Below are 47,902 nucleotides of genomic sequence, written 5' to 3'. Positions count from 1 at the left end.
AACTTAACTCGTCGGTGATAAGATTTTCATTTGGCAAACTGTTTATAACATATTCTTGCAAATGCTTTTTACGCATTAACCTAAATGCCATAAGCATTCCAGTAAATGCCTTCCTTATTCATTCAAATGCTTTTCGCATGCATCCGAATGCCGGATCCTTTCATAAAGTCACTATAATCAATGAGTTAAAGATGCCGTGATCTTTACTTGAACTCTATTGATCTTTAGTGATCTAAAGAATTGATCTATCCTGTTGAAAACAATGATAAGTCCATATAAAACAAGGAATAGCGCTCCTTTAACAATATCTACAGATCGCAAACGGAAATGAACGAGGGTCTACTATCATTGTTTTATTCAAGACAGTTTTTATTTTAATTTTATTAAGCAAATTTTTTGAGTTTACCTTTTAGATGTATCAGCCCTATTTGGCAAATTTGAGGTTCATGTATCATGTAGTAAACAGGAGGAAGATATGAACAACAGCAAACATACAGTCATTGAAGTGGATACTAATCTAGTTGAAATTGAAAAGGGATTTAATCCCCGAGAGGCGGTAATCGGAGATTTGTGTTACGAACAAGAACCTGTCAAGTCGATGATTGTGTCAATCAAACAAGCCTTTAAGGAAGGAAGGCAGGTTGATATGATCAAGGTCGTAAAAAGAAAAGGTAAATATTTAGTTCGTCAAGGTCATACTCGTTTTCATGGCTTAAAATTAGCAATTTCTGAAGGTGCTAATATTCCAAAATTATCTGTTATCCTAATCGATTATAAAAACGAAATTGAAGAATACCTTGAGAACCTCGATGGTAACAGAAGCAATGGGCTAAATCCGGTTGGGCAAGCTCATGCATTAGCTCATGCTGTTAGTCTCGGGTATTCGGTTGAAGAACTAGCAATGCGATATCAACGATCAACTACCGCAATTCGTAATATGCTAAAAATCCTTGATATGCCATTAGAGCTTCAACGTTTGATTAGCCTAAATCTAATCAAAAAAACGCTCGCCATTGAAATAATGTTAAAATATTCCAACGATCACAAAATGGTTTTAAAACATATAGAAGGTTTCTTACCTGGCGTTAAGAATATTGAGACTACAACGAGCAAAATTGTAGGCATACCTGAACACAATGCAGCTGGAGCAGGACCAGACACCTTAAATAAAGGCGGACCAGAAAAGAAAAATTCGGCAGTCACTCGTAAGACTTTGGGTATTAAGCGCCTCTCGCATAAGAAAACAGAACGGCTAAAATCTGAATTTCTTGAGCTTGTGGAAAGTACACATACGGAATCTATAACGAATACTCAAACAGAACTAAAATTTGGTAGAGATAGTGCACACTTGTTCAAAAATGTTAATAGTAATAATGTAATATTTTCCAATGATGGTGTTCAAATAATCTTGAATGATGAAAAGCTAAATATTTTATTGTCTTTACTTAACGACGAAAATACAGCAATCATTGTTTCTAAACCAAAATTAGAAGAGCTTCTGGAAATTCGAGATCTCCTTAAGGAATATTAAAAACGAGGATTAGTTGAGTGATTAAACCTATAAAGCTGACTCTTATCGATAATTATAGTGATTTGCTTCTAACTCATGAAGTCCTTAAACGCAACATGGAAGAGTTAGAACACGGTAAACGTTTTGATCAATTTCCTGAAGGGCATGACCACTATGAAAAAACTGTGAAAGAAGCTGTAGCAATCGTAGAGGCACGTTTGGAGGTGTTTCGAAAATGAAATCTCTTTTCTTTACTCTTGATGGTCATATGGTACCAGCCTCAGTGAATGTATCACTTAACGGAGATGGAAATTATTATGCACCTATCGAAAGAGAATGTAACGAATGTGCGGGCACAGGCCACAAAGGGGCTGATTTATGTGAAAAGTGTCATGGGGTACAAACAGTTGGACCCATTATTGAAAAATTAGTGGCACTAGAGCCAATTACCTTTCTCGATAACATTCCGGAACTGCGTGTTAACCCAACACTCGAAGCATGGAAATCCAGAAACCACGTCCTTATTGAGAAAGCAAAAAAGGCTAACACTAAGTTTTCTAATAGTATATTGGCGCAATTAGACAATAACCGTTTCTTGACAGAACGCCAGCTGGATTGTTTATTTACAACTTTTGATGTGATGTTGTCTGAAACTCCGGAAAATGAACAAGAAATTTTAAAACATAGCTACAATATCGGCCAGGTCATAAGCATTGAACTAACATTTACTGAAGTCAGGGCCGCGTACGCAAAAAGTAAAGGGAGTTATTTTTTTACATTTACTGGTAAAGTTAGAAATGACGGGATCGCTTTAACGGCCGATAAACAGGATCACATTTTATTGGGTGAACGTTATCATTTGACTGGAAAAGTCAGAAAATTCTATGAATTTGATTCGAAAAATTATGCTGCAATAACAGTTTTTAAGTTAAATAAACTCCAAGACAGTTAAATGTTTTTGCTGCTTAAATATAGAGCCAAGACTTTAACTGTCGTTAGGACTCACTCACGTAATATTGTTGCTTACGCAATGGGTTTTATCCCTCATAAAGATCTGCGAGTATAAATCTTTTACATTTAAATTCCCCTCTATCAGAACCTTTTCTATTGTAAAAAAATGATAATCTTATTAATTATAATTTTAATTTTTTGTATACCAATACCATACAGTTAAGGCTAAAAGGTGATGATGGAGATGGACTTTAAAATGCACAATGATCTGGGTCTCGGTTTCATTTGTAAAAATGCAAGAACATCGTCAAAGCCAACGTTAAGAAAAGTTACTTTTCCGGTAAGCGCATATGAAACGTCTAAGCTTTCTTTAACCGGTTTTCAATGCCCCACAGCCTGCCGTTTTCCTTTTTTTGTGCTATGCATGATAATCCATAACCATCTTTCGTCTGCATGCCCTATCACCCAAAATGAATGTTCAAATCATATCTCGCAATTTTCTATCGACATTAAAGTACAAGATTGGCTTAGCCGTTCAAGAGTAGCGTTTATTGATTTCCATAATCTTAGAAATACAGATAAAACCACTTTAATAACAGTGAACCATCTTGAAGCTTTACTTACTGTTATGTCGACTACTCTTGTCGCTTATGTTCCATATTCAAAAAAGAGACTAAACTTTAGCTTTCTAAACTCATTCACTTTGTCTAAAACTTCTCAAAGTTACACATTAACTTTCCCGGTAGTTCTCAGTCCGCTTTTAGATGCTCTTGGCGACTTCATTCAGGAATGCATAACCGAAAAATTGTTAAAACGACGAAATTCGAATTTCATGGTTTACGAGTATCTTAAACGTTCAGGCCAGAGCTCTCATAAAGTGGAGGACATTAATAACGACTTACAGCTTAAAAGTCTAAATATAAGACTTATGAGCGTCCTTACTGGCCTTTCTCAGCAAGGACTCATTTCATTTATTTGCGAAGGAAAGAGGGGCGACCGGAGAATAGAAGAGCTTCAGTTTATACCTTATGTTCAACGAACTTACCCTGAGGTATTAACTTTTGAGGAATGGATTAGCCTAGTTGATTAGAATTTACTCTATTTCAGCACGGCCAGTATTTCTGTTTCCGTTTTCCGTGTATTCGGCTTACTTCCTACGGATCGGTAAGCGCTGAGTCTGTGTATGACGAATCCACGCTCTTCATAGAGGCCCAAAGTGAATGATGTCAGGCTATTTGATATCGCAACAGCAGCGCCTTTTCTGTGAGCGTCAACGAGCATATTTGCTAACAGCACGTGGTCGCTTTGGCTGAACGGTTTACCATCGTAACTGACAAAACTAGTTTTGCTTGTTTTGTCATATGGCGGATCACAGTAAATCTGATCTCCTTCACCGGTTGCGGCCAGAGTCTCCTCAAAACCAGCGGTGATCAGTTCAATACCTGAAAGACGAAATGAAAGGTAGTCTATTTTATTGAGGTCAAGCTTCAGTTCTGTATGTTTCCCCCACGGCACTGAATAGATTCTTTCTGAGTTATAGCGGCACATACCGTTATAGCCCAGGCGATTCAGGGAGTAAAACAAAGCCGCTCTTTGAAGCGATTGACCAGAAATACAGGTTTTGTTGAAACGGTCCCTCATCTCATAGTAGTCCTTTTCGACAAAGGTTTTATCCGCCAAGTTTTGGACCTGATTTATAAAGTTAGTTTTCTGTCTTTGAATAGTCCTGTATAGGTTGATCAAGTCTGGATTGCTATCTGCAAGCAATGCATTTTGTGCAAACATGTTCAGAAAAACGGCACCACCGCCTATAAAGGGTTCTACCCACCGGCAACTATGATCGTGTGGGTAGTGATGGCTGATGAAAGGCATCAGTTTCGTTTTTCCACCAGCCCATTTGATTATCGGCATGTGTCTGAGATGTCGAGTCAAAGTGTCTATACCTGAGAGAGAAATTTAGGTGCTGGTATCGTACCTAACCACGGGCTTTAACTAATAACTTAGGGAGCAAAAAAAAGTTGTTTAAGACGCACAGTTTTGACTTTCAGCATTTCGGATTTATAAGATTTTTCCTCACTTATACCTGAACTTTATGTTTTGGATTTATGTATTTGTTTATGAAGCGATTTTTATGCCATCACAAGTAATGGGGAGCCACCTTTTTTTGTAAAAAATCAGAATAGGCTCAAAAAGTACCTTTTTTGCGAAAAATTATGAATTTTTTTTTCGGTAGTATCCCCGCTACGCAGAAAGTAAGCAGAAAAATGTAACGGAGCCCCTATGAGTGTTTTACTGACAGAACCTACACAGCAAGCTAATGACAAGGTCTTTAAAACGGCCCATGTTGCCTTTTCAGTAGTTACTGGCACAGGCCGTTACGTCACTGGGCTTAAACAGTTCCGTGATGCAAACCCTGAACTTTGTACTGAAGTAAGTGACCAGAAAGCATGGGCTATCCACCCTTCAGTAATTCAGGTCACGCCAGGCTTCAACTCCCGCGAAATGGGAATGGGTGACGATTACTATAAGCTCCCTGAGGTTGAAGAACACATCTACAACATCAAGAATGCCTACATTCGAGGTGACTATGTAGACCCTATCCGAGTACGTGTCATTGATGGGGTACCTTTTGTTCGCCAGGGGCACTGCCGTTTAAAAGCCGCAATGATGGCATGTGATGAAGATCATGACATCACAATCCTTTGCGTTGAGATTAAAGAAGATGAAATTGGCTGTGAGCTCGCGACCATTGATGGTAACCGTGGTCTTGCGCTTTCTCCTGTTGCGCTTGGCGAGTCCTATCGTCGCCTACATTCTCTTGCTGGCTGGTCACTCGAACGAATTGCTCAACGTGAAAATAAAAGCCCGACGACCATCAGTTCTCTTATCCGCCTGACAACCTGTTCTGTTGTTATCAAGAAATGGATTCATGCTGACGCTATTTCGTATGTTAACGTGCTTTCACTGATCGATGAGCTCGGCGAAACAGAAGCAATTTCACGTATCAAGAAGATGATCGCAGAACTTGAGCAGGCCGATGCGAATGGCATCACGGTGAAAAAAACCCAACATGGTCAGGTACGAGTCAGACCTTCAGACTTCAAGCCAGCACGGATTCCGCCGGTTATTGCCACAAAAGCCGTAGAAGGCGTCAAACTCATCACCACCAGCTTATTACAGAAACTGGGGGATATTGAATTGCCGGAGCTGACAGATTCAAGTGCTGACGAAGAAATCAACATTACGTTGAACCGCAGTACTCTGGAGATGTTGAGAAATCTTTCAAAAGAGATCACAGAATCAGAGAACAAGCAGCTTCGCCGTGCGGAGAATCGTCAGGCAAAACTTAATGGTGAGAAGCCAAAATACCCACGTAAAAAAAATGCTAAGAAGGCAGGGGAAGAGACCGATCAGGATACTGACCCACAGCCGGACGCAGAATAATTTACTTTTGGCAAAGTGCTGGTTTTGTCAGAGTCATTAAGGATTCAGGCTTTTTGCCCGCCTTTTTTAAACCTCCATGTATCGTTCTTGCCCCGTTTATGCGGGGCTTTTTTTTTGCTTCTTTCTATGAGTTGACATCTTTAAGTTTTATTCAGAGACATAAAAAACTTTTTCGTGTCACTGAACCTATTAGGTTACTGAGCGACGTTGCTATCCTGGTAAAAGTTTTTTCTAAAGGACCGGTAAAATGTCATCTCTTGATTCTGAAGCTAAACCCGATAATGCAGGTCACAGCGTACTGGCTTTAACAACCTCTCATAGCCTGGTGGTTAGCTCTCCTGAAACATTTCTTCCAGATATGCGCAAAGAGCTCGGCATTATCGCGGATCTTGTTGAGTCCTATAATGATGAACTCTGCTTGTTGAAACTCATGGCTGTCCAGTTCAAAACCCACAATCACCAGAAACTTTATTCTTATCTCTCAGGCTACAACCACAGCATCTCAGAAGCGGATGCTTTGTTCGCAGAAAACGCTCTGAGATCAGAATACTGGAAATGCGTTATGGCACTCACTGATGTTTTGCCTATCATGTCGGATGCCAAACGTAACGAATGGGATAAGCAGTTTACGGCCGACCGTTATATTATGCCGCCTCAGGTGATCCCTGATTTCACAGCTGACGCTGTAGTGGGCACAGTCGTTGCTTTGCTTAATGACCGCAATCAATTTATTAAAGAAAGGGTTTACGACGTCTTCCAGTCTCTGAGCCGCAGTCACAAGACAAACAAAGCTTTTGGGTTCTCCACCCGCATGATCACTACCGGAGTTTGCGAGCCGTCTAAATACCCCTGGCAGAAATTAAGGGTGGATTTTAAAGAGTCTGGCATTTCACCGCTGAGCGAGCTCCGCGTTATATGCGCATTCTTCCGTGGCGAACAGGTGAAGGCGATCCATAACACCAAATCATTGGTTGAGGCGTTGGTCGAACATGAGGGGTTCAGAAAATGGATCTGCATCGATGGCAACAGTATTCGTTTCAGGGTTTACAAAAATGGATCAATGCATATTGACGTCCACCCTGATATCGCCGAGCGGCTTAACAATATTTTATCAGCTATCGTACCGCTGGCATTACCTGCCGACCGTATGGCTCATAGCAAGAAATCTTTGGAGGCATTCCCTGTACTTAAGCAGTGCATCGACTTTGATACCCGGATGCAGCTTTCTGAACTGATGTTTAAAAATGACGGGGACAATAAATGGAGTTGCTGGACATCTTTAGGGTCTCTCGCCGAACGCAAATCTTCGAGTGTTGCCGCTGACACCCTTCGGTTCTTAGGGGCAACAGTAACAAAATACGATGTGACATTTTCCTATGATCCGTGTGAGGTTATTCGTTACATCGGCCAGATAGGGGAGATGCCTGATATTGTATCGCATCAGTTTTACCCTTCATCTTGCCGAATCAGCGAATATGTATCTTCCCTGCTTGGTGCAGGGGAAGGGGATACCCTCCTGGAGCCTAATATTGGCCATGCGGATTTGCTTAAATCATTCCCTGCCGGTGTGATCGTTACTGGCATCGAGCTTGATACTTTGAATTGCCTTATCTCCCGGGCTAAGGGATACGATACGACAGAAGCTGACTTCCTCACATGGTCTAAGTCTAATCAACAGAAGAAGTTTGATTATGTCGTGATGAACCCACCTTTTGCCGATAACCGGGCCAGGCTGCATCTCCAGGCAGCTGCATCTCATCTCGCAGCCGGGGGATCTCTAGCAGCCGTTCTTCCATTATCTCTTCAGGGGCTCGATAACCTTTTGGGGGAAGAATTCCGGACGGAATGGATGGACGTTTTTGAGAACGAGTTTGAAAACACGACCGTTTCGGTTCGCATCCTGTACGCCGAACGTATTCAACAAGAGGAAGTCCTATGAGCAACCAACCCACCAGCCTGCCAGAAGAAGATATTGAGTTTGTTATGGATACCTTTCAGAGGAGCATGGGTAAATCCAAGCCTGTCAGGGATACTCAACTAGAGGGTGAGAAACCGCAAAGTAAAGAGTCCGCAAACTCAACTGAAAACCCCGGTTATGAAGAATTCTATTAATTACGCTCATGATATCCTGGTGCAGTTATTTAGAATGATATTTGAGGGATGGGGGACATTGTGATTAAAAGGCGTAACATTCGACGATCAGTTTATGGATTGCTTATTGTTCTTATCGCCGGAAATGTGTGGTTAGGCCTTAGAGCTGATAAAATTCATAAAGTGCGTTATCAGGATTTCTGGTCACCGGCAACTGTGATTAAAGTAACTGTAATGCCTTCAACGAATGAAACCCAGCTCAGTGGTAAAATCCCTAAATCGGTAAGAGTTTCAAACAATTATGTTGAGTACTCGTTACCGGGCACACTCTCGGCCAAGACCATTTACCGAAGCGTGTTAGAAGATGAGATGCTCACTTTGCTTAATGCTGGAGGTCAACTTGAAGTTAAATACACTCTGGACAAGCAGACAAATCGAACTAAGGTATGCACTAAGTGCTTACGGGTGATTAAAGATATTAACCATCAATATTCAGCCACTGAGGTAAAGCATGGGCAGTCCAAAATTTGAAATTGCTGAGCAAATTAAAATGTGGATCGTTGTTTATCTAGTTTGCTTTTTAGCACTTTACTGTGTGTTAAGCGCTCTACATGCGCTTTATGATCCGCTAAATTTACCAGCCCTGACGTGGCCTATCAGCTGGTTCCTGGTGCCTGAAATGACAAGTTTTGGCAGTGCATTATTAGCTTTTGTCCTAACGCCAGGCCTTTGCTCTATAATTGCTGTTTTATTCGGTAAGTCTATCTTTAAAAAAGCTAAAACAAAAATATAGAGTTAATTAGATTGGTGGCTCAGGTTTATAAAACCTCTCACTAGTGAGGTTTATTTTTTATTTTTGGCTGAGATTAACAGCGTTTTCCATAAATGTATCAATAACAACCGTAAGAGACTGGCTGGTACCATGGCTATACTCAGGCCAGGGTAAAAAAGGATATGAAGAATACGCCATCAACATGATACTGGTTGGGCAACGCCAGTCCGTTGGAACACCTTTACTGTAATGGACAATCATAGCCGGGCGACTACAATCAATATCTCCAGCGTTTTTATCGAGTACGAAAGTAGCCAGAACGCCGGTGTCCTTCTGGGATACGAAAACAAGGCTGTCAGTAAAAATAAAGGCCATTAAGGAAGAGGCCAGGAAAGCGCCAGTAAATAAGGACTTCTTCTCTTTCCAAACGCGTCGAGCATATAACCCCATTAGCGCTACCGCTGAAACCATTCCGTACCACTGAGCACCCAAAGAAAAATCTGTTACTGTTTTAGATGTCATACTTTCATTAATAGTAATCATTGCGACAATGAATGGTGATGCGATTCCAAGTGTTGCTAGGACTATCAGCGATATTTCAGACCGGTTTTCTTTAGCGGATCCTTTACTTATTGCAGACATTGCTCTGAACATAACGAATGTACTGTTGAGCATCAGATGGATTTGCCCCTATATTTCCAGACACCTGTTATCACTTAACCCATTACTGGCCCGCTGCCGTAGATATTCCCGTGGCGAGCGATAACCCAGTGCACTATGCGGATGCCATTCGTTATAATGCTCGAACGCCTCTGCAAGGTTCTTTGCTGCCGTTAACCCGTCTGGTTTAGGCATGATACTGATGTAGTCACGCTTTATCGTTTTCACGAAGCTCTCTGCTATGCCGTTACTCTCCGGACTCCGCACCGCCGTGTTCTTCGGTTCAAGCCCCAACATCCGGGCAAACTGCCGTGTTTCATTAGCCCGGTAGCATGAACCATTATCCGTCAGCCACTCTACTGGAGACGCCGGAAGCTCGTTGCCGAAGCGGCGTTCCACCGCTCCCAGCATTACGTCCTGTACTGTTTCACTGTCGAAGCCGCCCGTAGTGACTGCCCAGTGCAGTGCCTCACGGTCACAGCAGTCCAGCGCGAACGTGACTCGCAGTTTTTCTCCGTTATCACAGCGGAACTCGAACCCGTCAGAGCACCATCGTTGATTGCTTTCTTTCACGGCCACTTTGCCAGTATGTGCCCGTTTCGATGGCGGTACAGCGGTTTTTCGCTCAAGCAACAGCGCATTCTGGCGCATGATCCGGTAAACACGTTTGGCATTGATAGCAGGCATACCATCAAGTTCGGCCTGTCTGCGAAGCAGCGCCCATACCCGACGATAACCATACGTGGGCAGCTCTCCGATAACATGGTGTATACGGAGAAGCACATCCGTATCATCTGAGTGACGGCTGCGGCGACCATCTTTCCAGTCATCGGTTCGTCTGAGAATGACGTGCAACTGCGCACGCGACACCCGGAGACAACGGCTGACTAAGCTTACTCCCCATCCCCGGGCAATAAGGGCGCGTGCGCTATCCACTTTTTTGCACGCCCGTATTCAACGGCTTCTTTAAGGAGTTCATTTTCCATCGTTTTTTTGCCGAGCAGGCGCTGGAGTTCTTTAATCTGCTTCATGGCAGCAGCAAGTTCAGAGGCAGGAACGACCTGTTCTCCTGCGGCCACAGCAGTAAGACTTCCCTCCTGGTATTGCTTGCGCCAGAGAAATAACTGGCTGGCTGCCACACCGTGTTGCCGGGCAACAAGGGAGACCGTCATTCCCGGTTCAAAGCTCTGCTGAACAATAGCGATCTTTTCCTGTGTAGTACGCCGTCTGCGTTTCTCCGGTCCTAAGACATCAATCATCTGCTCTCCAATGACTAGTCTAAAAACTAGTATTAAGACTATCACTTATTTAAGTGATATTGGTTGTCTGGAGATTCAGGGGGCCAGTCTATCAGAAAACAGCATAAGAGCATGTATAACATTGGGTTTCCTCAACCTAGAAGTGATGGTTTCCCTGTTATTTTACATAAATTTGACTCAACAGATGCTTTTAAAATCTCGCTTCCTTGAATTTACAAACATATCAGCACAATTGGCAAACATAAAGGAGCAGCGTCTATCAAAAGTTACTTTTATGATTGGTTGAATACTCATTTTGAAGGCTAAAATCCAAAAAAGTGGATACAAAAAGTTACTTTTGCGTCATCCAGATGCACTGCCGCCATTTTGCATTCTGTACGTTGGTTGCTTTCTCACTTGATGTCTCTTTTAACAGGCAAATTATCACTTTATCCGACCGGACCTTGTAGGCTGAATCCGTAGAATAAGGCTATAACCTATTCCCGGAGCATCATATGCGTAAAACTCTAATTGGCTGCATGGTTGCAACTGCCCTTGCTACTGTATCTTCGGCACATGCTCAGGTATTTAGCTACTCATTTACAGATACCAATAAGGCTGTTCGGAATATCAAACCTGCAACACAAACATATCTTAATCCCGCTGGTGTTTTGACTCTGAACTTGATATCGGGTCTTGATCGGTACGAGCGAGTGACGGTCACACGAGACAGCGATAAAAAGGTTATGTATTCCTCCGTCTCGACCAAAACGAGCGTTGCAGATCGTATCGTTGCTGCCGATGGAACAGAATACTATGGAAAGGATATGGTTCTACCGGCGCTCGGAGAAGGGACCTTTACTGTAGTCAATGAAACTCTGGATATTCGCCAGACTGTAGTGAGCACATCTACTTATCATTTCATCGTTGATACAACTCCTCCACGCTATAAGAGTATTTATCCGAGTCAAAACGCAGGTTACGACATGGTACTTTCTGGGCCACTTTGGGAGTTGGGCCGAGGCGGTAGTGGCCAGTTTTCTATATTTGCAGACGGTATTGAGGATGCTAGTGGAATTGACAAGATCCGTCTTGTCATTAAACGAAGTAATGGTTCTGTGGTCTCCGACAATAACCTGAGTTATGACACAGCCAATAAACGTGCGTTCTATCCGTGGATTAAAGATATGAACACCCAGGCTGGCATGCCCTCAAGTGATCTTGATGAAGAATTCACCTTCAATTTCATCGTTACGGACCTGGCAGGAAATACGCTTAACATTCCTCCCCAGCGGTTTTTATATGACGATCAAATGGGAGAATTTACGCCATTTGCAGTTCATGACTCACGTGTAAGCACCAGTGTTGTACCCGGCATTTCTTCGGGATACGTCCCGTTTAAACGAGGCCTTACAGTGCTGGAAAACCCCTACAAGTTGGTTATACGTATCCCAAGAACTAACTGGAAGCCATATCGAAATGGTGGCATGAGCATTACCAATAACTATGGCGGAGTACAGGTCCTTTCCGAAGATGCCACCTATGTCTACGTGGAAGTTAAGCTGCCACAGGGTGCCTTAGATGGAAACTACTATAGACCTGTGAATACATATCAATGGTCTGGAGGAGATCTTGGTCAGTATGCCAGCTGGCTCAACTGGGATCCTGCCTCTGTAAAGAGTCCGGCTTGGGGAAGTTCACCCATAGAACGACAAAAGGCTGATGGAACATGGTTCAACAGCGTAAACTGGAACCTGTTCAAGGCATCTGATATGCCTATAAAACTTACTAATATCCGATTCAATGTACAGGCCAGGCCATATGATCAAAAAATCACTGGCGGAGCAACATGCAGTATTCCAGCTGGCTCAACAACCTGTACCGTCTCTTTGCCCCAGGATATTATAAATGGCACTACCGGTTATCTTCATAGTGGCTATGAAGTAAGGTCAACCACCGAAGCAACCTTCTTTGCCCCTATATGGGAGAATATAGCCTGGCATACACTGGGTCCCTCCGTCACTGGATTTGATTACAATGAAACCACCAACATTCTCCAGGTTTACGTGAATCAACCTGGAGATGGTTCATATTTCGACCATGTTTATGTAAATCGAGTTTGGTTGTCAGATAAAAACCGTAACAACGCAGAAATAAGCGTAACCGGCAAACAAACAGGTAGAAATATGGCGTCTGGGAACTACACGTATGAGTTCAACATGAAAGAGGTACCAGAAGGCAGTTATAACGTGGTGATTAATGCCCAAGATACATTCAACAATACCGGTAACCTCCCTTATCAAACAGTTGTCGTTGATAATACAGCACCATCTGTAAGTATTAGCTACGAAGGAAAACCGATCAGCAAAAACGTAACAGTATATGGGCTGGAGAACGTCCGTATACAGCTCACCGATGCTCTAACTAAACCATCCTTAAGCCGTATGACTCTTCGCGGTGGCCCTGTTTCTGATGCGGTGGAATTGTCTTGGGTGAATCTGGGAAACAACCTGTATGCACCTAATTATCCCAAGATCTTTCCGTCTCTTAATGAAGGCGAAACATACACTCTCACAGTTCAGGCCAAAGATGAGATGAACAACGTTAAAGAAAGCTCAGTCGAATTTAACTACCTTCCAAACAATCTCGTCAGGCTAGAGAATCTGAAAACCTTAGCTGTCAATGCTTCTCTCAAAACATCTGACAATACTGCTCTGGCTGTTCTGTATGCCAGCCAGCTGCGTAAAAAGGATGGTTCAATCGCTACAGGGCTTCAGGACGCAGTGCTTACTGTCCGTAAGGACGCTGCATTCGGCGTGACTGTAAATGGCGTTTCTGCGATGCCAGGTGAAAGCAAAGAGCTTCAACTGGATTTGGGGCTCGGGGACAGCCGTAGCTTTCCTATTTTCCCTGCTGTATCCGGCCTTACTGGCAGATCTGAGTTCATGATTAACATTGAAGAATTAAAATAAAGCAGGGCTGTTTTGCTGAAGCACAACGGCCGCCTTCTGATGCGCCGTAGCCCATGTTGTTGCAAATCAGTCCGACGTTCATTGCGTAAGTAACGCTTACTGCGGACCATGGTAGTGATTAGACTCACTACCATGGTCATTTCACCACATATCTTCTCTGCATTGCTCTTGTTGGGCAGACTAGTAACTCGTCACTAAATTGCAGCTTTTGTCTTGCTAAGTCGCTGGTATAACTGCACTACGAAATCGTCAAAAGATTTTATCCCTCATGTAGATCCAATAAATGATCCCAAAGGTGCCAGAGAGTACAAAGAAGATCCCGGTACGCTGTAGGCCGCATGGTTACTGGGCTGGAGCATTGTCACTGACAACAGTAGCGACATAAGTGACAACGGGAGTGACTTAAAAGACAATGGTAGAGACTATTTCGACGTTGGTAATGATTTTAAGTGACAATGGTAGTGAGGTTAGACTTAAACTTCCACTGTGAGGTAAGGTGACTCGCATTATTTAAATAAATCATTACTTTCAATTACTTGCGACACGAGTCTGCATGTATGCTTCTATTTCTCAAAAATTTATCCACCGAAAATGCCTGTGGCTGTGATTTAGCTTTGACGACAGTTTTTATCAGGGAGGCAAGTTGAGACCTGTATAAGAACTAAGCATTTATTTATCCCCATTTTCCACAAGGTAGTTCCAATAATTAGTACCTTAGTGTTCCTGATAGATCAAAAGAGATCCCCGCTGCCTCCAGGCCAGACGGCACAAGGCCTGAGACGTGATCAGTGACAACAGTAGTGATTATTTTGACATTAGTAGTGATTATTATAACGTTGGTAATGAGTTTTTTGACATCAGTAGTGATCAGAGCGACAATAGTAGTGACTTTTCATTAGATCTTTTTAACTTGATCTGATCCGTTGTTGATAAGAGTTGCAGGTCATTGTATGCAAAGAGTTTTTGCCAAGTTTTAATGAGTGGAGTCGTTTTTTTAGGTAGAACTTATGCACAGATATGGATCATCACAATGATCCATCCAGTGACATAGAGTTCGCTGGGGCTTACTATTCACCAATCTGTTTACACATTCAGTGATAACTTATTATGACTAAAGAGAAAGATACTGAGCAGCAGGACCTGGTCACCAGGGCTTTCTCTGTTAGAGAGAAAGAATCAGGTAAAGACATCATTTTGCGTCCTAACAGCAACCGTACGGTGCAGTCTATTGCTTTGATGCGGCTCGGGCTGTTCGTCCCATCACCAAAGAGTGTGGGGCGTCAAAATCGGGAATATAAAACGGTTGGCTTTGACGCAACGAAAGAGTTACAGACGCTCTCTTTAATGGAGAGCGAGGGGTTCACCAATATTTCAATTGTCGGTGAGCGTCTTAATATGTCAGTAGATTTTAAGACGTGGATGGGCATCATTCGAACCTATGCCAATCATCCGATTAACAATGACACGATAAGCTTAAAATTCACTGAATTCCTCAAGCTATGTACGCCTGAAAATTATCGCTCATCTACAGCGTCCAGAAAACGTATAGACGCCTCCTTACGCAGGTTAGCATCCGTTACCTTGTCGTTCACCAGTAATAACTCGTCCAAAGTCTATACAACGCATCTGGTACAGTCTGCCCTGTTAGACCCGGAATCAGATCAGGTTGTCCTTCAGGTTGATCCTAAGATTTTCGAGCTCTATCAATACGATCATAAGGTTTTGATGCAGCTGAAGGCAATTAAGGAGTTGGCCAAGAAGGAAAGCGCCCAGGCTCTCTATACGTTCATAGAGTCATTACCGCCAAATCCTATACCGATATCCCTTACTCGGCTGAAAAATCGTCTGAACCTCAAAACACGAGCAAATAGTCAGAATGCTACCGTGAGAAAGGCTCTTGAAGAGTTGGCATCGATAGGATACCTCAAGTACACCGAAATTAAGAAAGACGGAAAAGTATACTTCCAGATTCATAAGCGGGATCCCGATCTGAATTTGAACAATACTCAGCCTCCTTTAGAAGTGGTTGAAGATGAAGAAGAGAACTCAGGGTCTTCTGTTTTAGAAGGTGAGTTATGCCCACCAGCTGACCCGATTGACGGCGATGATGTTCTTACCGTCCATGATTTAACCGCTGAAGAACTGCGCTATATTCGTAGTCTTCGAAGCCAGAAAAAGAACAGCAACGCCAGCTAAAGTTAACCCGGCGGTTTAGGCTCCGGGTGCTAAATTACTTCTTCGATTTTCGTTAGTCCCAGCCCGCTCTTTCACGTCAACGGTAATGAGTCAAAAGTCATTACCGTTGTCATTGTTCTCTACCACCCTATGTAGATCGAGATTGCGAAATTCAACGCTTTCTCCTGAGTCACCTGTTAACACCCGGTTTCTACGCTTTACTTCATTGGCCAGTACATCCAACGGAAAATATCGTAACGGGGTGACAATGGCAGTGAGTTGACCCACTCACTACCATCGACATTCAAATCCCGGCTTCTCTGGTAGCTATAGTGACAATGGTAATGATGTGTACCTTACTGGCATTGTCATTGTCCTCCGAGTGTGCGTTCAGCTTTGGGAGGACACCGGAACTTAATGCGGCGAGTCACGGCCATTGTGAATCTCGATTGGATTGGCGAATACGGCTTCCGGTTGGGCCAGATGTCAATGGTTATGCTTCATCCAGCTCATTACTGTAGTCATTGCCGTTCAGTTGAGCTGATGCTCCTCTCATTCTATATGGCGACAACGGTAGTGAGCCCAGAAAGTGACTACCGTTGTCATGGCCGTCCAGTAGAGCGGGTCAACCTCTTAACTCACAGGGTGACAACGGTATTGAGCCCAGAAAGTCACTACCGTTGTCATGGCCGTCTGGTTAAGCAGATCATCCTCTCAATTCACAGGGTGACAATGGTAGTGAGCCTATTAAGTCATTACCGTTGTCATTGCCATCCAGAAGAGCGGATGATCCTCTCAATTCATACGGCGACAATGGCAGTGAGCCCAGCAAGTCACTTCCGTTGTCATAGCCTTCCAGAAGAGCAGATGAGCCTCTTAATTAACAGGGTGACAACGGTAGTGAGCTCATTAAGTCATTACCATTGTCATGGACGTACAGCTGAGCTGCTCATCCTCTCAATTCACACACCGACAATGGTAGTGAGCTATTAAAGTCACTACCATTGTCATATACGTCCAGTTAAGTGGACCATCCTCTCAATACACACGGTGACAACGGTAGTGAGCCATTAGAATCACTACCGTTGTCATTGCTTTTCAGGTGCACTGATAAGGCTCTCAATAGACACGACGACAATGGCAGTGAGCAATTAGAGTCACTACCGTTGTCATTGCTTTCAGCTGAGCTGATAAGGTACGTCATTTACACGATGACAATGGCAGTGAGCCAATCGAGTCACTACCGTTGTTAATGCCGACCAACCGAGGGAAGGGTCCGCTCAAAGAACTGAGTGACAACAGTAGTGAGATCATCCAATCACTACCATTGTCAGCTTAAACCTGTAGGACGAAGAGGCTTGTCCGATAAAATGACGACAATGGAAATGAGCCTATCCATCACTACCACTGTCATTAAAGTCCAGCGGTTCAACGTTAATCAGTAGCTCCGGATGACAATGGTTGTGAGTCAGGCAATTCCCAAGCATTAGGTGACAGCAGCGTAACACCTCTAAGCTCACTTCTGTTGTCAGGGGTTAGGGTATTGAGTCTCTACCGTCGTCAGTGTTTCTGAGACACCAGTATTGCAGATCACTACAATTGTCACTTAAATATCGACGGGGGAGTAGATGCAAGTGACTGGCTAACCAGTACCAGTTTAGATTCAAAACGATCCCATCTTTGTGGATGCGCTTGAGTAAGCTCGTATGACGATATGTCAGAGAAGTGACAACAGGTGTGAGTTGCCGGACTCACTCCCGTTGTCATCCCCGGTTGAAGGAAGAGAATCCCCGGGGCTGTATATTTACCAGGTATCCTTACTCAAGGGGTTCGACACTCACTCCCATTGTCGTAATCAACGAGTATGCATTGTCTTTTGAAAGCATCGCTGGAAACGTACGATTAAAGTAACTTTTCTTTCGGTTCTTCCTTGCGAATCTCTGAAGACGTACTGGCTGATCGGAGTCGAGGAGGGCAGTAAAATTGAAGCCGTCAGTTTTACTGTCGGCTCCGGGTAGTTACTTCAACTCGTCGATCTGAATCATGAATTCTGAGGTGCCAACTTTCCCATTTTCGGAAGGATAAACGGGTAACAGAAGATTATCCCCCTGGCCCATATCTATTTGCACCTCAACTGACTCGCCTGGAGCCGCCTGTGCCCCATTAAATTTAATACCGAAGGCTGCATCCTTCCGCACAGTCAGCGTTGCGTTCTGGACCCCTTTAGCAATTTCTCCATTTGTCTTACGCAGAACGTTAGTGGACAGGTACGCAAGTGGTACGCCATCTGTCGTTTTGAGAGGTGAACTGACCGACAATGTGCGTAGATTATGTAACTGCACAAGGTTATTCGGTAGATAACTGAACTTCTGAGTATAGGTTTTGGTATTCGACTGACTATCGGCAACTGTTACGCTAATTGAATAATTTTCAGATGGTTCGAAATTTGGGAACAGCCTCGGATACTCAGGCATGTATGTATCTTTGCCTGCCGGTGACCACGTAAGCTCAACGTTATCAGCTGTGGGGCCACCTACGAGCTGAAGACGGGTTATCCTCGGGGTTGTCAGATTATCTGCCAGAGCGATCCTGAGGTTCTCCAGGCCGTACACTACCGTATCGTCTTTTACCGGCTTTCCGTCGAATGTTATGGCCACTGTCGGAGGAGTGTTATCCAGAGCAATTTCTCCGAAAGTTTTATTGGTCTGGTTCTGGAAGAAGTCCCTGATGTTGACCTCAACGTTGTATTTTCCTTCAGACTGACGGGATAAATCATAAGCAATCGTGTAGTTACCTGAGATACGAGATTTGATTACGCCTGTTGGTGACATCCGGGTACCGGTGTTCTTATCGGAAAGATAAAATTCCCTCAATGAGACCGAGTCGAACCAGTTACCATCGCCTTCAAGTGACGCCAGTACATCCAGCTGCTTGTTAGTCTCGTCATATGATATCGAGTTTATTACCGGCAGTTGTTTATTGTTCCAGCGTGTCATAATCCATTGCTCAGACCGCAAAATGGGATTGCTGATGCTGCGAACGAAGTAAAGGATTCTATTGTAGCCCTGGGTACCCAAGGCCATATCAAACGTCTCAGGCGCTTCACACGAGGTTTTTCCTGCCGGAATGGTGCAGGTCGCCTTACCGCCGATCTCCTGTGCAAAGGGCCGGGCTTCAACGTTAAAACGAAGTCGGGAAATTTTAATTGGCAGTCGTGATGAAGCCACACTCTCAAAATCCTTCCACTTAACCCAGTTCCCCTTATCATCGAGGAAATCTACCCAGGTACCCGCAAATGCAGGCGTTTGGTTTGCAGATGGGTTTAGAACGAGGCTGTATGACGGATAATACCCTCCCCACTGGCCAAAGTTCGCCATACGAGCCATATCCCCATTAATTGAGCCATAGGGAAGAGTCATTTCAACATAAGCATAAGTGCTGTCTACAGCTATCTCTTTGGGGGCGGAATATTGATTGATGAACTGAAGCCCACCTTCTGAATAAGCACGGTAGTTAGATTTTGGGATCCGGTAGACTAATCGAATAGGGTTTTCGTTAACGACCATACCGGCTTTGTAAGCCGGATAATTAGAAACCCCGGGTACGACGCTGGAAGACGTATTTGGATCATGAACGGCCCACAGTGTCATCTCACCCAGCGTGTTGTCGTAGCGAAATTTTTGAGTTGGCAGCGTTCGGCTATTACCTGCGTTATCGAAGATAACAACTTTTGCAGTAAAGTCTTCATCCAGGTTGCTGTCTGGTATTCCGGTTCCCTTAACTGAATTCTTAGAGTAAGTGTGGTACATCTTTTGGCCGGATACGTCATACTGCATCTGTGTAGTGCTGTAGAGGCTACCGTCCTGCCTGTAAATATATATTAGGCCCTTATCAATACCATTTGCATCACTTACGCCCGAAGAGGTGAAGTCATACTGCCCCGTTGCCTCTAATCCAAGCTTCCACACGTCACCAGCGGTAGAGCCAGAACCAGTATTAGCGGTAAGAGCATTTGCCGCTGGAGGGGTGACATCAATTAGCCAGTTATAGTTATAGGTCGCTACAGGCTTCTGATTGAGATCTAACACGTTTATCTGAACGACAAATTTGCCTTCACCCAAAGCAGGCAAAGTTACTTTTTTGCCGTAGAACTCACTACCGTCAGCAGCTGTTAGTCGGTCTGATACACCCGTCCGTGTAGTCGTAGTATTAAGAATGACAGTTCCAGTGTCTTTCGTGACTTTGACATTAACGAAACGATCAAGACCTGAAATAAGTGTCAAAGTTACCGGTGATGCCGGATTAAGCATAAGACGAGAAGACGGGGCGTGGATCTCAATACCGTTCGTGTCCTTAAAGGCCGATTCATATATCTGAGCTGGGGCCTGAACAGACATACCGAGTCCGGCTACAGCAGTAATAAAAGCGAGATGTTTCATTCTTATTCCCCTTTAGGTTTGGTGTTATTTTAAGCTTTTCCTAAAGGTCACTATGTTCGTAAAAGTATAAAAAACTTCTCCATATGGTGCTCGAAATTACAAATCTATAATTTGCCTTTCGACAAACCTTATTGTGCGTTCAGGACGTAAATCTTTCTTTTTGGAATTACATCTGACATTGCTGTGGTATCCAAACTGGCAACGATTGCAAAACTTATAACATTAGCCTGAAACTATCGGCATCCACATATCGCATTAAGTGATGCTTTTACTTTGTGTAAAAAAGAATCAGGATAAATTAGGTATGACAGATATAAATGCGTTAACGGACGGCATATATGAATCAAAACCTGGCGGTATTACGCCACCAGTCGAGAGGGGAGTGAACCTCAGTCAGTACGTCTACCTTCGTTCCGCAAGGCGCTTCTTGTTGTGAATTACAAACTGCCCTGGCGAGAACTGCATCATTTCACCCCCAGCAACACACGTGCCTCTTCAACGGTTTGCCACGAAGGCATTGCTACGCCAGATTGACTGCCGTTGCCTCTGCGCTCACCGGTGTCACATTCTACATAAAGACGCATCAGCATCGCTTCTATTTCAGCGGCCCGGCTATTATCCATTACCAGTTCTGCTGCGCGTCGTAGCTGTTCTGGAATGTCATTCCACATTCCCGCACCACTTCTGTCTTTGTTAGTGAGCAAGTCTTCAATAGCAGATGAAGCCATGTTAAGCAGGTCAGCCGAAACTAAAGGCATCGGCGGGGCGGTATAGAGGATTCGACGTCTTCCGCGTCTGTCTGGATCGTATTTATCATAAAAAGCTTTGTTCACATCTTCCCAGTGCCACTGAAGTTGCCCGGTTGCGTCATGGTGGCAAAACTCGCACTGATAAACAGGCGCAATCGACATAACTGCCTTTCCAATACGTGCCAGTACAGCAACTTCGTCAGCTCTAAGACTCATTGCTTCGCTTGGGTTACTACCCTCGGAAAATTCCAAAATTTGTTCAATACGTTCTGGTGTGAAAGTGGTCATAGGCTTTGAAAACATATTTTTTCCAGTTGTGCTTACCATATCATCAGGCCTTAAGAGCGTTAGCGAATAATTAACAGGTCAGGACCAAAACTAAATCCTTCCCCCATACGGTCTTCATGACGGGAGACATATGCCTTACCGTATTTCTCCAGATCCTGTAAGCGATCTTTTGCCAGATTCCACGAGTATTCCTGGCCCCACACGGGTCCGTCACGCCCGTCAAAGCGGTCAGGTTTACAATTTGCTTTCAGAAGTGCGTAGACATGCTCCAGCGTGGGTAGCTGCAAAGCACTATTAGCCTGAGAAACGGCAGTATGCGTCATTTCTGTTCACTCTTTATTGATTTAGTCAGTTAAGCCGGTCAGGTAACTTTAACCGGCTACTCGTATTAAGATTTCTTTCCGGTTGCTTGTCAGTTAGCGGCGAAGATCAATTTCAAGGCGGGCTGTTTTGACCTTTGTTCCGGACTCCCTAAATGTATCATCCGGAAGAGGCGAAATTTGTCCGCCAAGTTGTTTGACTCGCTCCCTGAGCGCTTTTGTCAGTGTGTCTTCCCGGAACAATACCCCAGCTGACAGAATGGCCTGTAAGCGACCTCGCTTAGCGAGCATTGCGATGGCATGCATGACATGTTTAACGTCAGAGCGTTTAAGGAATGGTGGATTCATAACGATAACATCAAAAGTTTCATCGGGCTGGTACCCAAGAAAGTCGGTATGCACCAGCTCGGCCCCTGTGCTAAGGACACTATCGTTCTTCACTGCAAGGAATCGCTCATCGTTCAATTCGATCCCGGTAATCAATGCATCCGGAGCCGCCAGTTTTAAGGCTTTCAGAATGCGGCCATCACCAAACTCAGGCTCCAGAACACGTTCCCCGGCAGCTGGTTCAGCGCGTAGAACCATATCTGTGACTAAATTCTCAGGGGTAGGGAAGAAATTGAACAAATCACGTGGGATGTCGACCGAACCTGTCAGAATGATTTGCTCGATACGCTCAGCTGCATCCGCCGTAAAAATATGTGCCTGCTCTTTTCGGTTCCATTTGCCACCGGCAGCTTCCAGCACTTTGTTTGTCTTAACATAAATGCTGCGGTCGAGCTGGTCGGCCAGGAAAAGAAAGTTCCCTTCAGCACGGCAGCGAGATAAGACGTTCAGAACTTCAGTTGAGATTTGCATTAAAACTCCATTAAGAGGATTTACCCGCCTGGCGGCAGCGGGTTGGTTACTTAAACAGGACAATTCAGATTTGGCCTTGGTTAGTCGGCAGACAACAGCAGGGATGGGCTGTTATAAGCGAAGCGGTCAACGGGAGCCTTCTCAAATCGCTGACCGCTTGCATCAGGGGTCAGAACGAGTCCGTTATGGGCGCAATGAATGTGGAGCAACATATCCCCGCCGGTGTTGATGTGTAAGGCAGGCACACCCTGATCGATTTCGAACATGACACCAAAACAGGGGTTACCTTCCTTGTTAACAACTTCACAGTGGATGTTATGTTGGCCGGTAACGCTGACCTGATAGGCCTGACTGTCCTCTTCTCTCAGTGTTTCCTCCTCCAGGCGCCAGTCCTGAAGTGTGAGGCTAATTTCAGGGGTATCATGCTCCTTCTGAAGAGCCTGGATACCTTTACGGAACAGCTGCATCATTTCATGAGTAAGGCAGTCTTCCTCAGCTCCAAAATGTTCTTTCCAGCCTTCAGGATCTGCATACATCCAGACGTTTTTAGCGAGCGAAGGTAAGGAAGCATCAGGCTCTACAAGGAGGTGAGGGATGCTCTCTTTGATTCCGAGATAACGTACTGGCTGGCCGTTAAGCGGTAACCCATCCGGCACTGTAACTTCAGCTCCTGGCAAGACGACGCTGTTTACCAGACCTCCACAATGTTCTGCCACCACCCGGCCTAAATCTGCCATAAACATCCGATGCTTTTCTGGTGAGTCCAGCTCACCAAGGAGTTCAGGTTTAAGCAGTAAACCGGTAATAATCTCAGTCAGTTCACGAGGAGATACTAATTTATACATTTTGTTTTCCTTTTCTGTGTTGGCTTTATATTAACAATCCAGATGCACGAGCTAATAACCTCCAGACAACTTTTTCAAAAATTATATACTTAAAGCAGGGGCTAATATGCGCAAGAAATGAATTTAGGAAGGATGGCTTCAAATTTAACTTTTTGGTTTTTTATTTTAGACGGACTTTAAAATAGCATCGCTGGTAAAATAATAAACATGGTTTATTTTTTGTTTGTATTGACAATCAAATGGGTAAAAATTAATTTACTTACATGGCGTATATTTAATGCCACCGTCCCGGCGGCACCGGGCATAAAAGGAAAACCATCTTGAAACCAATGCTCAAAAAAGATTTTTTTTCAGCTATTGAAAACCTTCTCAAAGCTGGCTTTCAACCTCGCTTTTACACTGTTAACAGTGGACGAATCGGTCTCATTACATTCACTGATAAAAATGGAACAAAACAGGTCCCGCCGGGCAGAAAAGAAAAACATTAAAATTAGCTATTTTCCCGAAAAGATCTCGAACACTGAAAAAGTATCATGGGGAACCTGATCAGGAGACAACCCATGAAAATCAAACTAGCCCTGCTTATTGCATTTGCAGGTTTCAGCGCAGGAGCTTCCGCTGAAATCGCAGAATTCAGCTTTAAAGATACCCTGAACGTTAAAAAGACCGTATCGCCTGCATCCGTATGGATTAATCCGGTAACGAGCTTTGACGTTGCCGTTATTTCCGGTCTGGACCGTTATATTACGCTCAGTCTGCTGAAAAGTGACGGGAGCCTCATCTGGAGCACGAAAAGCAGCCTGGTTACCGTAGATGACCGTACCACATCTTCGACAGGCTTTGATTATTACGGCAAGACTCTGACCGTACCAGCGATGGGAGAAGATAGCTTCACCCTCAGAGAGGTGATTACCGACTTGCAAGGGAAGGAGGTCTCCCGGCAGGATTACCCGCTTGCAATTGACCGAACGCCTCCGGCAACGGGTACCATAAGTTATACGAGAAACGGGTGGAACTTTGGCAGCGAAGCGATCTTCACTTCAGTACCAGCCGGTATGCAGTACGCCAGCGTCCAGGCACTGGTCTTTAATGGACTGAGTGATAAAGGTTCCGGGCTTGCTAATGCTGAATATTTCATAACCGATGCCGCTGGAGTGGAGCGTAAAAAGCCAGCGGAAATTAATACAGTGGAAGGTAGCGTAACCGTTCAAGTCGCCGACGCAAGCAGCAATGCCCTGGCACCGGAAAACCGCTCTGAATATAAAGTGGGGATCTACCTTTATGACAAAGCGGGAAACAGGATCGAACTAAGCCGCCGAAGCGTAATTGATCGGGTTAAGCCTGACGATATCATCCAGGTGCAGGACGCCACTACCGGATCATGGGTCACTTATCAGTCTGGCATGACCGTCTTCCAGAACCCTATTTCCGTACGGGTATTAAGGAAAAAAAGTGACTTTACTGCTGTTAACGGTTCCAAATATGGCTGGGCGGACTCGAATTTCCAGACGTCCGATAGCACTTATAATATTTATACTTTCAAATACATATATCCCAATGTGGGGGATACTTATCATGAATTCCAGACTCTGGCAGGAGGAGTAAGACGAATTCATCATAACTCCCTCAACTTCACTCCAGCCCCGGCGATGGAAATAGCCCCGAAGATAGTGGCTAAAGAGATGTACCGGAGTGATACCAGTGAGTGGTTAACTCAGGCCTCAATCAGCGTTAAAACCGCCACCATTAGCCGCATAAAGGTAACCGCTGAACCCCGACCATACGTGCAAAAGTTCAGAACGGTAAAAAATGCAGCCTGGTTCTGCACTATACCTATCGGACAAAGTTCATGCGAGATGACGGTTAACTTCAACTACACCAGTGACAAAGGATTTGAGTATCTGCACCTTTACTCGGGAAAAGATGGTGACAGCATATTCGATGCGCTTGCTGGTAATTTTACGGTTATCTGGGATAACAACCCACCGGTGGTTAATGTCGCTCAGGTAAACAAGGCCTCCAAGACAATCACTATGACGGCCACCGATAATGATCGCGTCAACGCCTGGAACATCAGCTACTGGGATACCAAAGTTTTCGAAGCCACCCTTAAAAATGCCCGGGGGGAACCTTTCACGCTGAAGCCTGTGACCGTCAGTGAAAGCGATTATAAAACCAAAAACGCCACCTTCTCATACGCTGGTCTACCGGACGGGGATTATACGGTGGTTAGCGTCTCTGCCACGGATCTTGTTGGAAACACCGGAACCAAAACGCTTAATGCACCGCTGAAAATTGACTCAACGCTTCCGGTTATCGCGTTCAGTTTTAATGGCGCAGACGCAGAAGGAAAACTGGTTAAAGGGCTTGAGAACCTTCGCATAAGCGTTACTGATGCCTCTGGGGATGCTTCCCTGACATCGCTTCAGCTCGCTGGTGGACCTAACTCTGAAAAGGTCACCCTGGCATTCACGCCGTTATCCAAGGATGTCTTTATTCCGGAATACCCCAGAATCTTCCCCAACACTGACGAATCGGGACAGATGTATCATCTGGAGGCACTGGCTATTGACGAATCAGGTAACCGGACCACTAAAACGCTTAATTTTACCTACCAGCCTGCGAATCTGATTATGCTGGATAATCTCAAGACGCTGGCCACAGCCGTAGCACTGAAAGCAACGGACAACACGCCGCTGGCCATCATCCGAACCAGTGTGTTGCGGCGTCAGGACGGTTCTATCATTACCGGACAGTTAAACGGAACCCTGACTGTTCAGAAAAATGCCCAGTTCGGCGTTACGGTTGCCGGAGTTACGGTCCAGCCTGGTGAAACTAAATCGCTGTCACTGGATCTTGGTAATGGTGAAGAGCGCACGTATCCCGTTACTCCCGCTGTAAGTGGTCAATCTGGCACGGCCACATTTGCTATAGAATTCCCTCAAACATAAGCTCTTCAGAAGGGTGCGGTAGTATGCCGTACCCTGTTACGCCATCCTCAATGTAATATGTAGAGTTGAGCATGACTTAATTATTACTTTCTCATTAAGTGGCTCTTAAATTGCAAACGGGAAAGTAATATTCCCGAGACGGGAAGGACGCCTTCCTTTTGGTTTTAATCTATGATGCTAAACCGTTTAATCACTCCGGAACAATGCCCGCGTTTAAATGGCTGGCACCAGTACATGATTTATCCATGAATGCTTTTTGATGCACTTTTACTTCAGAATGCTCTTAATTTTTTAAACAAAATTATATTTGAATCCTTCGTGTATAAATTTGCAGACCCTCTCTCAATGTTTTTTTAAAATATTTACTCTCAGGTTATTAGCCAGTAGATTCATTCTGTCATGATTACTCCAGAACTAACCGGAGGAATCACATTATGACCAAATATTATGATCGCAGTGGAATTGAAATCTCCAGCGCAAAAATCCGCTGTGTTGATTCTGTAAAAGGTACTGCGGAATATACTTTTCGTATTCTTTGCGATAAATGCAATGGTCGGGGAGAGCGTAAGCATTTTTATAGAAGTCGCTGTATGGCTTGTAAAGCCACGGGTTACAGCCTCGAAACGACCCGCACTGCTTACACGCTGAATGCGCTGTACCGCATTAATGCTCAAGCTGCCCGCAAAGTGTCAGCATCCTTGCAAAACGAGCGTTTGAGGACTGAAAACGCCCACAACTCTGCGTTCAATGCATGGTGCAGATCTCATCAAAAAATGGTTGATGCAATCACCCAGCAATCCAGCAGTAATAATTTTCTGGAAAGCCTTAAGTCTTCTTTAACCCACCAGCGTCAGTTAAGTGATAAGCAGCTGGCAGTCGCCGCCCGCATTTTAGGGATTCATTAATTCAAAGCCCTTTTAATTTAATTTTAAGGTCAATTATTACGGAGGAACTATGATCCATTCATTTAAAGACAGACGGCTTGAAAAGTTCTTCCGTAATGGAAAAACAACGGCAGGTATTCCTTCTGAAATTATTAACGCGATTCTGTGTCGACTCGAAACGCTGGATAATGTCCAGAGTGAGCGGGAGTTATTATCCAACAGCTTGCGTTATGAACGCTTAAGAATGACGTCAAACCGTTATTCCTCCATTCGAGTAAACTCTAAGTATCGATTATTCTTTGAATGGAATGATGGCGCACATAATGTCCATTTGTCAGCACATGACTATAAATCGCTCATCCATTAAGGTTAAAAATGAAGCTATTTTCAATTTCATCCCGGGATACAAGCATGGACGCGATGTTTTATATCCAGGCCAGTACTAAACAATAGGCAAGTTACATATTTAGTACCCTTTCCCCGAAGCCTACTGCGAACTGCCAGCTTACAGATTTGCAGAATGAGACGGTCGTCCCTTCCATAAGCCCTATTTCGCTTTCACTTAACCCCTGGTCGATCAATTCCCAGTCCCGAACCCGGGAATTGAGTATGGCCACGCATGGTCTTAACCTGATCTGTGCAGTCACGGATGAGCATACCCGTCAGATAGTAGACTTTTGCGATAACCTTGGACAGCAGCTTAAGGATCCGGACGACAAAAGCGCCTGGGTTAAGCTCATTAATTCTGAATGCGCATTGCTTAATTCTCCGCGTTTATATCCCGTTCTGCTGGAGCCGGAGACACCGGCACAATTTGAAATCTTTGTGCCAGCTCCGGAAGATGGCGATCACGACACGGTTATAGCCAGCGTTGTTGAAGAATGTTTCGGAGATGAATGCCGGTACAGAGCAACGGACAAAGCTTTTGCAATGTCGGAAAAGCCAATCATCAGGCTGGAAGCACATTTCAATGACAAACGGGAAAAGGTTTTAGAACTGACCTTTTCCAGTTTCAACCTTTCACTTTCTGCGTCCGTGTATGAACACCAGCTACGTCAGATTTTATTACTTTGCGAAGATTTTGGCGTAAGGCTTCAGGGTAGAGCCGGGGCATCCTGCCACATCAATATGCGCAGCGCTTACCGTCGTCTTGCACATGTCGGCACCGGCTCTCGCCCAGGTGATGGGAGTGATGTGCGGGGCTATACCTCATCTAAAGAGCAAAAAGATGTTAAGGGGCTGCTCGATAAGTCAACCAGGGGAAGTGAGCTTGTACCGGCGAGGCACGGGCAGCAGTTTAACGGTGTCTTAGTGAATGCCACACCCGCACCGGCCACGACGGGTTTTATATACCTGTCGCATGATTTTCCGGAAGGCCAGTTTATGATGACAGCCGAGGTGTTGCATGTTGGAATAACACCGGGCGGGATCTACTACATTGAAACACTGGACGGATACCGGTTTATCGTTACAGCGTTTGAAAAGGGATTAATGAACGGTTTAAGGGAGTTTTTGGCTGTAAATGAGGACTACTTTAAGTATTACCGCTGGTCTTAGCGTCTGACCTGAAACCGGTAGGCCAGGGAAGGCAACCGGGAAAATGCAATTTAACCTGATCCTCTCCCTACCACTACCTTTACCCACGTATAATAGCCCGACCAAATTATAATGCCCGATCACCGCATTGGCTGAAACCACACATATTCTTCTTAGGCCTCGCCTGATGAACTTCGACCACAAGACAAAGGAACGTAACTAATAAATAAAATTTATGAGCTGCACAAAAGTTACTTTTCCATAATGGCGCTTCACTTACATTGTGGTTTCATAATCATTGTTGGTATTTAAAAAGGATGTGTTCAATCTTAAATAAAAGGCGGTGTTTTTTTTCTGAAAATTTGCTGGGAGGTTATTAGCTGGGGGTTGGGTAACAGTATAATAAGTACAGATGAAAAGGAGGTTTTATGAAAACGTTAGACGTGATTTCAACTCAACTCAACTTTAATAATCTGCTGAATCAGGCAGGATATAATCTTTCAGAAATTGTTGTTAAACGCTACAGCGCTGCACCCGCCTTTAACGAAGGGCACTGGTTGTTCATTGCAGAGCAGGATAATCGCTACATTGAAGTGGTCAGTCTTCTTTCAAAGGCATCAGAAAGCGGAGAGCAGCATGTCGATATCTTTATCAATATGTTCGAAGATCCGATTGATGACATTATCTCCCGAAACATTGAACCCAAAACATTTGCGACACTTTATAAATACATTGAACGTATACCTTTTACACCGGACGTAAAAAAAGAATTCTTGAGCAGTATTGAGACTATTAATTTTAGTTAACTAAAAATTACAGATTTTCTTTCACCAAGTTATTAGGTAATGATATCGACCTGGTATCATTACCGTATCATGAATATGGACGGGGACGGGTAAAATGCCTAATAATACTGAAGTCATTAGCTGCGACTTATTTTCAATTCTTTCCTCACTTAATTTTAGTGTTGAGGATATTACAGGGCTAACTCCGGCCAAATTCAGAAAGGGGGCTTTCTTGCATGCAAAAATATCTGCAAGCCAGGCCACGCGAGCAGCTGATATTTCCCTTCAATTACTCACGGATCGTGTTTCAGGTGAAATGAACTACGTAATAGTAATTGGCAGGCACGAAGGGCTCCTGCAAAGCGAAGCAATTGACCCAAACGCTGATAAGCAGTACCGGGAAAACCGTCATTCTCGCCATTTTATCCCAGTAACCGATGCCAATACCAAAGCCCTGAAAAAAACCTGCAAGGTAATGAAAACATATATCAAAGAGCAGGCATTTAAGCCTAACACCTGGGGGCACAATTTCATTAAGGGTTGATTTATTCTTGCCCCGGTGAACCGGGGCAACGCTAAATTAACCTCAACCTGAGCTGGAGGCACAAATGTCTGAAAAACACTTTATCGTAAAGATCCAGAACCGTAACGGCGACCATGAGAAAAGCTATGTTCGTATACTCGTCAGCGATTGTGAGAAAAATGCTTGCCAGACGGCACTGATTTCCGAGTGTGCTGGCGAGGTTGAACAGCTGAGTTTTGAAGACGGTGGGGTTTATGACTACAACGGCGAAAATCACTACAGTGTCAGGAGCTGCGTGGAGGTTGCCCCTGAAGATGTTGCAACTTTGCAACGCTACCTTTAACACCTGCGGCATTAAAAAAAATATCGGGTGTCTGTTACAGGATGCCGCTGTTTTAAACGATGCCTCAAAGATCGCTATCGCTCCTGATGCCTTCATTAAGAGCGGGTTTGTGGTAGGTTCAGCGTAACAAAACTACTGGAATTTTGGTTGCCTCGATGAAGAGCTGCTTTTCTGATTTACCCGTTAAAGACGGCAAGTCCGGAACTTGGAAACTGGACACTTTCGAAATTACCACAGATAAGGCGCTGACCCTCGCCCTTCGTGCCGAGTGTACTGGTAATACAGATGAGTTTATCCCGCCCGGTAGATATCGCCGCTTGTCCAACGGCTGGGATGTGGTGATGTCCAATACCCCGATGGAGATCCGAACCTGCCAGGATTTTATAGAGCGAGCCACCGGGCGGGTGCTCATTAATGGTCTTGGTCTTGGTATGGTGCTCCACGCCATTCTTCAGAAAGACGATGTAACCCATGTCACGGTAATCGAAAAAGAACAGGATGTTATTAACCTCGTTGCAGCCTCGTTTGCAACCGATCTTCGCGTTGAAATTATTAATGCTGATGCAATGGAGTATTGTCCACCAGCTGGCGTTACGTACAACGCTTGCTGGCATGACATATGGACAGACTTCGCAACAGCTAATCTCGCACAGATGGATAAGCTGGAAAGTAAGTACCGGGACATCTGTGACTGGCAGGGATCGTGGGGCAGGGAGGAGTGTGAGCAAAAGCTCATTGAGTTCCAGAATCTTGAGGCTGATTAATCCAACTTGCGAAGGTGTCTCCGCTAAAGGAGCCCGGCTCGCTCTGTGCAAGCCCAGCTGTGCTGCATGATTTGGCAAAGTCTTCAACAAACCAGATCGGTCTGATTTAGTAATCTCACTTCCAACCATCAGGCCGATATAATAACTGTATCCCCATTAGGATGGCTGATGAGTACGATTAATACGGACTTAATTGCGCATATCTACGCTGCCTCCGAATCGCCGTTGACCAACGACGAGCTTTATCGCGAAGTGCAGCGTAAAACTGGCATGTCGGATGCCGAATTGCACGAACTGAAAGAATTTGGGTCAGATAAAACCAGAACCAGCGGCGTCAAACATAAGGTTCGCTGGTTTCAGCAGACTCTCCGTCAGGCCGGGGTCATCGAACGCGTTCCAGAAAAACGGGGCGTCTGGAGATACGCCTCTAAGACGAAAACAAACCTGCATGAGTCATGGGAAAAGCTCTGTGTTGTCGGTTTCTCAACTTCTCTTGGGGCATCGGTTTTTGGAAACGCCTATGCCTTCTTCAGCAATATCACCGAGCAAATTCATCTTTGCCTGACCTCGCCACCTTACCTCCTTCGAAATTCAAGAGACTACGGGCACGGAGGGGGGCGTGGCGAGCAGGCTTATATTGACTGGCTTCTGCGTATCCTCGAACCGATCGTGAAACAGCTTGTACCGGGCGCAAGTGTGGCATTGAATATCACTCAAGATAGCTTTAATAGGGGTAGGCCTTCACGTTCTCTGTATCTGGAGCGTCTGACACTGGCATTATGTGACAAGCTGGGGCTTGAGCTCATGGACAGGCTTCAGTGGGTGAATCGCAGTAAGCCCCCATCGCCAACGCACTGGGCATGTAAGCAACGGGTGCAGCTCTGCTCATCGTATGAGCCTGTGCTGTGGTTTACCAATGATGCGAGTAAGGTTCGTTCAAACAACTTACGTGTACTACAACCGCATTCAGACCAGCATCTAAAATTGCAGGCAGCAGGCGGTGAAAATCGCACGACCTTTTATGGTGATGGGGCGTACCAGCTTAAAAGCGGTTCCTTTGGAAATAAAACAGAAGGAACGATCCCCAAGAATACTTTGTTTTACGGCAATAGCTGCGCTGATACGAGATTTTGCCATTCCATTGCCCGCGAGCTCGGTTTTCCGCTGCACGGTGCAACGTCTCCTACCAGGCTTGCAGCGTTTCTGATTGAGTTTTTGACAGAGCCGGGAGATCTTGTTGTAGATCCCTTCGCTGGCTTGCATAAAGTCCCCATCGCAGCCGAGCGACTTGGCAGACGTTGGCTGGCGACGGACAAAATCATGGAGTGGCTGGCGATTTCCCGAAACCTTTTTACGGCCGCACCGGGATATAAGAGTAACCCCATGCTGGATGAGCTCGCCGAACTGTATCGGACTTAATGCAAGTTAACGGTTTTGATAAAGTGGTTTGAAGCGACAAACGGTTTATTCATTTAGCAGTGGTTCCACCAGAGAATGGCAATATTAACGGCTTAGCATATACCGCTGAGATAATCAGGTAGTCATTCATTTCCGGTTGTCTGTATTAACGAGTGTATTCATTATTCACTTGTTTCTACGATATAGACCCAACAAAAACAAATTGATGGTTGTGATACAGATGTTGTTGGATTAACTAATTTGGTAATTTAGACGGTTTCTAAATTAAAGGTGGACAGATATGAAGTCAGATTCAGAAATGGCTTCTCCTATCGAGTTGCACATTGGCGATCATGTCCAGCGGCATGGTGCTTTATCTGAGGTCATGCATATTGTTGAATCCAAATGCGATATTCCCGGCGGCATCCGGGTAGCAGCATGCATTTGACGGGTTATCGGTAACGTTCCGGGCAATATTCCTCGTGGTTGGCTGGAAACACCGAAGCGTATGGCTGAGCGAGGCGTTAAGTGGGCGACGAGTCTGCCCGGAGGGCTTTACTTTAACATGCAGGGGAACGCACATGCGAAAGTAAGCCGGGTTATTCGTAATGTGACTAACTGAAACTTTTTTCTGAATTGCGGTGTAAAAGTTACTTTTCACCGCGTCGTTTTCCATCACTACTAATTCAGAGTTTTTCTGAAATAAGCAGAGTTAAAGCTAACGATTTATTCAGGCCATTTTATTCTAATCATTATCCTACACTTCAAAAATATGCAATATTTTTTCTTCTGACCTATTAGCCAGAATTCTCGATTCGGTATCATTTACTTACGGTAATTCTTTTAAAAACGAGGTAAATGGCATGCATTCTCAGGATCCTATCACGAAATTAACCCAGACGTTGCAACGCGACGATGGTTCTCAGGTTCGTATTGTAGCGCAGCGGGGATATGGAAGCGGGCTTACAGCCTCGCTTGATGTGTACGTTCTCCGTCGTGATTCCTCTGAAAGCAACTGGTCACTGTGCGGAAAAGATCCTCACCCCGAGTGGAGAAAGATGTCAGTAGATGAGTATCAGAAATTTGGACGCTCAGAAATGCTGCGCTATGCCACACCAGGTGAAATTCTCAGGGTGGCATCCGCTATTGGCCAGCCAATGAGCTTCCTCGATGGCAACCCTGCGTTTTAGCCTGAACCCTGGCGACGCCTTTTAAACCGGCGTCATTCTTTTTACGAGCAACAGACGGAGAAAAAATGAATCTGAACGAACGAAGCACGAGCGCAGCGACGCCAGATTTGAGCCGACTTTATCTCATTTCCGGGCGCATTATGTTTGATGATGATGATCAGGCCTACCCGGTCGAAGCCGATTCCCCTGGTGATGCAGAGGAGGCTTTTCGGCATCATATTGCCGACAGTGCCGACGACTTAGAAAAGGTGATTATAGTTTCCTCTACAAGTTTCGCTTCAGCTCACAGCAGTCGCGTAATTTGTCGGCCTGCCGTGAAGTAATTTCAGCTTCCAATGATATTTCCCTCTTTATAAAAGCCGCCGTCTGGCGGTTTTTATTTGCAAAAATGAATATTAATCCTGAACAATATTAATTTAAGATGAGGTGGTGTTCATATTCTTCTTAATATTTTTTCTAAAAAAACGACTTCAGGTTATTAGTTGGTAGTAGTGTGTTTGTTATGATCTTCTCATCAAATACATTAATTAAATAATCAAGGAGTCAACTGTGGCAGATAATTATACTCTGGCGTCGTTTATTATTCCCTGCACTCAGGAGCAGGCTAAAATGGCACAAGAAGCAATCACATTCGGGCACTGTTGCAAATAGTCGGTGGTGATAAACTTATCATCCCCTTTTGCTGATGGAGCTGCACATGAACCCATTCAAAGGCCGGCATTTTCAGCGTGACATCATTCTGTGGGCCGTACGCTGGTACTGCAAATACGGCATCAGTTACCGTGAGCTGCAGGAGATGCTGGCTGAACGCGGAGTGAATGTCGATCACTCCACGATTTACCGCTGGGTTCAGCGTTATGCGCCTGAAATGGAAAAACGGCTGCGCTGGTACTGGCGTAACCCTTCCGATCTTTGCCCGTGGCACATGGATGAAACCTACGTGAAGGTCAATGGCCGCTGGGCGTATCTGTACCGGGCCGTCGACAGCCGGGGCCGCACTGTCGATTTTTATCTCTCCTCCCGTCGTAACAGCAAAGCTGCATACCGGTTTCTGGGTAAAATCCTCAACAACGTGAAGAAGTGGCAGATCCCGCGATTCATCAACACGGATAAAGCGCCCGCCTATGGTCGCGCGCTTGCTCTGCTCAAACGCGAAGGCCGGTGCCCGTCTGACGTTGAACACCGACAGATTAAGTACCGGAACAACGTGATTGAATGCGATCATGGCAAACTGAAACGGATAATCAACGCCACGCTGGGATTTAAATCCATGAAGACGGCTTACGCCACCATCAAAGGTATTGAGGTGATGCGTGCACTACGCAAAGGCCAGGCCTCAGCATTTTATTATGGTGATCCCCTGGGCGAAATGCGCCTGGTAAGCAGAGTTTTTGAAATGTAAGGCCTTTGAATAAGACAAAAGGCTGCCTCATCGCTAACTTTGCAACAGTGCCCTCCGGAGGACCAGGGGGAATGACCGGGTCTGTTACGGTGAGGGAATCTGTAAACCTCAGGATTTTTGCCGGGACAGTACGTATAACTGCTATCTTGATTAGTAAATGTTAAAATTTGTAGGTATCCACCCGTTAAACAAAATGATTAATATTTAAAAATACTCTTTGAACACCCGTGCCGTAATAATGAAGTACATTAAAAACGTTATCCGGTCATGTGAAACTGAGACCGTCTCTTCGTCATGTAAAATGCCGTACTTTCTTTGTCGTGAAGAATGACCGGGTTAAGTCCATAAGGTTGAGAGGAAGTCTGCTGATGTGATACGCTCAAGGCGAGATTTATCTCAGTGAGAACTCACTGCAACAAAAAGTTTTTGGACAACAAAACACAAAGTTGTTTTGGACTGTAGGAGTCCAAGAGACAATGACATTACATACAACGCCGTGTAACGGATTTTACATTATTACAAAGCCTGTGTTACAAGAGAGTTATGGACATGATTGAAAAAATATGTGAAGTAATTGATGGTGAATACGTCTGTGATATAGATATTAGCGTTGAAGAATGGAAGATTTTATTAAGGGATAAAAAAGTTTTTGATGACAAAAGTATTGCAGCGTTAAAAAAATGGTTCATTGAGCCAGACCATTCCTGTACATGTTTCGATATCGGCAAGAAGTACGACCTGCACAGTATGAGTGCTAATGGTGTAATCAATGGGTTGGGTGGAAGAGTTCAGAAGCAGCTTGGCCGATTCGAGGTTAAAGGAGTCGGAAAGATTGCTTCCGGGACAAAATTCATTACAGTCATGAAAAGTAGAGAAATTAAAGGAAACCCAAAGCGAAATTTATGGACTATCCGTGAAGAACTTGTTCAGGCAATAAAAGAACTAGATTTTTTTAGTACGAACGAAAGCTCAAGCATTGATTTTTACTCAGATAATGATTTGATCACTGCTCTAGAAGAAAGTAATCACTTTGACGTTACTCAGACATTTGAGTATAGCGAAAAAGCGAAACCTAAGAAAGCTGCAATAGAAGTCAAAAATGGACTCTCATACCCAAGAAGTAAATCTGTTTCAAAAAATGCGCTTAACAAAGCTGATTATAAATGTGAAATTAATTGCGACCATCCAACGTTCAGAAGGCGAAACTCTCCTCTAAATTACACAGAACCTCATCACATTGTCCCGATGTCAAAGCAAGACTATTTTGAGAATTCACTGGATGTGGAAGAGAATATCATATCACTATGTTGCAACTGCCATAAACAAATTCATCTTGGCAAGGGGTTTGAAGATATGTTGAGGAAAATATATGCCGAGCGGAAAGATGTATTAAAAAAAGCGGGAATCGAGATATTATTAGAGGATTTGATTCTTTTTTACAAGATGGAAGGTAATTAATCTTCGAGAAGATGCATGCTTATTTTTATTTTTTTAGCAATGAATGTGAAATACTGCCTGACTATCAATCCTGTCATGTGGTTCAGATTTATGGGGGAGGATTTTAATATTTTACCAGCATGGCATGTCGATCAATCGGTTAAGTATAGCGCCAGGTAACCAGACGGATTTTCCCTCTCAGGCGGGAGTCGTTATCCATCGTCCAGTACCTGATTAAAAGTAGGAGTAATTACAAGAAAATTAAATTGTATGACTATTATTTCCGTTCAGAAAAGAAAGTTACATTAAAAACCCGAAATTATTCGGGTTTTTAATTAGTTAAGTGCTATATATTTTCGTGTCCGGGGGTACCCTAAGAGGGTGCGCAAGACAACACTCCAGTGTTCATTATTTATGACTGTCAAGCCATTTATTCATCTGCTCAATTTCACCTTTTTGAGCTTTAATGATGTCCTGCGCAAGCTTTCTCATTTCGGGATCTTTTCCGTATTTGAGCTCGGTCTCAGCCATTGCGATTGCCCCTTCATGGTGTGCGATCATACCTTTTGCAAAGGCCTTATCGGGATTGGATTCATTAACGGCGGCCATCATTTTTTCATGCATATTTTTCATGCCAGCCATATATTCCTGTGATGATGCCGATGAGTGCATATCTGACATTTTCATTTCCGAATGTTCAGCAGAAATGGCTGGCAGGGATAACATTAATATTACAAAAAGGGTGTTTTTGATTTTCATATAATAATTCCTTTCAGACAGGTACCGGTTAAGTGTAGCTGAGTCAGACAAAAAAGCCCCCTGACGGGGGGCAAAAATGTAGCAACGTTGTTTCAGGAAAATCTATCAGGGAAAAGGTAACAGCACGGATACTACCGTCGCATTCAGCCTGCATTGATCATGCGGCGGTGCGCTTCGGCCATAGCCTGATGTGGGCCGGATTGCCCGTTATTCATGAATTCATGGGCAACCGCTGCTCTTTCATGCTCATTCATCGCCGCGTAAGACGTTGACGGGACGGTCGTGGATACCGTGTTATTTCCCATCATCTTCTGATGACTTTCCACCATTTTCTGGTGCGCATCCGCCGAGCCGTTCGTCATGGTCTCATGAGCAATAATGGCCTGTTCATGCTGGTCCATACCGGTCATACGAGGAGCAGTCCCCTGGATCCCGACAGGAGCCGCAGCAGACTGCATCTGGTGAGCAGGAGCCTGTGCATTGTTGACGCGATCATGGATATTCACGGTTTCAGTGGCCCAGGCCGATGAAATTAAACCAAAGCCCAGCAAAGATGCTAATACGATATTTTTCATGATAACTCTCCATTTCTGAATTAGTGATGTCCGGGGAAGTACAACCGGTGTTTTCAGTTCCATAACTGAAACAAGTTCGGCAGCGTTTATTTCTCCGGAAGAGGGCTGGATATTCATTTCCTGGCGTACTCTGACGCCGGGTATTGATGAAGCAATCCAGCCTTCCTGATAAGTTGCACTAATTATATCGAATGGCTTCTGTTTGCTGCATGACAGGCTAATGACATCTTTGTCATTTACATCTTTATTTTCAGCATTGGGTTTCCGGGATCATTTTCTCCAGTCTGGGCACGGATAAGATAAAACGCGTGGAGCGTACGTCTGATTCCACCTGCACTCTTCCGTGATGTGCTTCCACGATTGACTTCACAATCGCAAGGCCGATGCCGCTGCCTTCTCCTTTTCGTTGTCTGGATGGATCCACCCGATAAAAACGGTCAAACAGCCTTGATAAATGTTCTTCAGGGATCGGTTTCCCCGGATTTTCAATCACAAGGTCAAAAAAGCTCTCCTGCTCTCTTATTGAGACGGTGATTGCCTGTCCCTCCGGGGTATAACGCAGGGCATTGGATAACAGATTATTGATCGCCCTTCTGAACATTTGTGGATCTCCCTCAACCAGGCAGGGCATCCCGTTAAATTTGAGCGTGATATTGCGTTCTTCGGCCCAGGCTTCGAAAAACTCGAAGACTTTCATGACTTCCGCTCTGAGGTCAAACATGACCCTGTCAGGTATCAGCTGATTATTATCTGCCTGTGCCAGGAACAGCATATCGCTGACCATTTTGGTCATCCGGTTATACTCTTCAAGACTGGAATAGAGGACATCCTCAAGTTCCCTCTGTGTTCGATCCTGACTCAGTGCGATTTCAGTCTGCGTCACCAGATTGGTGATGGGCGTTCTGATCTCATGCGCGATATCGGCAGAGAAATTGGCCTGGCGGGTAAAGACATCCTCAATCTTTCCAATCATATGATTGAACGAGATAACCAGTTGCTCCAGCTCAATGGGAACGCGTGTCGGTTCCAGTCGCGCATCAAGATTCTCGGAGGTGATGTTTTTAATGGCATTGCTGACATTACGAAGGGGCAGGTGCCCCTGACGGACAGCGATTCGAATGATCAGAACAATCAACAGGCTTATCACGACGGCAATCGCAATCAGGTTCTTTTTCAGCGCATCGAGGTAATGGAGATGGAAATTAATGGATAGGCCAGTCAGCATGACATAGTTCTGCTGTTTGCCCTGAAATATCGCCTGACCAGAGGAGGCGATAATCCTGTATGTTTCCATCTTCATTTCGGACCCGGTATCCATCGGTCCCGCAGGATCCTCCACCGTCCAGAGAAAGACATCCCGTGCGCGGCTGTGCTCGCTAAAATCTGCTGAATTCACTGCCGGGCGTAGTGCCGCCCCCTGAGCTGAGCTAAAGAGCACTTCACCCCTGGGATTGAGGAGCAAAAGGGCAACGTTGCGGTAGCTGGCAATTGATTCCTTTATTTTGCTTATTTTTTTATCATCCGGATCCACCGGGGACTGCAGTATACGGTTCAGTGTGGTGCTGATTTGTTGAAGATCGCTGACATCCTGCTCGGCAAAATGATTTTCAACAGAATGCAGCATAAACCAGGTGAAGGCGATAAAAGCCAGTATCGTGGACAGGCTGATAAAAAAGGTCAGCCGCAGAGCGAGTGAGAAAGGGCGTCTGGAAGGTTTGCTATGCATCCGGGACCTCCAGCATGTAGCCCACGCCCCGGACTGTCTGGATCAGCTTTGTCCCGTAATCGTTGTCTATTTTAGCGCGGAGTCGCTTTACTGCGACATCGATCGCATTAGTGTCGCTGTCAAAATTCATGTCCCAGACCTGAGAGGCAATCAGGGAGCGGGGAAGAACCTCTCCCTGATGGCGAATGAAGAATTCCAGCAGGCTGAACTCTTTACTGGTGAGCACAATGCGGTTTCCGGCGCGACTGACTTTTCTGGATACGAGATCAATCGAGAGGTCAGCCACCTTAAACTGGCTTTCCGTGATCATCGTGTTTCCCCGCCTCAGAAGGGTTCTCACCCGGGCGAGCAGTTCGGCAAACGCAAAGGGTTTAACCAGATAATCGTCCGCACCCAGTTCCAGTCCTTTGACCCTATGTTCGATCGTGCCGAGGGCTGTCAGCAGTAAGACCGGCATACCCTTTCCGGCAGTGCGCAGCATGCGGATGATATCCCAGCCGTTCACATCAGGTAGCATGATATCCAGAATGACTAAATCATACTCGGCTGTCATGGCGAGATGATATCCGGTAAGACCATTATCAGCGTGATCCACTACGAACCCTGCCTCTCTAAGCCCTTTGCTGAGATATTCACCTGTTTTAATTTCGTCTTCGACGATCAATATTTTCATCTTGCTCCCCGGCTGGCTGCCAAGGTCATTCTATTGCGCCCACGATCGTTATCAACGGATTACAGCAAAAATGACAACATTGTCATTATCCTGTCACCCGACAAACAGAGTGCATTCTGTAAAGTAACCCTGGTAATACTCTGGACTTCATTTGAACCATTTACCAGGTCTGCCTGGACGAGAAGCGTTATGTTCAAATTAAAATTACTCAGCATTAGCACGATATTCATCCTGGCCGGTTGTGTCTCTCTGGCACCTGAATATCAGCGCCCGGCAGCACCGGTACCCCAGCAGTTTTCACTGTCCCGAAACAGCCTGACGCCAGCAGTGAATGGTTATCAGGATACGGGCTGGCGTAACTTTTTTGTCGATCCCCAGGTTACACGGCTGATTACTGAAGCCCTGAATAATAACCGCGATTTGAGAATGGCTGCCCTGAAGGTTGAAGAGGCCCGGGCCCAGTTCAACGTCACGGATGCAGATCGTTATCCCCAGCTGAATGCCTCATCCGGGATCACATACAGCGGTGGTCTGAAAGGCGACAAGCCGACCACACAGAAGTACGACGCGGGTCTGAAACTCAGCTATGAGCTCGATTTTTTCGGCAAACTTAAGAACATGAGTGACGCTGATCGCCAGAACTACTTTGCCAGCGAAGAAGCCCGTCGGGCCGTACACATCCTGCTGGTCTCCAGCGTTTCACAAAGTTATTTCAGCCAGCAACTGGCGTACGAACAACTCCGTATTGCGCGGGAAACGCTGAAAAATTATCAACAGTCCTATGCTTTCGTTGAGCAACAGCTCGTGACCGGGAGTACGAACGTTCTGGCTCTTGAACAGGCCAGGGGACAAATCGAAAGTACCCGCGCCGAAATAGCCAAACGAGAAGGCGATCTGGCTAAGGCAAACAATGCCCTGCAACTGGTGCTGGGAACGTACCGCGCACTTCCGTCAGAAAAAGGGATGAAAGGCGGGGAGATCGCACCAGTAAAATTACCACCAAATCTGTCTTCACAAATTTTGCTGCAGCGACCGGATATTATGGAAGCGGAATATCAGCTGAAAGCGGCTGATGCCAATATTGGCGCAGCGCGAGCGGCCTTTTTCCCCTCCATTACCCTGACCAGTGGTCTTTCCGCAAGCAGTACGGAGCTGTCCAGCCTGTTTACGTCAGGAAGTGGAATGTGGAATTTTATCCCTAAAATTGAAATTCCTATATTTAATGCTGGCAGGAATAAAGCCAATCTGAAGCTGGCTGAAATTCGCCAGCAACAGTCGGTGGTTAATTACGAACAAAAAATTCAGTCAGCCTTTAAGGATGTTTCCGACACGCTTGCGCTGCGCGACAGCCTTAGCCAGCAACTTGAGTCACAGCAGCGTTATCTTGATTCACTTCAGATAACTCTCCAGCGTGCCAGAGGATTGTATGCAAGTGGTGCTGTCAGTTACATCGAAGTGCTGGATGCAGAACGTTCCCTCTTCGCTACCCAGCAAACCATTCTCGATCTTACCTATTCCCGGCAGGTTAACGAAATTAATCTGTTTACCGCGCTGGGTGGCGGTTGGGTAGAGTAAATTTATTTAATTAATCAGGAAATTAAAATGCGTAATTCACTTAAAGCCGTTTTATTTGGTGCCTTCTCTGTCATGTTTTCTGCCGGTCTTCATGCTGAAACACATCAGCATGGCGATATGAATACTGCCAGTGATGCTTCGGTACAGCAAGTTATCAAGGGCACCGGTGTCGTTAAAGACATTGATATGAATACTAAGAAAATCACCATTTCGCATGAAGCAATTCCAGCGGTGGGCTGGCCTGCAATGACCATGCGCTTTACTTTTGTTAATGCAGACGATGCTATTAATGCCCTGAAAACAGGCAACCATGTCGATTTCTCGTTTATTCAGCAGGGCAATATCTCCTTACTCAAAAGCATTAACGTGACGCAGTCCTGATTGGCTGTCCGGAGCGATTACATCCTGTGCGCCTGTACATTCACATAGGTATATGTGTGAGTTAACCGTCAGGCGCATATGCCAGGTGCTTTGATTTTTTAGCGGAAAATTGTATGGCTTCTTTAAAGATAAAATATGCTGCAATAATTATCAGCAGCCTCATAGCAGGGGGGCTGATATCGGTTACTGCCTGGCAGTATGTAAACTCATCACAAAAAACAGTACAAACCGAACAAAAGGCACCGGAGCGAAAGGTACTTTTCTGGTATGACCCGATGAAACCGGATACCAAATTTGATAAACCCGGAAAATCGCCCTTTATGGATATGGACCTGGTGCCAAAATATGCTGATGACAGTGGCGATAAAAGCAGTGGCGGGATCCGTATCGACCCAACCCAGGTTCAGAATCTGGGATTAAAAACGCAAAAAGTCACGCGAGGAATGCTGAATTATTCTCAGACAATCCCGGCTAATGTCAGCTATAACGAGTATCAGTTTGTTATTGTGCAGGCGCGTTCTGACGGGTTTGTCGAAAAAGTCTACCCCATGACGATTGGCGATCATGTGAAGAAGGGGACGCCACTTATCGATATTACCATTCCGGACTGGGTGGAAGCACAGAGTGAATTCCTTCTGTTATCCAGCACCGGTGGTACTTCCACGCAAATTAAAGGCGTTCTGGAACGGCTTCGCCTGGCAGGTATGCCGGAAGAGGATATTCAGAGACTGCGTTCTACCCGGAGCATTCAGACCCGTTTTACCATTAAAGCACCTATTGATGGTGTCATTACTGCATTTGACCTGCGCACCGGCATGAATATTTCGAAAGATAAGGTGGTGGCTCAGATTCAGGGAATGGACCCGGTCTGGATCAGCGCTGCAGTGCCAGAATCTATCGCCTATCTGCTGAAAGATACGTCGCAGTTTGAAATTTCGGTACCGGCTTATCCGGATAAAACATTCCATGTCGAAAAATGGAATATTCTTCCCAGCGTGGATCAGATAACCCGTACGCTTCAGGTCCGTCTCCAGGTTTCTAATAAGGATGAGTTTCTCAAGCCGGGCATGAATGCCTATCTGAAACTGAATACCAGAAGCCAGGAGATGCTGCTGATACCAAGCCAGGCCGTTATCGATACCGGCAAAGAACAGCGCGTGATTACTGTTGATGATGAAGGCAAGTTTGTGCCGAAACAGATCCACGTTCTGCATGAATCACAGCAACAGTCCGGCATCGGCTCCGGCCTGAATGAAGGCGATACCGTGGTGGTCAGTGGCCTGTTCCTCATTGACTCCGAAGCCAATATTACGGGCGCGCTGGAACGTATGCGCCACCCTGAAAAAACAAAAAGCAGTATGCCAGCAATGTCTGACCAGCCTGTAAATATGCATTCAGGGCACTGAGGAGACGACGATGATTGAATGGATTATCCGGCGCTCTGTCGCCAACCGTTTCCTGGTCATGATGGGGGCCCTGTTTCTCAGCATCTGGGGAACATGGACGATTATTAACACGCCGGTAGATGCCTTGCCTGACCTGTCAGATGTGCAGGTCATTATCAAAACCAGCTATCCCGGCCAGGCCCCGCAGATTGTAGAAAACCAGGTCACCTATCCGCTTACCACCACCATGCTGTCCGTGCCTGGCGCAAAAACCGTGCGTGGTTTTTCACAGTTCGGGGATTCGTATGTGTATGTCATTTTTGAAGACGGCACCGATCTGTACTGGGCGCGCTCTCGCGTGCTGGAGTATCTGAATCAGGTTCAGGGAAAACTGCCTGCTGGTGTGAGTTCTGAAATCGGTCCTGATGCCACGGGTGTGGGCTGGATTTTTGAATATGCCCTTGTCGATCGCAGCGGAAAACACGACCTTTCAGAACTGCGTTCTCTGCAGGACTGGTTCCTGAAGTTTGAGCTGAAAACCATTCCTAATGTCGCTGAAGTTGCATCCGTAGGCGGCGTGGTTAAGCAGTATCAGATCCAGCTTGACCCGGTAAAACTGACGCAGTACGGCATCAGTCTGCCAGAAGTAAAACAAGCTCTTAGCTCATCTAACCAGGAAGCCGGTGGCTCATCTGTTGAAATTGCTGAGTCAGAGTATATGGTCCGGGCCAGCGGTTATCTTCAGACTATTGATGATTTCAAAAATATCGTCCTGAAAACGGGGGAAAATGGAGTACCTGTTTACCTGCGTGATGTTGCCCGCATACAAATGGGACCGGAAATGCGGCGTGGTATCGCTGAGCTTAACGGTCAGGGCGAAGTCGCTGGCGGAGTGGTGATCCTGCGTTCGGGCAAAAATGCACGCGAAGTCATTACGGCGGTGAGGGATAAACTGGACACGCTGAAGGCAAGCCTGCCTGAAGGAGTGGAGATCGTAACGACATACGATCGCAGCCAGTTAATCGATCGTGCGATTGACAACCTCAGTTACAAGCTTCTTGAAGAGTTTATCGTTGTTGCTGTCGTTTGCGCACTGTTCCTCTGGCATGTCCGTTCTGCCCTGGTGGCGATTATTTCTCTGCCACTTGGCCTGTGTATCGCCTTTATCGTCATGCACTTCCAGGGGCTGAATGCCAACATTATGTCGCTGGGAGGGATTGCAATAGCCGTCGGAGCGATGGTGGATGCCGCCATCGTCATGATCGAAAACGCGCATAAACGGCTTGAGGAGTGGGACCATCAGCATCCCGGGGAACAGATTGATAATGCCACCCGCTGGAAGGTTATCACTGACGCCTCCGTTGAAGTGGGTCCAGCGCTGTTTATCAGCCTGCTGATTATCACATTATCGTTCATTCCTATTTTTACCCTGGAAGGGCAGGAAGGGCGTCTGTTTGGTCCGCTGGCCTTTACAAAAACGTATTCCATGGCGGGTGCAGCCATACTGGCAATCATTGTTATCCCTATTCTGATGGGGTTCTGGATCCGCGGGAAAATTCCTGCTGAGACCAGTAACCCACTGAACCGGTTGCTGATTAAAGCGTATCACCCGTTACTGCTCAGGGTACTACACTGGCCAAAAACAACCCTGCTGGTTGCGGCTTTATCCATTTTCACTGTTATCTGGCCACTGAGTCAGGTGGGCGGCGAGTTTTTACCGAAGATTAACGAAGGTGACCTGTTGTATATGCCGTCAACGTTACCTGGCGTGTCTCCTGGAGAAGCTGCTGCGCTCTTACAGACCACGGACAAACTAATCAAAACGGTGCCTGAAGTGGCCTCAGTTTTTGGCAAGACCGGTAAGGCTGAGACCGCCACGGATTCTGCTCCGCTCGAAATGATGGAAACCACCATCCAACTGAAACCTGAGGATCAGTGGCGTCCAGGCATGACGATTGACAAGATTATTGAAGAACTCGACAGGACCGTCCGTTTACCGGGTCTGGCCAACCTCTGGGTACCGCCTATCCGTAACCGTATTGATATGCTCTCAACCGGCATTAAAAGTCCGATAGGTATTAAGGTATCGGGTACTGTTCTGTCGGATATCGATGTAACAGCACAGAGTATCGAAGCAGTCGCTAAAACCGTACCTGGTGTGGTTTCCGCACTGGCTGAACGACTGGAAGGTGGACGTTATATTGATGTGGACATTAACCGGGAAAAAGCTTCCCGGTACGGGATGACTGTGGGCGACGTCCAGCTGTTCGTCTCTTCAGCAATCGGTGGGGCTATGGTGGGTGAGACGGTTGAAGGCGTGGCCCGGTACCCTATTAACATTCGCTATCCGCAGGATTACCGTAACAGTCCGCAGGCGTTGAGGGAGATGCCAATCCTGACCCCAATGAAGCAGCAAATTACGCTGGGCGATGTTGCCGATATTAAGGTCGTTTCCGGACCAACCATGCTGAAAACCGAAAATGCCCGTCCAGCCAGCTGGATTTACATTGACGCGCGCGGCAGGGATATGGTGTCGGTGGTTAATGACATTAAAACGGCGATCAGTCAGAAAGTGAAACTGAGACCGGGTACCAGCGTGTCATTCTCCGGACAGTTTGAACTGCTTGAGCATGCCAACAAGAAACTGAAGCTGATGGTGCCGATGACGGTGATGATCATCTTCATCCTGTTGTATCTGGCATTCCGCCGGGCTGATGAGGCCTTACTTATTCTGATGAGCCTGCCGTTTGCGCTGGTAGGCGGGATATGGTTCCTGTACTGGCAGGGCTTCCATATGTCTGTCGCAACCGGCACCGGGTTTATCGCCCTGGCCGGGGTGGCAGCAGAGTTTGGCGTGGTCATGCTGATGTATCTGCGTCATGCCATTGAAGCGCACCCGGAATTGTCCCGTAAAGAGACGTTCACACCGGAAGGCCTTGATGAAGCCCTCTATCATGGTGCCGTACTGCGTGTCCGGCCGAAAGCCATGACCGTGGCGGTGATCATTGCGGGTCTGCTGCCAATACTCTGGGGAACCGGTGCAGGTTCAGAAGTCATGAGCCGTATCGCGGCACCCATGATTGGTGGGATGATCACGGCTCCGCTGCTGTCCCTGTTCATTATTCCTGCCGCCTACAAATTAATCTGGCTGCGCAGACATAAAAAAAGCGTGTCCTGAACCTGAAAGGGCACCCCCTGTGGGTGTCCTTCTTTACTGATTCACCCTGACGTCAGGGTTTATATCGATAATATACAGAGGTGAGTATGAAAAAAGTGGTTCTAATAGCGCTGGCTCTCGGCCTTTCACTACCCGCGATGGCGAGTGAAAAAGTGATTGATATGTACAAATCTGAAAACTGTGGCTGTTGTTCCCTGTGGGGCAAAGCGATGGAAAAAGACGGGTTTGAAGTACGAACTCACATCATGAATGATCAGGCGCTGTCAGCCCTGAAAGAAAAGCATGCTATTCCTGCAGGACTACGAAGTTGTCATACCGCGGTTGCCGGTAATTTGATCATTGAAGGCCATGTGCCTGCGACAACGATACATAAGGCAATGCAGTCTGGTTCGGGTATATACGGTCTCGCCACCCCCGGTATGCCAGCAGGAAGTCCTGGAATGGAGATGGGAGCCCGAAAAGAGGCTTACGATGTTATCGCATTCTCACCGGATGGAAGTAAAAAAGTCTTCCAGCGAATCGAATAGTCAGCGGAACGGCTGATAACGGGACGCCGGTAGCAGGCACTCCTGTGCCGGCGATATTCGTGGTAATCGCATCCATGACATACCCTGAAGACAGAAAATGCTTCAGATATGCATAAGGAGAGTTACAGTGAAAAATAACAATGCAGTGCAACACAACAACCAGACTGCTTCTGAGCAGACATTATCCCCGGACGAGGGCCACGTATTGCATAAGGTGAGAGATCCCGTGTGCGGGATGGCCATCCTGCCCGACAGGGCGCACAGCAGCATTCGATACCAGGACCATCAACTTTATTTCTGCTCCGCCAGCTGTGAGAGTAAATTTAAAGCCCATCCCGATCGTTATCTTACCGAAGATGCCAGTGAACATTCCCATCACCATCACCACGATCATCACGAAGTCAGCCCTGATCAGATAAAACAGCCTCACCACCAGGCGGAAAAAGAGAATTCTGAAGGTGTGTGGACATGTCCGATGCACCCGGAGATACGCCGCAGTGGTCCCGGAAGCTGTCCTGTCTGTGGAATGGCACTGGAGCCGCTCGTAGCTACGGCATCCACGGGGCCGAGTGATGAACTTCACGACATGACAAGACGC

44 protein-coding genes (1 of these 44 running past the window's edge) are annotated in these 47,902 nt (G+C 45.7%); 32 read left to right on the top strand and 12 right to left on the bottom strand.

Going from position 1 to position 47,902, the window contains the following annotated elements:
* The first annotated feature begins 475 nt into the window (after positions 1-475).
* The 4 genes from HGD79_RS25450 to HGD79_RS25435 all read left to right on the top strand — a co-directional run bounded on the left by HGD79_RS25450 (position 476) and on the right by HGD79_RS25435 (position 3,551).
* The gene (locus tag HGD79_RS25450; protein ID WP_001065779.1) at positions 476-1,531 is read left to right on the top strand and encodes a hypothetical protein; all 1,056 of its coding nucleotides are present in this window, start codon (positions 476-478) and stop codon (positions 1,529-1,531) included.
* A 17-nt stretch (positions 1,532-1,548) separates the two neighbouring features.
* Positions 1,549-1,749 (top strand): hypothetical protein, encoded by a 201-nt coding sequence (locus tag HGD79_RS25445; protein ID WP_000594931.1) that lies wholly within the window; start codon positions 1,549-1,551, stop codon positions 1,747-1,749.
* Positions 1,746-2,462: a zinc finger-like domain-containing protein gene (locus HGD79_RS25440; RefSeq protein WP_046788421.1), complete on the top strand. Its 717-nt coding sequence runs from the start codon at positions 1,746-1,748 to the stop codon at positions 2,460-2,462. Before HGD79_RS25445 ends, HGD79_RS25440 begins: the two co-directional genes overlap by 4 nt.
* A gap of 234 nt (positions 2,463-2,696) precedes the next feature.
* A complete protein-coding gene (locus tag HGD79_RS25435) occupies positions 2,697-3,551 on the top strand; it encodes a hypothetical protein (protein ID WP_000970403.1) in 855 nt (284 codons plus the stop codon).
* A gap of 8 nt (positions 3,552-3,559) precedes the next feature.
* On the opposite strand, the gene HGD79_RS25430 is transcribed toward HGD79_RS25435, so the two are convergent.
* On the bottom strand, positions 3,560-4,372 hold the full coding sequence (locus tag HGD79_RS25430; protein WP_001121575.1) for a Dam family site-specific DNA-(adenine-N6)-methyltransferase: 813 nt from the start codon (positions 4,370-4,372) through the stop codon (positions 3,560-3,562).
* 369 nt (positions 4,373-4,741) lie between these two features.
* On the opposite strand from HGD79_RS25430, the gene HGD79_RS25425 reads away from it, so the two are divergent.
* The 5 genes from HGD79_RS25425 (at position 4,742) to HGD79_RS25405 (ending at position 8,789) form a co-directional block, all read left to right on the top strand.
* The gene (locus HGD79_RS25425; protein ID WP_000114859.1) at positions 4,742-5,905 is read left to right on the top strand and encodes a hypothetical protein; all 1,164 of its coding nucleotides are present in this window, start codon (positions 4,742-4,744) and stop codon (positions 5,903-5,905) included.
* A 247-nt stretch (positions 5,906-6,152) separates the two neighbouring features.
* Positions 6,153-7,844 carry a DUF4942 domain-containing protein gene (locus HGD79_RS25420; RefSeq protein ID WP_042634269.1) on the top strand — a complete coding sequence of 564 codons (1,692 nt, stop codon included), beginning with the start codon at positions 6,153-6,155 and terminating at the stop codon, positions 7,842-7,844.
* Complete coding sequence (locus HGD79_RS25415; RefSeq protein WP_000070863.1) at positions 7,841-8,017, top strand: hypothetical protein; 177 nt, start codon at positions 7,841-7,843, stop codon at positions 8,015-8,017. The genes HGD79_RS25420 and HGD79_RS25415 overlap by 4 nt, the downstream gene beginning before the upstream one ends.
* Before the next feature lie 60 nt (positions 8,018-8,077).
* Positions 8,078-8,527: a hypothetical protein gene (locus tag HGD79_RS25410; protein WP_094875903.1), complete on the top strand. Its 450-nt coding sequence runs from the start codon at positions 8,078-8,080 to the stop codon at positions 8,525-8,527.
* Positions 8,508-8,789: a hypothetical protein gene (locus HGD79_RS25405; protein ID WP_000535422.1), complete on the top strand. Its 282-nt coding sequence runs from the start codon at positions 8,508-8,510 to the stop codon at positions 8,787-8,789. The genes HGD79_RS25410 and HGD79_RS25405 overlap by 20 nt, the downstream gene beginning before the upstream one ends.
* 57 nt (positions 8,790-8,846) lie before the next feature.
* On the opposite strand, the gene HGD79_RS25400 is transcribed toward HGD79_RS25405, so the two are convergent.
* Both HGD79_RS25400 and HGD79_RS25395 read right to left on the bottom strand, forming a co-directional pair.
* Positions 8,847-9,443, bottom strand: coding sequence for a hypothetical protein (locus HGD79_RS25400; protein WP_046788420.1), 597 nt, complete (start codon positions 9,441-9,443; stop codon positions 8,847-8,849).
* A gap of 15 nt (positions 9,444-9,458) precedes the next feature.
* Positions 9,459-10,687, bottom strand: a protein-coding gene (locus tag HGD79_RS25395; RefSeq protein ID WP_152919722.1) for an IS3 family transposase whose coding sequence is annotated in 2 segments (ribosomal slippage) — positions 9,459-10,372 and positions 10,372-10,687 — 1,230 coding nt in all. Because the reading frame shifts where the segments join, the coding sequence is not laid out codon by codon here.
* A 494-nt stretch (positions 10,688-11,181) separates the two neighbouring features.
* Between HGD79_RS25395 and HGD79_RS25390 the strand changes: the two genes are divergently transcribed.
* Together HGD79_RS25390 and repHI2 are read left to right on the top strand one after the other, a co-directional pair.
* Positions 11,182-13,638, top strand: coding sequence for an Ig-like domain-containing protein (locus HGD79_RS25390; protein ID WP_001572417.1), 2,457 nt, complete (start codon positions 11,182-11,184; stop codon positions 13,636-13,638).
* Between the two features lie 1,107 nt (positions 13,639-14,745).
* Positions 14,746-15,834 carry an IncHI-type plasmid replication initiator protein RepHI2 gene (repHI2, locus tag HGD79_RS25385; protein WP_000159529.1) on the top strand — a complete coding sequence of 363 codons (1,089 nt, stop codon included), beginning with the start codon at positions 14,746-14,748 and terminating at the stop codon, positions 15,832-15,834.
* A gap of 1,997 nt (positions 15,835-17,831) precedes the next feature.
* On the opposite strand, the gene HGD79_RS25380 is transcribed toward repHI2, so the two are convergent.
* The 5 genes from HGD79_RS25380 to HGD79_RS25360 form a co-directional block, all read right to left on the bottom strand.
* Positions 17,832-20,252, bottom strand: a complete 2,421-nt coding sequence (locus HGD79_RS25380; RefSeq protein WP_000681217.1) for an Ig-like domain-containing protein — start codon at positions 20,250-20,252, stop codon at positions 17,832-17,834.
* Between the two features lie 464 nt (positions 20,253-20,716).
* Positions 20,717-21,304 (bottom strand): hypothetical protein, encoded by a 588-nt coding sequence (locus HGD79_RS25375; protein WP_000491822.1) that lies wholly within the window; start codon positions 21,302-21,304, stop codon positions 20,717-20,719.
* Between the two features lie 44 nt (positions 21,305-21,348).
* Positions 21,349-21,612, bottom strand: coding sequence for a hypothetical protein (locus tag HGD79_RS25370; protein WP_000149861.1), 264 nt, complete (start codon positions 21,610-21,612; stop codon positions 21,349-21,351).
* A gap of 93 nt (positions 21,613-21,705) precedes the next feature.
* Entirely contained in the window at positions 21,706-22,467 is a 762-nt protein-coding gene (locus HGD79_RS25365; RefSeq protein WP_001167416.1) for a methyltransferase, read from the bottom strand.
* Between the two features lie 80 nt (positions 22,468-22,547).
* Positions 22,548-23,312 carry a hypothetical protein gene (locus HGD79_RS25360; protein WP_000277497.1) on the bottom strand — a complete coding sequence of 255 codons (765 nt, stop codon included), beginning with the start codon at positions 23,310-23,312 and terminating at the stop codon, positions 22,548-22,550.
* A gap of 320 nt (positions 23,313-23,632) precedes the next feature.
* Between HGD79_RS25360 and HGD79_RS25355 the strand changes: the two genes are divergently transcribed.
* The 15 genes from HGD79_RS25355 (at position 23,633) to HGD79_RS25285 (ending at position 36,546) form a co-directional block, all read left to right on the top strand.
* Positions 23,633-23,800, top strand: a complete 168-nt coding sequence (locus HGD79_RS25355) for a hypothetical protein (RefSeq protein WP_000803860.1) — start codon at positions 23,633-23,635, stop codon at positions 23,798-23,800.
* A 72-nt stretch (positions 23,801-23,872) separates the two neighbouring features.
* Positions 23,873-26,263 (top strand): Ig-like domain-containing protein, encoded by a 2,391-nt coding sequence (locus HGD79_RS25350; protein WP_000694550.1) that lies wholly within the window; start codon positions 23,873-23,875, stop codon positions 26,261-26,263.
* Positions 26,264-26,697: 434 nt separating this feature from the next.
* Entirely contained in the window at positions 26,698-27,168 is a 471-nt protein-coding gene (locus tag HGD79_RS25345; RefSeq protein WP_000170638.1) for a hypothetical protein, read from the top strand.
* Positions 27,169-27,217: 49 nt separating this feature from the next.
* Positions 27,218-27,514 (top strand): type II toxin-antitoxin system RelE/ParE family toxin, encoded by a 297-nt coding sequence (locus HGD79_RS25340; RefSeq protein ID WP_000581857.1) that lies wholly within the window; start codon positions 27,218-27,220, stop codon positions 27,512-27,514.
* Positions 27,515-27,756: 242 nt separating this feature from the next.
* Entirely contained in the window at positions 27,757-28,704 is a 948-nt protein-coding gene (locus tag HGD79_RS25335; protein ID WP_164846946.1) for a flavin reductase, read from the top strand.
* A 407-nt stretch (positions 28,705-29,111) separates the two neighbouring features.
* Positions 29,112-29,489, top strand: a complete 378-nt coding sequence (locus HGD79_RS25330) for a hypothetical protein (RefSeq protein WP_000853477.1) — start codon at positions 29,112-29,114, stop codon at positions 29,487-29,489.
* Positions 29,490-29,583: 94 nt separating this feature from the next.
* Entirely contained in the window at positions 29,584-30,012 is a 429-nt protein-coding gene (locus HGD79_RS25325; protein ID WP_001133498.1) for a hypothetical protein, read from the top strand.
* 64 nt (positions 30,013-30,076) lie between these two features.
* Positions 30,077-30,334: a hypothetical protein gene (locus HGD79_RS25320; protein WP_001290637.1), complete on the top strand. Its 258-nt coding sequence runs from the start codon at positions 30,077-30,079 to the stop codon at positions 30,332-30,334.
* Between the two features lie 155 nt (positions 30,335-30,489).
* On the top strand, positions 30,490-31,098 hold the full coding sequence (locus tag HGD79_RS25315; RefSeq protein ID WP_000833773.1) for a hypothetical protein: 609 nt from the start codon (positions 30,490-30,492) through the stop codon (positions 31,096-31,098).
* A 168-nt stretch (positions 31,099-31,266) separates the two neighbouring features.
* A complete protein-coding gene (locus HGD79_RS25310; RefSeq protein ID WP_000104323.1) occupies positions 31,267-32,517 on the top strand; it encodes a site-specific DNA-methyltransferase in 1,251 nt (416 codons plus the stop codon).
* A 280-nt stretch (positions 32,518-32,797) separates the two neighbouring features.
* A complete protein-coding gene (locus HGD79_RS25305; RefSeq protein ID WP_001426334.1) occupies positions 32,798-32,944 on the top strand; it encodes a hypothetical protein in 147 nt (48 codons plus the stop codon).
* A 415-nt stretch (positions 32,945-33,359) separates the two neighbouring features.
* Positions 33,360-33,686: a hypothetical protein gene (locus HGD79_RS25300; RefSeq protein WP_000556022.1), complete on the top strand. Its 327-nt coding sequence runs from the start codon at positions 33,360-33,362 to the stop codon at positions 33,684-33,686.
* Positions 33,687-33,751: 65 nt separating this feature from the next.
* Entirely contained in the window at positions 33,752-34,009 is a 258-nt protein-coding gene (locus tag HGD79_RS25295; RefSeq protein WP_042634392.1) for a hypothetical protein, read from the top strand.
* Between the two features lie 374 nt (positions 34,010-34,383).
* Positions 34,384-35,088 carry an IS6-like element IS26 family transposase gene (locus HGD79_RS25290; RefSeq protein WP_001067858.1) on the top strand — a complete coding sequence of 235 codons (705 nt, stop codon included), beginning with the start codon at positions 34,384-34,386 and terminating at the stop codon, positions 35,086-35,088.
* Positions 35,089-35,637: 549 nt separating this feature from the next.
* The gene (locus HGD79_RS25285; RefSeq protein WP_001372261.1) at positions 35,638-36,546 is read left to right on the top strand and encodes an HNH endonuclease; all 909 of its coding nucleotides are present in this window, start codon (positions 35,638-35,640) and stop codon (positions 36,544-36,546) included.
* A gap of 387 nt (positions 36,547-36,933) precedes the next feature.
* On the opposite strand, the gene HGD79_RS25280 is transcribed toward HGD79_RS25285, so the two are convergent.
* The 4 genes from HGD79_RS25280 to silR form a co-directional block, all read right to left on the bottom strand.
* Positions 36,934-37,284, bottom strand: a complete 351-nt coding sequence (locus HGD79_RS25280; RefSeq protein WP_000694953.1) for a DUF305 domain-containing protein — start codon at positions 37,282-37,284, stop codon at positions 36,934-36,936.
* Between the two features lie 143 nt (positions 37,285-37,427).
* On the bottom strand, positions 37,428-37,859 hold the full coding sequence (silE, locus tag HGD79_RS25275) for a silver-binding protein SilE (protein ID WP_000790483.1): 432 nt from the start codon (positions 37,857-37,859) through the stop codon (positions 37,428-37,430).
* 250 nt (positions 37,860-38,109) lie between these two features.
* Positions 38,110-39,585 carry a copper/silver sensor histidine kinase SilS gene (gene silS, locus HGD79_RS25270; protein ID WP_000555737.1) on the bottom strand — a complete coding sequence of 492 codons (1,476 nt, stop codon included), beginning with the start codon at positions 39,583-39,585 and terminating at the stop codon, positions 38,110-38,112.
* Positions 39,578-40,258 carry a copper/silver response regulator transcription factor SilR gene (gene silR, locus HGD79_RS25265; protein WP_000697965.1) on the bottom strand — a complete coding sequence of 227 codons (681 nt, stop codon included), beginning with the start codon at positions 40,256-40,258 and terminating at the stop codon, positions 39,578-39,580. Before silR ends, silS begins: the two co-directional genes overlap by 8 nt.
* 189 nt (positions 40,259-40,447) lie before the next feature.
* Here silR and silC point away from each other — a divergent pair, with 189 nt between their 5' ends.
* The 6 genes from silC to silP all read left to right on the top strand — a co-directional run.
* Positions 40,448-41,833 (top strand): Cu(+)/Ag(+) efflux RND transporter outer membrane channel SilC, encoded by a 1,386-nt coding sequence (gene silC / locus HGD79_RS25260; RefSeq protein WP_063107410.1) that lies wholly within the window; start codon positions 40,448-40,450, stop codon positions 41,831-41,833.
* A 27-nt stretch (positions 41,834-41,860) separates the two neighbouring features.
* On the top strand, positions 41,861-42,214 hold the full coding sequence (gene cusF / locus HGD79_RS25255) for a cation efflux system protein CusF (protein WP_001246155.1): 354 nt from the start codon (positions 41,861-41,863) through the stop codon (positions 42,212-42,214).
* A gap of 113 nt (positions 42,215-42,327) precedes the next feature.
* Entirely contained in the window at positions 42,328-43,620 is a 1,293-nt protein-coding gene (silB, locus tag HGD79_RS25250; RefSeq protein WP_001398209.1) for a Cu(+)/Ag(+) efflux RND transporter periplasmic adaptor subunit SilB, read from the top strand.
* 10 nt (positions 43,621-43,630) lie between these two features.
* Complete coding sequence (silA, locus tag HGD79_RS25245) at positions 43,631-46,777, top strand: Cu(+)/Ag(+) efflux RND transporter permease subunit SilA (protein WP_011251357.1); 3,147 nt, start codon at positions 43,631-43,633, stop codon at positions 46,775-46,777.
* An 86-nt stretch (positions 46,778-46,863) separates the two neighbouring features.
* Positions 46,864-47,304, top strand: coding sequence for a DUF411 domain-containing protein (locus tag HGD79_RS25240; protein WP_000758221.1), 441 nt, complete (start codon positions 46,864-46,866; stop codon positions 47,302-47,304).
* Between the two features lie 97 nt (positions 47,305-47,401).
* Positions 47,402-47,902, top strand: the 5' end (the start) of a protein-coding gene (gene silP, locus HGD79_RS25235) for an Ag(+)-translocating P-type ATPase SilP (RefSeq protein WP_011251358.1). Its footprint extends 1,977 nt past the window's final position; the window shows 501 of its 2,478 coding nt (coding positions 1-501); the start codon lies at positions 47,402-47,404; the stop codon falls past the right edge of the window.

This window comes from Escherichia sp. SCLE84 (genome assembly GCF_012584495.1).
In the GTDB taxonomy this organism is placed as follows: Bacteria; Pseudomonadota; Gammaproteobacteria; order Enterobacterales; family Enterobacteriaceae; genus ECMA0423.
The sequence above is the reverse complement of the archived record's forward strand: the minus strand, read 5'-3'. Positions and strand labels throughout refer to the sequence as shown.

Bases quoted from the DNA above. Each gene is read 5' to 3' on its own strand.
- HGD79_RS25320 (WP_001290637.1), top strand. From the start codon at position 30,077: ATGTCTGAAAAACACTTTATCGTAAAGATCCAGAACCGTAACGGCGAC.
- HGD79_RS25390 (WP_001572417.1), top strand. From the start codon at position 11,182: ATGCGTAAAACTCTAATTGGCTGCATGGTTGCAACTGCCCTTGCTACT.
- HGD79_RS25425 (WP_000114859.1), top strand. From the start codon at position 4,742: ATGAGTGTTTTACTGACAGAACCTACACAGCAAGCTAATGACAAGGTC.
- silS (WP_000555737.1), bottom strand. From the start codon at position 39,585: ATGCATAGCAAACCTTCCAGACGCCCTTTCTCACTCGCTCTGCGGCTG.
- HGD79_RS25315 (WP_000833773.1), top strand. From the start codon at position 30,490: ATGAAGAGCTGCTTTTCTGATTTACCCGTTAAAGACGGCAAGTCCGGA.
- HGD79_RS25365 (WP_001167416.1), bottom strand. From the start codon at position 22,467: ATGCAAATCTCAACTGAAGTTCTGAACGTCTTATCTCGCTGCCGTGCT.
- HGD79_RS25450 (WP_001065779.1), top strand. From the start codon at position 476: ATGAACAACAGCAAACATACAGTCATTGAAGTGGATACTAATCTAGTT.
- repHI2 (WP_000159529.1), top strand. From the start codon at position 14,746: ATGACTAAAGAGAAAGATACTGAGCAGCAGGACCTGGTCACCAGGGCT.
- HGD79_RS25400 (WP_046788420.1), bottom strand. From the start codon at position 9,443: ATGCTCAACAGTACATTCGTTATGTTCAGAGCAATGTCTGCAATAAGT.
- HGD79_RS25435 (WP_000970403.1), top strand. From the start codon at position 2,697: ATGATGGAGATGGACTTTAAAATGCACAATGATCTGGGTCTCGGTTTC.
- HGD79_RS25290 (WP_001067858.1), top strand. From the start codon at position 34,384: ATGAACCCATTCAAAGGCCGGCATTTTCAGCGTGACATCATTCTGTGG.
- HGD79_RS25380 (WP_000681217.1), bottom strand. From the start codon at position 20,252: ATGAAACATCTCGCTTTTATTACTGCTGTAGCCGGACTCGGTATGTCT.
- HGD79_RS25335 (WP_164846946.1), top strand. From the start codon at position 27,757: ATGGCCACGCATGGTCTTAACCTGATCTGTGCAGTCACGGATGAGCAT.
- HGD79_RS25330 (WP_000853477.1), top strand. From the start codon at position 29,112: ATGAAAACGTTAGACGTGATTTCAACTCAACTCAACTTTAATAATCTG.
- HGD79_RS25350 (WP_000694550.1), top strand. From the start codon at position 23,873: ATGAAAATCAAACTAGCCCTGCTTATTGCATTTGCAGGTTTCAGCGCA.
- HGD79_RS25280 (WP_000694953.1), bottom strand. From the start codon at position 37,284: ATGAAAATCAAAAACACCCTTTTTGTAATATTAATGTTATCCCTGCCA.
- HGD79_RS25345 (WP_000170638.1), top strand. From the start codon at position 26,698: ATGACCAAATATTATGATCGCAGTGGAATTGAAATCTCCAGCGCAAAA.
- HGD79_RS25305 (WP_001426334.1), top strand. From the start codon at position 32,798: ATGAAGTCAGATTCAGAAATGGCTTCTCCTATCGAGTTGCACATTGGC.
- silE (WP_000790483.1), bottom strand. From the start codon at position 37,859: ATGAAAAATATCGTATTAGCATCTTTGCTGGGCTTTGGTTTAATTTCA.
- HGD79_RS25300 (WP_000556022.1), top strand. From the start codon at position 33,360: ATGCATTCTCAGGATCCTATCACGAAATTAACCCAGACGTTGCAACGC.
- HGD79_RS25310 (WP_000104323.1), top strand. From the start codon at position 31,267: ATGAGTACGATTAATACGGACTTAATTGCGCATATCTACGCTGCCTCC.
- HGD79_RS25240 (WP_000758221.1), top strand. From the start codon at position 46,864: ATGAAAAAAGTGGTTCTAATAGCGCTGGCTCTCGGCCTTTCACTACCC.
- silR (WP_000697965.1), bottom strand. From the start codon at position 40,258: ATGAAAATATTGATCGTCGAAGACGAAATTAAAACAGGTGAATATCTC.
- HGD79_RS25360 (WP_000277497.1), bottom strand. From the start codon at position 23,312: ATGTATAAATTAGTATCTCCTCGTGAACTGACTGAGATTATTACCGGT.
- HGD79_RS25340 (WP_000581857.1), top strand. From the start codon at position 27,218: ATGATCCATTCATTTAAAGACAGACGGCTTGAAAAGTTCTTCCGTAAT.
- silB (WP_001398209.1), top strand. From the start codon at position 42,328: ATGGCTTCTTTAAAGATAAAATATGCTGCAATAATTATCAGCAGCCTC.
- HGD79_RS25295 (WP_042634392.1), top strand. From the start codon at position 33,752: ATGAATCTGAACGAACGAAGCACGAGCGCAGCGACGCCAGATTTGAGC.
- HGD79_RS25405 (WP_000535422.1), top strand. From the start codon at position 8,508: ATGGGCAGTCCAAAATTTGAAATTGCTGAGCAAATTAAAATGTGGATC.
- HGD79_RS25370 (WP_000149861.1), bottom strand. From the start codon at position 21,612: ATGACGCATACTGCCGTTTCTCAGGCTAATAGTGCTTTGCAGCTACCC.
- cusF (WP_001246155.1), top strand. From the start codon at position 41,861: ATGCGTAATTCACTTAAAGCCGTTTTATTTGGTGCCTTCTCTGTCATG.
- silC (WP_063107410.1), top strand. From the start codon at position 40,448: ATGTTCAAATTAAAATTACTCAGCATTAGCACGATATTCATCCTGGCC.
- silA (WP_011251357.1), top strand. From the start codon at position 43,631: ATGATTGAATGGATTATCCGGCGCTCTGTCGCCAACCGTTTCCTGGTC.
- HGD79_RS25285 (WP_001372261.1), top strand. From the start codon at position 35,638: ATGATTGAAAAAATATGTGAAGTAATTGATGGTGAATACGTCTGTGAT.
- HGD79_RS25325 (WP_001133498.1), top strand. From the start codon at position 29,584: ATGCCTAATAATACTGAAGTCATTAGCTGCGACTTATTTTCAATTCTT.
- HGD79_RS25420 (WP_042634269.1), top strand. From the start codon at position 6,153: ATGTCATCTCTTGATTCTGAAGCTAAACCCGATAATGCAGGTCACAGC.
- HGD79_RS25440 (WP_046788421.1), top strand. From the start codon at position 1,746: ATGAAATCTCTTTTCTTTACTCTTGATGGTCATATGGTACCAGCCTCA.
- HGD79_RS25430 (WP_001121575.1), bottom strand. From the start codon at position 4,372: ATGCCGATAATCAAATGGGCTGGTGGAAAAACGAAACTGATGCCTTTC.
- HGD79_RS25415 (WP_000070863.1), top strand. From the start codon at position 7,841: ATGAGCAACCAACCCACCAGCCTGCCAGAAGAAGATATTGAGTTTGTT.
- HGD79_RS25375 (WP_000491822.1), bottom strand. From the start codon at position 21,304: ATGTTTTCAAAGCCTATGACCACTTTCACACCAGAACGTATTGAACAA.